Here is a 56669-nt window from a genome sequence, read left to right on the forward strand (position 1 = left end):
ATGGCGTCGTCCTCGTCGTTCAGGCGTTCGAGAAAAAGGCTGACGCTACTTGCCGCTTCAATTTCAGTCTGTTTGACTTCTTCCTGAAGAAGATCAGCCAGACACTGCTCGTTTTTCGCATGGCGTTCAGCCATTTTTAGTCGTGTCCGTGCAGCAATAGCGTTGTGGCAGTTCATCTATTTCTCGTTCCCATCAAGGCCCCCACCCCAATGAATAGTAAATAAGGGTTACTACCTCTGATCACAACACGTTATCACTTTATTTTGCATGTTTTTCGCAGATTTATGAACGCAATTCTGTGGATATTTTGACCAACCCAACTCACAAAAACGTTGAACCCTATGTTTTTATAGCTCAGCGGCACCGGCACCCATTTCTTATGGGTGCTGAGACTCTCCTAAACAGGCCAGCTTTATATTTTTTTTCGATTAACAAACGATTTACATCGTGAACCTAATCTAAAGGAAGAGATCCTTTAGTGCCCCCAAAAGAGTTTCTTTGCCGCTCTCGGCGCGCGCAGCCTCGGCAATCTCCTCGGGCATCATCGCCCGATCGCGCTCCCCGCGCCCACCGATACCACAGGCTGCCATGGCATTGATAAGAGGTGCCGAGGCCTCCACGAAGCGCTGCGTGAAATTAGCGTGTTTTCCAGGCATGAGATCAAAGAAGGCCTCATCAAATCTGTAAGCCGAGGGCCCCTGCCCGATGCTCTGAACAATTCCTGTGCCGCGCTGATGAATGGACCAGGCGTCCTGGCGCAGGGCCTTGGCCAACGGGTCGTTGCGGGTAAACCAGTCGTCATCCTCGGGAACCATGGCCATGTCGTTCATATGCTGCTCATAGCGGCGCAGATCCAAAAGCAGCTTGCCGATATCGTCATTGCGGTGCCAGCTGGGCAGATGGGTCACCATGATCATGCCGACCCGCGGCACAGACCATAGGATGTTGCGTCGCGCGCGGCTGAACATCGGACGACGGCGCGCGGGGATTCCAAAGCCATATTGGTCGAGCTTGAGGATGATATGGCGCAGCTTTGCCACGATGATCAGCTCGTCATGGGTATAGCGTTTAAGTACGGGATTGGCCTTAATCCGCGCGGCGCTCTCCTCGCGCTCCTCCTGTGGCAGATCGGCTGAGACGTAATCCGAGAACAGCGCGCCACCGATATCTTCGTTTAGGTCGGGCTGAATCTCTGCAGGCAAGCTATGCCCCATGCGCGACAGGAAGGCCGCAACAGCGCGCTGAGGATCGATGCGCGCCTCGGTGAGCCCGAGGTCGACCCCAGGCTCGATGCGGATCATGTCGATTTCCTGAATGGCGTTGAGCGCGGCATCAAGCGCAGCCGCCCGGCTGGCCACAAGCCCCCGGATGTCACTCATGTCTGCCGGTGTGACACCGCTTTGGGTTAGGCCATCTACATGTTTGAGCAAGGTGATCGTTTCCGGGATTGAGACCAGCTCATGACGCCGCAGCGATACCGGCATACCGAGCCCGTCCAGCAGGCGCAGGCCGAGCCGTGCCGCCGAGCCGCAGAAGCTCTCGATCTCTTCCGTTGCAGCGCTGATCTTGGGTGCCAGACCGCGGAGCTCGACGATACCTGCTGATAGGCGGTCCAGTCGCTCTTGCCGCTCGGAAGCTGTCATGTCTCGTTTCCCATGAATAATTATATGTAAAACTTATTCGCATCAGTGTGACCATTCAAGAGTTCAGCATTTCCTTTTGGTATTTTGGGCTCCGTTTCCTGCTCTGTGTGGCTTTTTGATATTCTGGCTGGCTCGGCCCTTCGTTGTTTTTCGCAGGCTTGGGTATCATGGGGAGGAAAGGAGAACATGATATGTTCCACATCCCAGACCCAACCATCTCTACCAAGCACCAGCCAAACCTGCGCATGGCTCGCTTCAATGGGACCGAGACACTTGTGAAGCGTTTTGCGGCTCACGAGGTTGGCGATATCCGTGAGCGCCTTGAGGCTTCCGGCATTGATCCCAAGCTTCTCGATGATTTTGAAAAGCGGTCCAAAGCATTGATGGTGCGCGCCATTCATCAGTCACCCGATCAACTGCGTGAGGACGTCGATGTGATTGCAAAACGTATGTCTCGGTCCACATTGTCTGGGTCGCGTCGTGCGGATATCGAAGATTTGGTTTCTCGTCAGTTGATGAGTGGCGTATCCCGAGTGCATGACAAGGCTATGCCTGCTCAACCGAAAGACCCATTCCAAGCCGCCCCTGCCCGTGAGAATAATGTCACCCCTGAATATGCGTGATGTTCTTATGGCCTGATGGGCGATCTTGATCTTCAGATAAAGCCGGTGCTCTGATGGGTGCCGGTTTTTCTGTATCTGAGGGTCTGAAGGGCTCTGACGTTTTTGGGGTGGCGCACCGCATCTCATCGAGATGAGAGGTGGTGCTGATGTGTCAGGGTGATCTGGGTTGGCATCGTTTATCTATATACATTCTTTGCTCTGCCTTATTAAACGATGGTGCATAACGATCAGAGAGTTAAGCGTCTTGGGCGCGGGTGGATGCAGATATCCACAAAGGATCGCATGACTCTGCGGCACCCGGAGAGGTTACCTGTTGCGCCATTCAACAATCATCTGCTACCAATTGGATGTGCGGTAAACGTCAGTCAAAATGGCGAAGCACAGAGGCAAGGACGCAGGCAGGCGTCATCGTGCAGGCGGCGAGCAGAACAAGTCGCCTGCACATTAAGTCATAGACTTAAAGACCTGACAATAAACTACAAAATGGCGTTACGATAAGATCGGTTATCTTTCTGATGTAATCGGTTATTAAAATCGTGAATGCACCGATCCTGTGCAGGTCTAGGCTTAAAAAATCCCTATCATCTGTCAGATACAAGAGCCTCAAACCCTAACTCGGTCCGACCTAAATCCATCAATCGAAGACCCGAAACAGAGGGTGTTCCCGAGCGCATCTGACCGCCCTTTGCATCCTCTCACGATGCGATTGTCGCTGAATCCGCGGCGCAGTCAGTCCCGGCGCCCGAAGCGCGCCAGTATCTGCGTTTTTGCCTGCTCCAACATGGCGTCTGTATTGCTCAAACCCAAAAGGTCATGGATGCTGATCCCCCGGCTGGCGGTCGGCTCGAAGATCAAAATTGCGCCACAATGACGCTGCTCGATTTCCGCATCCCAAAGCGATTTGAAGTAGACTTCAGTCCTGCGGTAGACCTCTCCGGCCGAGAGAGCTCCACCCAGCTCCTTGCGTCGTAGCTGGATTTGAGGATTCGGGGCGTTGTCACCCCGCCCTTCGATCTGAGGCCCATCTTGCTGGATTGCCCCGTCACGCTGGGCAGTTGAAGGATGGGATGTTGGGGGCTCCTGTTCCCTCACCTGTGGTTTCAAGGAGGATATGAATTCTCGCAAGCCCTCGGCCTCCGCATCCAGCGCATCACGGATCGGACGCCGTCCAGCCTCCGCGGCCTGAAGGATGCGCGGTGCATTCGCTGTTTCAAAAAAGCCCGCGAGCCTCTCTACCCGCGTCATCAAATCTTGCGCCATCTCATCAAGGCTGGCGAGCAGACTTTCGAACTCGGCGTCCAGCTTGGATTTAGCATCATCAGATTGGTGCCTATTGAAGGCAGCTTGACCTGACTGTTGTCGGTCGCTCAGTTTTGCCTTCAGCTCTTTCACCTCAAGCAGGTCGTTCTTGAGAACAACGAGACGCTTGGTGCGCTCTGTAAGATTTTCGATCAGATCATCGCTTTTGCTGAAACGAGCTTTAAGATCTTCGGCCTCCACTGCCGAATGGAGATCTTGCAACTTTCGAATAGGCTTGGAAGAGGTGATCAGATCCTGATCCTGCAACTCAATCCAATCCACCACAGCTTCATCTGCAAAAGCTGAGAAGTCTTGAGTATCGTTCAGTGCATCTGCAAGACGCACCGCCTCCTGCCCTTTCTGCCAGAGAAGGGTGGCAGATTTGTGATCAAAACCTAACGTAAAGGTCATAAGGCATTGCCTCCTATCTCCTAGAGACTTATGCCCTGCTCACGAAAGCTGCGCGGTTTATCCACAACTACACAGTCTTCAAGTGAACATACCATGTACAACAGTAGCTTATCAAAGGGGCTTCACAGTATGATAAGAATCAAGAACGCCATGATACGTATATTTATGCGAACCTTACCTCTTCTCGCAGCCCTCGCATTTGTCACAGACCCTGTAGATGCCGAAACTCACGATGATGGGGTTCTGCTCAAGGTTATATCCACGGAAGGCAACATCGAGCGCTTTACAAGAGAACGGCTGGAGGGCTTCGAGCAGATCGAGTTTACGACGGAAACTCTTTGGACAGAGGGCGCGCATACATATTCAGGTCCGAGCCTCCAAACTGTTCTCAATGCCTCAAATATTCAAGAAGACCGGGTCGAACTTATCGGCCTGAACGGCTACACCATCGTCATGGACACAAGCAAAGATCCCATTGGCGACGATTACCCTATCATCGCCACCCGCATCAACGGCGAGCCGTTTGAGGTTTGGGAGAAAGGCCCTCTTTGGATCATATACAATTTTGACGATTTCCCTGGAGATCAGGAAGAGCGCGGAAACGCAGTCTCTGTATGGCAGCTTTCATCGATGAGAGAACTCCTCGACGATCAAGGCGTATCGTTAAATATACCCTCAGGGACGGAATAATTTGTCACTTTACCGACGATACTTTCAGCGGTTCAAAAAGACACAAGAAATTGGTGTATTGGATCAACCTGCGCGCAAGGGGTTGATCCGATCATCATTTTTCGTCTTTGCGACCGTTATCGGCTTTGTGATCTTCGGTATTTACCTCATGCGGGTCTATGATGGCCTGCGTGAGACGACAGATAAAGCAACAGAAAATTCAATTTGGGTCGTAGGGCAGATCGAACCCAACAGCTTGCAGTTCAAAATTGCAATGGATGATTACCTTCTGAACCCAGAAGATCCTATTGCAGAACAGCAACTGAGAATGTCGGCTGGCATCCTCATGAGCAGGATGGATATCGTAAAAATCCATATTTCAGAAGACCGCCTTGCAGTCATTGATGAGCTTGTTCAAGACTATAATGCAATCTTCTCATACAGACCCAAACTGCTTGCAATTGCGCAAGCAGATGAAGGAACCGACACATTAAATAAAGCGATGGTGATGCAGATGGACATGAATATGTTCATCGAACGCATCCGCAACTTTGCAGTAAAGACCATGCGACTTGCTGCAGATAAGTCAGCATTCGAACGCGCCAGGCTGTGGAGCACAATCAATAGGTTCTCCCAAGCATCCGTTGTGCTTGTTTTTATGTTGGTCGCTTCAATGTTTATGATGATCTTCAGCTGGAACCGAATGATTGCCACCCGCAGCAAAGAGGCTGAAGCGCGAGAGAGCCTTCAAAAGACTTATGACCTCTCCAGCGAGGGGATCATGATTGTCGACCGCATGGCGCGCATTCTAACGGTGAACCCTGCCGCTACAGAGATGCTTAACTTGGACGAAAGCGACCTCCTGAACCAGAACGTCATTGATACACTGTATCACGGCGAAGGTGACCCCAAAGAGTTTGCTTGGAATATCCTAACTAAAGGTCAGCACAACGGCATAACTCTCGAACACGGGATGACCCATAGGACCACAACGAGAGCGCGCAGTAAGGATGGTACGATGCTTGATATCGACCTTCTTGTGGCCCGCGATCGAGACAGTCGAGGGCGCAGCGTCTTGGTCCTGTTTTTGCGCGACATTACTGAACAAAAAGCGCGCGAGACTGAGCTTAGACAAACGCGAGATAAGGCTGTGAACGCCGTGGAGTCACGTATACGTTTCTTTGCTGCCATGAGCCATGAGATGCGCACACCTATCAGCGGGGCAATTGCAGCACTCGACGCGATCAATGTCAGAACGAACCCAAACTCTGATCAGAAACGACTGCTTAGTATCGCAGAGAAATCCGCCCATGCAGCGCTCGACCAGATTAACAATGTTTTGGACCTGGCCTGGGTCGAGCGCGGAGATTTCCAGCTCGACATTGTCGAGTTCAACTACGTTGATGTCATAGAGGAGGCTGTGGACCAGTTCAGACCTCTCGCCCAGAGTGTCGGAACCATGTTTGAGCTGGAGCTAGATGATCGGGATACTTCTTTTGTCCGAGGGCCTCTCAGGGTCTTTATGCGTCCCCTTAACAACCTGCTCGGAAACGCAATAAAACATACAAAGAATGGCACAATCACCATTCGAGCCGCAGAATATCGAGGGCAAGTCCGGATCGAAGTGGAAGATACGGGGTCTGGTATTTCAGAGGCGGATCGCGAACGCATCTTCGAGCCCTTCATTATGGGCGACACCAAACAATTTTCTGCAACCCAAAGTTCAGGACTCGGTCTTCCGATCGCAAAACGTGCTGTGGAAAGCATGGGCGGCGAGATTGGCTATTCGAGCAAGCTTGGATACGGAACTCTATTTTGGTTCACGTGCAAGCTGGAATCCTCAAAGACTCTGTCAGAGCGTATAGCTCTTCCAGAAACGCTTAAAATGCCGGCACTTAAATCTGAGGCGATAAAAGAAGAAGTTCTTTTGGTCGAAGACAATGAGGCAAGTAGAATTTTGGCATGTGAAATGCTGGAGTGGCATGGCTTGGATGTGACGATCGCCGAGAATGGCCGCGAGGCTGTAGAGATTGCGTCATCGAGAAAATTCCCGACCATTCTTATGGATGTGAACATGCCTGTCATGGACGGACTGGCAGCCACCAAGATCATCCGAAAATCAAGCAAATCAAAGGATGCTAAGATCATCGGCGTTACAGCCTACGGCGCACCAGATGAGGTTGAGCGGTTTTTGCGCTCCGGAATGGATGATGTGATTAACAAACCTCTCACCAGCGGCAACATACAATCGATCTTTACTGGGTCAAAAAAGAATAACCAACTGAGCGTTAAGGACATTGTAGGATCAGAAAAGATAGATTCCGCTATGGACTCTCTAAGATCGGAAGTTAAGAGGTTGCTTGAGGGCCTTTCATCCTTAAAGTTAAAGGAAGAAGTGGATGAGACGGCTGATGAAGCGCATCGCATAAAGGGGCTTGCAGCTATTTTGCAGCTTTCTGATCTGGCGAAACAGGTAGGGCAATGTGAAAGGCTCTTGAAGGACGGCAAGATTGCTGAAGCGAGATCACTTACATCGAAAATTCGCTCTGCAATGCCTGCTGAGGTTAACAGTTAGAAACGGTTTTGAAAGCAAAGCATGAACGATAAGAAGAAATATCGGATCCTCCTCGCAGATGACCATCAAGTCATCCGCGATCTTGTTGCCTCCATGCTGCGCAAAGAGAGTGACTTTCATGTTACTGAGGCTTCAAACTTCTCAGGTGTCCAGGAGGTGATAAAAGACTTCGGACCCTTCGATATCGTTCTACTCGACTTTGCAATGCCCGGAATGAACGGCCTTCAGGGTGTCGAAAAATGCATCGAACTCAATGCAAGTAAACCGGTGGTGCTTTTCTCCGGCTTGGACAACCGATCGATCATCCACAATGCTCTATCAATGGGCGCTAAAGGATTAATTTCCAAAAACGACCCAGCAGATTCAATTCCCAGTATCATTCGGTTCATCCTCTCTGGTCAGACATATATGCCAGCGGATCTCTTTAAGCAGACGAGCAACGACGAAAGCGAGATCAAGCTGTCAGAAAGAGAGACAGAAATGCTTGGCTGTCTGCGCTCCGGCATGACGAACCGCGAAATCAGCGAGGAAATCGGCATCAGCGATGGCACCGTCAAGCTCCATATCAGAACCCTCTGTAACAAGCTTGGCGCTAAGAACCGGGTCCAAGCTGTCATGATCGCCGAAAGCATGGGGCTGGACTGATCAGAAGTGATCATCCTCCCCGTAGCCCATGCTCTCCTTGGTAAGAAAATGGACGAGGATGAACAGAAGCGCCGATAGGAGAGCAATCCCCGGGAAGACCCACAACGCCGCCACAAGGGGCTGATCGGGGCCACAGAGCAGCCCTGACAAGGCAGCCGTAACGGTTGCGCATGTGACCTCCATGCTCCGCTCTACGAAGATCACACCCCCCGCGCCAATCGCTGATAGGATCAGAGAGATGATCCCGAGAGCCAAAAATGATAACCGTTTCATTTTGTGTCGCGACGCTGTTTGAACAACCCCATCAGGATGCCGACCAATGCGATCATTGTGCCTGGAGCGAGAGTGTAAAAACCTGCGGCCATAAGCATTAGCGCTATTTCGCGAAAACCATCATCCGCAGCGGAAGCCTCAGATCCCAGCAAGACAAATGCTCCGATAAAGACACACATCCACCCAAGGCTGGTCATCAGATTGATGCCGGATATCATTGCTTTGAGATTTACCATGGTTACATCCTCTACTGGTTGAAGGCCCAAGCCCTTTACCGGTCAAGAATGTCATGACGGCGCTCTACGCAATGAAGTGCGTGTCAACAATATGTGGATAACCCATAAAGGGCAAAGAGCCTGGAAGGGGGCATAACCTCGCCCTTCCTCCTCACTAGCTCACCTCTGGGTTCAGACCCGACTTTGATCTGTCTTTTTGTGAGATCTTCATGATATCCTCTATAACCTGTAAGACTTTTTTACTGACAAGGCCGCCCCCGTCACGCACTGAAGCAATACCGATCTCTTCATGCAAAATACTTCCCTGATCGAGGCTCGACCAAAGTCGTCTTGGCAGCATATGGTTCAGTTCGGCGCTGACAGCCGGACGAAGCCCGGCGTCGGTGATAATTTGCGACATCACGAAGAGGAACTGAAGGCCAGTGAAACACCGAACACAGTCCCAACCACTGCAGCTCGTTTTCCATTTAGTTTCATCGTTCCGGCTTTCGGCCTTGCGCGCAGGCCTCATCGTTAACGCACAGCCTGACCAGCTGCCCTCGAAGCGGAATGGGTCCTCGTTAAACTCTGATATCGCCATACTTTCTTTGCTCGAAACACCTGGTGGCGGCGCAGTCATATCCGAAGCGGGTCCAGCACTCGTTTTCAAGGCCGTTACGGCAATCTTTTTCAACATGTCGCCATGTTTAGACGGACGGAAATTCTCAGTGTTCGCCTCAAATAAAGCCTCTGCAGGATCTGTGTTCAGGATGCGACGGATCCTATCATCCATGCTTTCCGGGCCGCGTTCATCTTCCAGTTTCTGACGCGCTAATGCACCCGCCTCACTGAGCATGGGTTCGAATTGCACACCGAGGTTCCAGGCGCCTGGCAAGTTTTTACGTGAAATAGTCATACTAAATGCGTTGCCTGAATGGTTTCGAAGCTGCGTGACATCCCATCCGGCAAAGTTAACTTCACCTTGCTTGGCATCAACGCGCAAAGCAAGCTTACCCATCGCGTTTGCCATGCATTCAATGGCAAAGCTGACCGCTGCAGTGGCTACAGTTGATGCAATATCGAAGCTCGTCTCTGGAGTGACATCATTTGCAAAGATATGTTCGACCAGTGTTACCAGATCGATATCCTTGACCGGCAACGTCATACAACCATGCCCTTTGGGCCCCTTTTCGCGATCTAACATTCCTTATCATCCCGACTGAAATTTCTTGCCGAATACGAAGCGCAAGCTTAAGAGAAGGTAGCACGACATTGCGAATATCATAACTTCGAAGTGTATACTTGCAATATTTTGCCACATTATTGGAGTTAGACATGGCATGGATATCAGGTTTTCCAAGACATGATAGCAAAACAGCGTGCGTTCTGGTGCCCAATAGCAACGCTGTCGTTCAAGATCTTGGCCCCTTCCTGTCGGGCCGGTCTATGCTGACGGACATCCTTCCAGGATCAGCTTTGATCTGTGTGTCAGATGGTAATGCGCCGTTGGTCGATGATGAGGGATTCGTTTTTTTCGCATTTGAGGGTAATAACAACGGCGCCGTCAATCTTGAACGTTACCACGAGAAATGCCTTTGTGCCGCGGGGCGGCTTGCCCATCGTCACCCAAGCATTGCTTACGGCCGCGCCCGTCTTATGGATCTTCAAGTTGTCGCGCGCTATGACCTCGAGCGCTTCGTTTTTGATGAAATCCTAGATCAAAACCTTCTGGAGGAATGGAGCGGAGAAACCATCGCAAGCTTCCTGCCGCCGCCGATTGCTACACCCTGCTCAGATCTTGAGATCATCACACCCTTGCTCGGCCTCCCCACGAGGCCCGTTTGGATGGATCACAGCACGGCGTTAATTTGGAAAATGGAGGATGGCTCAGTTGTTGTGAAAAAACCAGAAGCGCCGGTATGCATATATTCGCCTCAGGATGAGGAGCTCAAATCGATCGTCGAAAATCTGGATATGGACGCTCGCATCACGGCATCTCTCCTAGGGCGGCATCAATAAGAAGCACAGGACCCCAGTCCATAGCCTCCTTTGGCAATGTATTTCGATACATCGGCAAGCCACTGGACGCCCTCCCCTTGTACTGGCAATGCCCGTTGATCAGGCGGAGCTCAATTCGGTCAATAACTTCTGACTGATAGAGCGCATACTTCAGGCAATCCGGATGAGGTTGCCTGTCTGAAATTCGCTCAGTTTCAAGTAGGCACGCGGTTTTTACATCCTCTCGTCCTAACCTCAAATGAGTGAAGCAGACAGTATGGAGAGCGATCATGGGATTGACTGAAGGAAATGAAACACTGCTGGGTATCTTCGACTTCCTGGCACGCAACATTGGCTGCACTACGCTGGATGTCGACTTCGAAGATTTCGGCCTGCCCGAGCGCCTTGAAGCCTCCTTTGATGGCATGTGCCTCTGGGCGATCCATGAAGGTCTGATCACCGTCATGTCGACCAAGAACCTTGATGACGCACATACTGACCACTCTTACGCCCGACTACATAATCCGGCCATCACATCCCTTGGTGTCAGCGTCGCCAGCGTCGCGATGAACCGGCTCGATGGGAATGTGGTCTTGGCTACTGCGCTGGTGAAAAACCCAGAGCTGCTGCGAAAGGTTGTGGCAAAAAGCGACGAGGCTCAGGACGATCAACGTCAGGCTGAGGTCGCTGAGCTGAGGCGGGCGTGATGGCCCGCCTCCGCGATATCGGCAAGTGAGATCGGCAATCCACATCAAGATCACCGCATAGCTATCTCAGAACTCTATGGTTTCTTACACCTCATCTCGACAGGCCTCTGACAGTATGCGACCAGATCGCGCCACGGTATAGTCTTGTTGCCCCCGCGGAACGCTCAAGCGTTTCCCGCGTTGGGCAATATCAACACAAACCAACCCCAAACCACATCCGGCCCTGGGGGGCAGATCCGAGTGCAGGCGGGACACTTAAAACTGGACTGGACATGGCAAATAAACTCGCAATTATCGAAGATGATCCCCTGATCGCATTGGACCTTGAGGCTCTTTGTGAGGGCGCGGGCTGGACTGTAGTAGCGATCGCGCGCTCTCTCGATGAGGTGAAATGCAAATTGGGTGATGAGCCTCTAGACATGGTTGTCTCGGACATGGAGCTCATCGGGCCCGGAGACGGGGTCGATGCAGTCAGCTGGATACAGCAGAAAAATCCTGAGCTCAGCATTATCTTTGTCACTGGGACCTGCAAAGAGGAACACCTCAAGCGGATCAAGCATACGGCTCCTCGCTGTGTGTTCACCAAGCCCTTGGATGCCTCCAGCTTCGTTGCCTTTCTGATTGGAATGCAGATCTAATCCACAGTTAAGTGACGTGCTTCTTCTCTGGTGCGAATATCTAGCGTTGCATGGTTATCCGGCATCTCTAGTTTGGTTCTTACATAAGAGTGATAGGAGAACATATGTCACAGGCAACATGTGGCGGTTGCGGTGGACAAGGTCGCTTCCCAGCGAGCTGTAACAGCTGTGGCGGCAGCGGCCAGCAACATCATAGCGGCCAGCCACAAACATGCACTGGCTGCGGTGGGTCAGGACGTGGCCAACCGACGGTCTGCGGGACATGCGGCGGATCCGGTCAGGTTCAGACCTACTGACGTCAAACCTACCTTATGTAACGGACATCGGTGATCTCTACGGAGAAGAGGTCGTCCCGCCGCGCATTCGGCGGCATGAGGACGCAATAGGCTACGACATTGCCCGGGGCGATGGTCTGATCAGAGGTTCCTTCGGTGAAGGAGACCGGTGCGGTCCGATCCTGGGGCCGGTGGCTTAGCTTATACGCCACCTGCCCTATCCGCTGGGTGGACAGGCTTTGCATTTCCAAGCGCAGGGGTCTTTCGAGCGAACAGCTGCTCGGCAGGTAGGTAAGACTTGCCTCTATTTCATCTGCAGCTTTTACCTCTGGCATCTCAAGATCGAATAACGTGGCGACAAAGGCCCGCGTGCGATTTTTCAATCGTGACCAATCGACCTCGATGACCACATCTGTGAAGATGAACGGAATTCCGACAAAGATGATCAGCCCCAAGGCAATGATCTTTGCGGCATAGCGCAACAGGCCGAGGCCAAGAACGATAACGATGAGGACAATGACGGTCTGTTCCAAAAAAGTCTCCAATGCCGAAGGCTTGTCCTCCTAGATAAATTATTCGCAAGAAATATAAAGCCGGCCATAAAGAATTATCCACGTATTCCTGAATACAAGATTAAGGCTAGACCTAATTTTCGCATGTTGACCGAGATACGGTAATTGCCTATCCATAGAGCAGCCACACTTCCGTGGCCTATAGGGAGATCCAATATGGCACATCGCCTCGAGATCCGTCCCGCCGAAGGCGGGGCAGACGCAAGCCTCTTCGCGCAAGACCTGATGCGCAGCTACATTCGCCTGTCCGCCCGCAAGGGCTGAAAGCACCGCGTCATCGCCGATGGCAGCGATGGGCGCACAATCACTCTCGACATCACCGGTAAAAATACAAGCGCCCTGCAGAGCGAAGCAGGCGGTCATCGTATTCAGCGTGTGCCGGATAACGAGCGCCGTGGACGTGTCCACTCCTCCACCGTAACCGTTTCCGTACTGGCCCTGGCTGAACGCACCGCAGATCACCCCGCGGCGCGGCGTTCTGACGGCGATTTCGTATTGGAATGGTACTCGGGATCTGGGGCCGGGGGACAACATCGAAATCGACATATGAACTCGGCACGGCTGCGGCATGGTCCCACGGGGCTAGTGGTGACCTCACAGCAGCGCAAGCGGCCGAACTCGGAAGCCGAGGCCCGGGCGGAGATGACATCACGCCTCGATGCCCTTCTGGCAGCCGAGGGAGCGGGCGCCGAGAATAAAGACCGGTCTGCTCAGATCGGCTGTGGGGCACGGGCGGACAAGCGGCGGACCTACCGGTTTCAGGAAGGCATGGTGACCGACCATGAGACAGGTAAATCGGCGCCGGCCAAGAAGGTCATGAAGGGGATGTTTGACCTGCTTTGGTAATGCACCCGGGGTCGGCCCGAGGTCCGACCCCACCCTACCAACAACTTTTGCTTGCGCTGATCTTCTAAGTATCTGATGATCTCAATATTATCAGCTATCCCGAGAGGACATCCGCATGGCAGAGACCAGAAAGGTTAAGCTTACAGGCGCGCAGATCCGCGCCGGCCGGGCGATGCTGAGGATCTCCGCACAGGAGCTGGCCGATATGGCCGGGATCGGTGTGGCCACTGTGCGCCGCAGCGAAGCTGTCGATGGCACGATCGGCGTGCATTATGCGAACTCCAAAGCCATGCAGGCTGCCTTGCAGGGCGCGGGCATCCTGTTTCTCGGCGCGGATGGAGGTGGTCCGGGTGTCAGGCTGCGCGCCCAGCCAGATTGAGAAATGCTTCTTGGTTAAGACCTCGGCCTGATTTAATAAGAGTTCCTGCAGCGTCAGCGAATGGTTCCTCAAGTCTTGACGCCTTGTCGAGATAGGTCGACTGCGCCTCAAAGAGATCTTTGCGCCCTGCGCGTTTCAACATCTCTTCAAGCCGCGCGACACCAGGCCAAAGAAGACCGGAAACACGCGGGACAGCTGCGGCAAAGACCAGTCCCGCAAGGTCGAAGTCAGGGAATGCGATCACGGGCACATCCAACCCGCGAAGCCAGTCTTCGCAGGTGTCTTGCCTGGCCACATGCGCCTTACCGCGGAAAACCACCGTGTAGCTGCGCCAGCAAGCAGGGACGGGAAAGTTCAGCCGCTCGAAACGGTAGAAGACTTCCTCATTCTCAACGAGGATGATGCCTTTCGCCTCATGAAGTCCCGCAGTGCTGGTGTCGATCGACATGATCGCACCATCAGGCATATGGATCTGGGCCCCGCCGATATTCAGCGCCTGTCCCGGTTGAGCCCGGATCATGATCCTATCGTTCATCACCGGCGCGCGGCCAGATTTATCGTCGCCGTAGCGCGCCAGTCCCGCAGCCCGGCTCTTATCGTCCGCCTCCAGGGCTACGTCGATCTGCTCTTCTGCAACACCGTATAGATGGACGAGATCAGACCGGATCGCGGCCTTCACGCGCGTCGGCAACACACCCTTCCAGCCTTGGCGCACCTGAAACCCATGGTTGGACAGCTGCGCGCAGATAAACTTGCCCGCATGTTTGACCCGCCCGGTGCGCGCAGCCTCCATAAGGCGTTCTTTTTGTGCCGCGGTAATCATGCGCACATCAGGATGACGTCATGGACGCCCGAGGTCATATACCTCGCGCTATCAGGAACTGTCCGCATGGACAGGCCCTCTTCACCCTCACTCATATGGTCGAAGAGGTCGACGACAAGCTGGCCAGTCATCGCCGGATGGTGGGCATCGGCCCAGGCGCGCACAGACACTTCGCCCTTGCGGGCCATGCCGATCAATGTGTCGATCATAGATTCAACGGGATCGGTTTCCTCAGGGGGCGGCGCTGAGGCTTCTGTCACCTTGCCGGCCACATGTTTGACGCGCCGCGCACTCCGACTGCCTTCAGGATCCAGTTTCTCAGCCACAGCGAGAAGCGCCGGCTCGTTTTCTTCCGATACGCAATCGACGCCGATTTTCGCAGCGAAGTCGACGCCGCAGAAGGCGCTATCTGCCACCTGCAGGGCTTCGACCTGTTCGGCCACCGAGACGCTCTCCAAAGCATGGAGAAGCGCACGGAAGCGCTTCGTGCGGGCCTCGATCCGCTTGGTGCGGTACATGAAGTCCAGCATTTCGCGCGCCAAGCCGCTCAGACGCACAGACCAAGGCTCGATCCGGGTCATGATATCGCGCGCATAACGAACCCGGACCGGGCGGGCATGACGGTTATCGAAGAACTCCTGAACTGAAGGTGCGTTGAGCTGAACGACAACATCGATGAGCTCTTTTACGCGCTCCTGATAGACCTCATTGCGCTTGATCCGCTCTTCCATCGTCCGCGCATCATGGTAGCCGTTGCGCACTTCAAGCTCGAAAATGCGGATCTTGTCGTCGATCTGGACCCGCAAGGTCATGATGGTATCGATCGACTCCTCGGTGTGCTCTGCCACGCCGGCGTCATCACCTGCTTGACCACAGGTCGAAATCAACCGCGACAGCTCGCCCAGGCGACGGATCTCTTCTGCAATGGCACCACTGGTCTCCAGGATGCGGTTGCGATCATACAGACCGTCAAAATATCGCCGTTCGCGCGGGTGAAGTCGGTAATTACCCTCCTCATCGCACAGAACCATCCGTGCGCTTTCGAGCTTGGCAAGCGCATTCGCTGTCTCTGGTGTCGCGGTTACCGAGCGAGACCGGTAGATTTCATCGAGTAGCGTCTCATGGCGGGCGAGCAGATTGCCTTGCGCTTTAATCGGGGTCATTAGAACAAGCTCCCCTGATCATCTGCTACATCAGATTCGACCTGCAAGGCACCGATATGGCAATGGAAATGTGTCAGGATATCGTTGATACGGTCGATTTTCCCCGTCACGAAATACTCTTCGCGATCGCGATTAACCAATGTCAAATACCCCATGTCCTTCAGCTTCTTGAGAATGTCGGTGATCTTGCCGTGGTCGGTTGCGCTGTTCACCCGCATGACGGCGGCCAAGGTGCCAAGCTTATCACGCATCGCGGCATTGCCATCGATCGCCTCGACAATTGCCGCGGCGCGCACAAGGTCGCCCATCGCCAAAGGTCCGGCCGTATCATCAACTTCCAGCATGAAGCTCATGCAATGGATGAGCTTCTCGCACTCTTCCTGCATATCCCTCGCGGTGGAACGGATCGCCGCGGCAGCCTCAGGCGACCCGTCAGCCCAGGCCAGGAAGTGGCCTTTCCGGCCACCCGTAGTTGCAATCTTGCAGCCCATGGCTTCGATCAGAGGGGTGACCTGCTCAAACCCATCTTCCTCATGCAGGAAGCGGTAGATGGCGGGCTGGGAGACTTCGCAGATGACATTGCCACCCAGGAAGGCGTGAAGGGTTTTCTGTTGCAAGCTCATGTCAGGTCTCCTTCACCCATATCGGTTTCACTGCTGTCGTGGTTGCCCGGGTAGTCGAGCTGGTCGTCAGCGATCCAAGCGCGGATGCCGGTATGGGCCACACCAAGGCGGTAGAGCTGACGGTCCTGAATGCGCATCTGGAATTCAAAGGCGTGTTTGACACGACGGTCGAGGTTGGGCGCCGCTGTGAGCAGCGTGATGTCATTGGCTGAGAGCATGTCGAGGAGGCTCTTGGTGTTCTCCACATCGAGCGCGCCGATCTCATCGACGGACCAGACCAACCGCATCGCCTGCCCTTTTCGCATTACCGACAAAAGCGCGGTGAAGAGGATCAGCCGCAGAATGATGATGTTCCCGTTCGAGCTGAGGTCAGACAGATCTGTGTTCCGGCCGAACTTGCGCAGATGCCCGCGCTCAACCATTTGTCCCTTCAGGTAGATCATATCTTCAATCTGCAGAACCGGATCTTCATCGTCCTTCCAGTGATCCAGGAAGGCCACCAAAGCAGCAACCAGCGCCTCGGAGGGCTGCCGGCCGTCAGTATGCTGCCACTGGGTGAAAGCCTCTTCCAGGCTTTCCATATCTTTCCAGAACTCCTGCTCTCGAATGCGGGACACAAGCGACAGCTCAACGTCACGCACATGGGGGAAGCCGGGGTTCGAGCTGATGGATTTCGTCAGCTTGCGATTTGTGCGACGGATGCCCTCATCCGCTTGGCGCAGCTGCTGGTAGGACGCCCGGATCGGCTGGATGATCGCCACGAGGCCACCCATCAACATTTCGAGGGTCTCGGAATGGTCATGATCATACCAGCGCAGAATGGCCGGGACCCAATCGAGCGAAGGGGCTCCCAGATCCTGCTCGAGGAAATAGGCCGAGATGCCCGCATCGCCGCAGCCATAGAAGATGTTGCTGATCTGCTTTGCCAGTTTACGGCCTTCGACCTCTGCTTCAGTGAGCGCCGCACGGCGGCGGCGCATCTGCGTGAGGTTGGCCTCCACACCTTCGGCGTAGAACTGTTCGCGTTGCGGTTCGCGGCGCTCACCGCCGACAGCATCGAGCTCTCGGATGATCTCCGCCAGAACATCTTCTGCGGCCTGTTTGGCGTCCCGAACCTTGTTGCGCTTGGCTTCAATCTCTTTCAGGGCGGCGTCGCGCGCCGCTTTCAAAGAAGTGAGCGCAGTTTCCTGCGTGCGCAGATCAAAGCTCATCTGCTCATGACGTCCCTTGCGTTCGGCCATGCCTTTCATGCTCTCGACATGGGCAGCCCATGTGTCAGCGAGCTCGCGGGATGCTTTTGCCTCGGAGATTTGCGCTTGGATGGATGCGATTTTAGCATCAGCTTCAGCAAGGGCTTCGGCATTGACGCCTTCAGATTTCAGAGCTTCTCCCCGCTGAGCTTCGAGCTTGGAAAGCTCGGCCTTGAGGTGTTCCTCAATCTCCTTGCGTTGCATTTGCTCTGTATCGCGCAGCCGCTTGCGCTCGGTGTCACGGGTGGCGCGGGCGGTTGTGATCTCACCCTCGAACGATTTGATGCGCTCAGACGCTTCGTTTTTCGCAACACCCTTCTGTGCTTCGAGGTCCGCAAGCGACGCTTCAATCTTCGCGACCGCATTCTTCAGATCCGCACGGCGCTCTGTCAGGCTGCGCTCCACCTCATCACTCTTGACGCCAAGATCCTCCTCGGCCGCCACCAGCTTACGCTGCAGGCTGTCCAGCACGGCGTTGGCCTCTGAGAGGGCCTTTTCAGCTTGGCTGCGCTCCCGACCCTGGCGGTCATGCGCTTTCGCAAGCAGATCGAGCGATTTCTTTGCCTCGTCTGCGATATTTGAGGCGCGCTGCAAGCGATCTTCAGCACTCTGCTCATCCGCATGTGCGGGCACGTCGAGCCGATCAAGATCGAGGTGCAACCCGTAAAGGCTATCCCCTTCCTCGTCGAAGGCTGGAGAGAGGGTCTTCATTTGCAAAAGATCCGGGCGGATCACCTTGCCGATGGTTTCTGCCCAGCCGGGCCTATTGGCTTTAACCTCGGCCAGCAGAGTGCCGGCCTCAGGTGTGACCTCCTGGACGACCTGCTCGTGGTTCTTGATGGCCGCCTGAAAGTCCTTCTCGGCGCCGCTCAGCTCACGACTGCTGATCTCCAGCTTATGGGTGGCATCTCTCAGCCGGTTCTCCGCCGTGCGCTGGATATTGCCCTGTTTGTCATGTTCGGCGAGGATTTGATCCCGGCGCGCTTTTAGCGCTTTATGTTCTTCAGCAATGCGCGGATCGGGCCCGACAGCAGCCATATCTTGAAGATGCTTATCGCGATCGGCGCGTGCGATTTGTGTCTGGCTGTCGATCTTATCGAGATCCACATCGAGCGTATTGCGCAGCTCAGCCAAGGCGCTGCGCTTGGCCTCATCAAAGCTTTCGAATGTCTGATCCGCGGCACTGAGACCGGTCTGGGTATCTTGCGCCAGACGGGCAAGGCTTTCTGCGGCCCCGTCCTTGCTTGTCGTGAAGGCGGCGTCGAATTTGCGGGCAACTGCATCACCTTTTGCGCCCAGGGCTTCACGTGTGGCTTGGGCAGCGTCAGCCTCGCCCATCAGGCGGGGTAGCAGATCGACCTTCGCGCGCGCCTCGGCGCCGCCGCGGCTGCGAAGAACTGAATCACGCTTTTCCATACGCGCGATCTCATCTGTCAGCGCCTTATGCTCGGAACGCAGACGGCTCAGAGCGTCTTCAGATGCAGTAATTTGCGCGCGATAGGTAGAGCCGGCCGTCTCTTCCTGTGCTTTCAGAGCGTCGATTTCTTTGGTCAGGTCCGCAATCTGGGTAGACTTGTCAGCCTCATAAGCCGCCAAAGCCGCCAGACGTCCATACATCTCGGTTCGCGCTTCGTCCGCGATGCTTTTCGCAGTGCTTGCGCGGCGCGCGATGGGCTCTGCATCCATGACCTTACGGTACCCTTGGTGGCGGCGGGGCCAATCTGCGATATCCTGACGTTTGCTGTCGCCGAGAATGCGGAAGGTGCCCTGCCCGCTTTCGGTGGCCTGACGCGCGACTACACCCAGAAGGCTTTTCATGGAGACACTATTGCGCAGCATCTGGGTCAGGATCTTCTCAACACCAACCATGGGGTTTCTGCGGTCCGTGTGGCCATAATCCGCGATCAGGCTGTTGTGATAGGCACGGTCGCGGGTATCTACAGTCGGATCAGTCCAGCCCTGGATGATGCCGCGGTAGCTGCGCGTGGAGGTCACCAGACGCGAGGCGTGATCGATGCCCAGAGCGCGAAGGCGCTGTTCAAAGCCAGTGGATGCGATGAACTCGACCTGATCCCCGTCCCGCATGAGGAACATTTCTTCGCAGAGACCACCCCGCACAAAGCGATACTGCAAGCGCTCACGCGAGCCGTCCGAGTGAATTACCACAGAGCGGACCTCACCGCGGGCATTGCGATACTCAAAAGCCAGATAGCTCGACTGACGCGGGAGGTAGTGTCCGATGAAAGTGTCGCGCTCCCGAGAGTTGACGACCGCAGACATCTTTTCACCGTAAAAGATCGGGATGAGCTGAATAAGAGAGGTTTTGCCGGAACCGTTCTCGGCAAGCACCACGGCGTGGTCATCAAGGGGTACCTCGTCGATCCGCCCGGGCAGGATGTTGTTGTCGACGACGACCATGCGGATCAGGCCGGGCATATTCTTTGTGGTGTCCATAATATCTCTCATCAGGATTGCTTACACCTGAACTACGCGCAACTTTGTTTTTCGCAATGGTCTAACTGGGGTTTTTTGCTCAGAACCCTGCCTGCGGCATCGACCGGAAGGTTTCTTCAGAGATTTTGCCATAAACCGAAAGCGTCACACTGCTGCCAATTTCCAGCGGGCCATCCGTGACAAGGCTATTCGTAAGCCCTGCCCCCATCGTGACCTTCGCCAGGACCTTCAGTGCATCCATGCGGTTGGCACCGGTCAGTTTGATCTGACCTTTCAGATGCGGTGCGCAGAGGCCCATAGCCTTTGCTTCGGTACGTTCCTTGAAGTTGCACAGCGCCTTGTAACCGAAATCCTCCATCCGTTTGGAAGAACCGAGATCGACCGCATGCATGCCGTCAGTGCGCAGGACATATGTCTCGATGCTTTCCGAGCCCTCACCGCGGGTTTCGATCGATATGACCCAACCACCAGAGAGCGGCAGATTCAAACATCCACCAGCCAAGGCCTCCGGCAGGCCGGCGAGGAACTCATCCTGCTGCGACAGATCGAAGGCATCCGCATGGATCTTCTGGATCGCATCCTTCGCCGCGCTTCTCTGCATACCAGCAATCATCATCAGCTCTGCGGCCAAGGTGGTCACATCCTGATTGCCGTGATCGCTGATCAGCAGAACCTTTGCATTTGGGACGTTCATCATCTCCAGCAGGACATTACACAGGATTTCCCGGCGTTCTGCCAAGAGGTCTGGGTCTTCTGCGATGGGCCAGGCATCGGTGTCGATGACATGAACCACGGCCTCGCCGACCACGGTCGAGATGTCATCTGTGCTGTCCATCTCATCGCCGACAAGGACCACAACCATGTCCGGCCGCCACGCGGATACGACAGCGAGATCCGCTTTCAGCCCTTGGCGCCCGCCTGAGCCCCCGACCCCGCCCGGCATCCCGGCGAGACCCAAGGTCATATCCTCACCACCATCCTGACGTTTCAGCTCCACGCTGGAGATGTTGAAGGAAGTGGTTTCGGTCTGGCGATTGATTTTGTTCATGATGCTGTCCCTGCCTATTCCCAAATCAACTAGGAGGCAAATCGCGGCCTTCCAATGTCGCAGACAGGCGGGACGAAAGGAAAAATGTGGATAACGATACTTCTGATCATCATTTCCTTAGCATTTTCGCAAGTCCGCAGAATACTTTGCAGAGTGACTGCAGGAGATCGCCATGCGCATGTTCATCCCCGAAATCGGGACACGCCTTACCCTTGAGGACGCCTGGACGTTCACACTCCACCGGGAGCATCGTAACGAGACTATCTGGGACAAGCTCCGCGCGGCAGATCCTGCGCCTTTCGAACGCATGGATGTCGAAGTCAGGAACGCCTACGATCTTCTGGACGAATACCGGAACCGCCCGATCTCGCGCGATCCAGCGACACGTGAACGCAATGAGGAGCAGTTTCGTGCTCAAATTGCCTATCTGTCGGACATTGAGAAGATCGATGTCACCCTTCCGGCCGGTACAGAGATTACCATTGATCGTATCTACATTCGCAAAGGAATCTCGGATTACAGTTCGGTCACCTTCAATCTCAACAAAACCGATCACCCGGTGCTCGATGTCAAAGGACGGAAACGTTTCTGGGCCAAACTCGATGATGTGAACCGGATTGAGTATGCGCCACTTCCTGATCCTGAGGCAGCCCTGGAAGAGGGTCCAACCCCATGATCCGCACCGGTGGCGCCGCATTCCCCAGCCCCCTGCCCGCGAGTGGCTTCCACGACTGCAGCGATCGAACGTCCTTTGGGTCAGTCGATGCTTTTGTCTGCGACCTGGTGGATGACAGCTGGGAAGACTACCTCGACATGATGGGGGTCAGGACGGCGATGATCGAGACCCTGCGCGACGCACCGGTGCAGCGGGTAGCCGTGCTGCGTGGTCTCGAGGTCAACCCTGATGACCGCGGCGAAGGCCATGGGCACAGAATGATGGCCAACCTCCTCGACAGCTTCGATGATCTGGGGGCGAACATCACCTTCCTCTTTGCCGACATGGAGGAGTGTAACGACTTCGATCTGACAGAATGGTACGCAGGGTACGGATTTGAGCGTGTCGACAATGACGAGGCCGCGCCCTGCATGATGATCGCCTCGCCTGAGATCATCGCAGAAGTTCGGGCGGCAAATGCTTTTGGGAAAATCAACGAACTTGAGCCCTGTATGATGTAAGCGCGCCCTGCAAGATTCGAATTTATGGGGATAACCTCCCGACAGATGACCACCGCAGGCCGTATTGCATGTATCTTCGCTCGAAATTGATCGTATCAACGAGCGAGGCAGCGCGTGGAATTCCTTCTTATTCTTGGGTCACTTCTGGGCCTTATTGGAGCTTTGGGCGCTGCCGGTGGCGGCGGGGGCAAGGACGACGCACCAGAGGAAGACAACACCCCTCCCACGGTCCCGGAAGATCCTGATGTGCCCGATACTGATGAAGATGAGAATGACGACCCCGATGAGGTAGAGGAGGAAGGCTTCACGCCAGCCGTAGATATTCGCATCATGGCTGCAGATGACCTCCCTCAGGATCTCATCGACGCAGCCAGCTATGCTGAGCAGATGCTGGAAGGCTTTTTCATGTCGGCCGAGGACTTCGGATCTCAGCGGGTTTTGAACATCGACCTGCGCCAGGGAGACATCGACGACGAAGGTGGCACAGCGGCTCTGACCTCTGTGAGCGGCATTCGACAAGGCGAGCCCACCGAGGAGGCCACGATCACATTTGATCGAGACGACATCGAGCTCATGCGCGCCTATGGCACAATGGATGAGGTCATGGAGCATGAGATGATCCATGCATTGGGCTTCGGCATTACCTGGGACACTGAAAACCTTGTCGGGCGCGATGAAGATGGCAACCCGGTCTTCACGGGTACCGCCGCGACATCTTCCTTTCAGGAGTTCAGCGGTGATGAGGATGTTCCCGCGGGCGTGCCGCTTGATGGAAGCGAAGGCCATTGGCACGCAGATGACGTTCCGGGCGATGTGATGAACGCCACAGTCTACGATGGCGCCGCACTCTCGGATATCACGCTCGCCTCCCTTGCCGACATCGGTATCCCGATTGCCTCCTCCGCCTATCAGGACCCTGAAGAAGACATGCTCATCGAAGAAGATCTCATGGTCGCCTGACTTTTGGCCTTGGGTCAGATCCCGGGGGACAAACCCTCCATGGCGAGTCTGCGCGGCGCCGGGTCATCAGAGCTGATGATGTAGATTTCATCGAAGCCCTCATCATGGGTCGGGCGCTCGTAGCTTTCGACCTGCTTTTCGAGCACGAAAGACGGGATGTCCTTTCCGGTCTTTTTGCGACGCTCTTCAATCCGTTCCACCAATGTCTGATGCGGGGCCTCAAGCGTGATGGCGATCTTTTTGTAGTGGTCCGGCACATATGCCATGCGTTCAGCACGCTGCTCCGCGGTCAAATTGGTCTGATCGACGAGGATGAACTGATTGTTGGAAAGGGCTTGCTTCAGCTGTTCGGTCATTGCCTCCGCCGCTGCCTCGGCGTGCTCAGAGAAGGCTTCTTGGTGACTCACACCGCTGCGTTCTGCCCATTGCTCCAAGATATCGTCCCGAGAGGCCGTGACGGATGTAACGGGCAACATCGGAAGGTCCGAAAGCATATCGAAGAACAGTGTTGTTCTCAGTGTCGTCTTGCCGCTTCCAGAGGCGCCCACAAGAAAGATGATGCTTGGCATTAAAGGTCATTCCTTTTCAGTAATCTGGCTGACGCCATGGTCTTTTCGCAGCTCGCACATAGTATCATCGATGCACGCATTTTTCGCAAAATGTGTGAAGAGATAACCACGAACCGGAGAAAGACAGAATGGCGACGTCAAGAAGCGATCAGACATGTGACAAGGGAAGCACAGATCACGCCAAGCAGGGCAAGACATTTACCCGGGCGCGGTCTTTGGCAAAGCTCGACGATCTGCTGAAAGATATGAAGCAGGAACGCAGCACCCCTACTCGGGAAGTCTAGAAACCGGGGGTATCCAACGCGTCATTCGAGCTTTTTAGAGCGTAGGCTTCAAGTTTGTCGTCACCCCACATGAAATCGTCGATCATGTCTTCGTCGAACTCATGGGCAGGCACTTCGAAGTCGCCGAAGGGACCGGTGATCACCACCGGCGCGTCATAATCTATCTGAGAATAAATGAAGCTCCCGCAGCGGTTTGGAATGACACCCTTTTAGGTGACCAACTCATGGCCCTCAAAGACCCGGCCGGCCTCGATTACGACGTCGTCGCAGACACGTACGTGATCCGGGAGCACTGCACCCGCTCCGATGACGGCATTCTTGCCGATCTCTGCATGGCTGCCGATGATTGCGCCCTCCCCGATCTTGGAGCCTTCGCCAACCCTGGCCCAACCGCCCAGCTCGACCTTATCGCCAATATGTGCCTTTGCGCCAATGCGGGTCCAGAAGCCCATCTCGATATCTTTCCCAAGGTGGGCAGTATCCGAGACTTGGGCAAAACCTTGGATCGCTTTCTTCCGCCTCCACAGCTGCATGTAAATCTCTTTCAGGTATCAGTTGACCATAATTATCGGTCTAGGTTCTCTTTTTTCACATTGCCATGTCCAGCAAATCTTCTTCCAGTTTTTCAGGATGAGTTTCAAGAGTGGCATCCACAGACATCACATCGATGATCTCGATCTGATCCGCACTGAAGACCGCGTAATGGTCATCCGGCGCAATGGTCCCGCTGGGCGTATCTTCGATCCCGCGAAGGATAACCGCGTCGTGACCATTGGCGCGCGCGGTTTCGAGCACATCGCCAAGATTGCAGATGACCGTATACTGTGAACCATCGATTTCAAGCGGGTTGATCATGCTCACCCGGCAGTGAAGGATCTTCGCGCCCTCGGGCTGGGCCTGCATGGCGCCGAACTCCAGCTCTTCTGCTTCCATGAGAAGCTCCTCATAGGCATTCAGCTGCCCTACCTCGCGTGCGGCCTCTGCCTCAAACAGGAGCCGCTCTACGCGGTTCTCATGCTCAATATGGTTGGGCACCAGCTTACGGGCGGCCTGCCGCGCATAGTCGCGCGCCGTTTCCGGGTCTGCGGCAAAGAAGAAAGCTGCGCGGCTTGCTGTATTCGCATTGTTCAGGCCAAGCAGGTTCTCATTGAACCGGTCGAAGTCCTGGTTGGTGCCGTGCCAAACATCGATCTGCATGGGGGTATCCTTTCGAGTGAAAGGATACGCTGGGTTGGTGAAAGTTCGGCCGGCTGCCTAATGAACATTTGGTGGTGTACCTAATGAGCAAATGGTGGGGTTCCTGCTGATCATTTGCTGGTGACACAGACCCCAGCGATCTAGGTCTCCATTCGGGGCATATCCGCTTCAGCTCCAGAGCCCTTTGTTGGGCTAACCCCCTCAGCCATCATTGCTTGAGCAATCTCTTCTCCGAGGCTGACCAATTCAGGCGCCTGGAAATCCGGTGCCCTATGAGCCGCATACTGCTGATGCAGATAGGCCTCATAGGCCAGCAGAAAGATCCGAGCCACGGGACTTCCGCCTTCAACTTCATGAATGCTCAGGGTTTCCCTCATATTCGTGCCGGGCACGATTGTGATGTCTCTCTCCCCATAGGTCGTGGGCGTACCATCGGTAAAGGATCTTAAGGTCTTGATCTCTTTCCACGTGCTGGCAGAAACTGCCCCATCCACGCAAATGTAGCGTTCGTTGTCAGAGTATTTGCGGCGGTCGCACACCTCAGTGATTTCAATCCGATCTTTGTTCAGCACCGCATGCTGCGCAAGTATGTCCGCGCGGCCTTGAAGTCTTTTCATTGCCAGGTCGAAGGCCGCATCTGAGGTGAAGTCGACGGATAATATAGGCTCAAGCAGAACCTCCAAACTATCCCCCCTCAAGAAGCATTCAGCTCCGAGGTGGCGTAGTTCAAGATAGGTGCCGCGGCTGAAATTGGCAGCGAAGCATTTGCCGAGTTTGGCACGATCCTGCATCAGATTAGAAAGATACTCCTGGTTGATCTCAAGGCGATCTCCAGACAGCGCTGCATCGATTGCGGTCAGGTAGACAGAGCGCGCAGCCGCCCCGCAATCACGGCGCCCTTCTCTGCCGGTCCCGGCAATGATTGCATATTCATCCACCATCGCTGCCCAGCGTACTGGGTCAGGCATGCAGCCATCTATATCTATGTTGATATGCCAGCCGGATTTGAAATTACTCTGCGGGTCGAACTCCATATCCAATACGTGTAAATCGACTGCGCTCATAATCTGTTGGCGCAACTCATCTGCGACTTCTAAGGGCAATGGTGGAGTGATGATCTCGACCCCCGCGATCTGCCCATCTACGAAATCTATCGGATCCAGATCGTACTCCGGGATGACATAGAAGCCAGTCGGATCACGCGGCTGCTCATCCCCTCCCCAAGGGGCGCTTGATGTTTTCCAGTGATGTCCGGTTTCCTTTGACAGGATCTCAGCCACCGCTTGGCAATACTCTTCACTGGCAATATCCATGGGCTCGTAGATTTCATCCAGCGAGAACTCAGGACGGCCGAGATCATCCAAGACAAGCTCGATCTCGAAGCCGATGTTGACCTGAACCATTTGGATACCTCTCAGTGCCGCATGAGGGCGACACTCTGAATGATTGTCAGATGCCTACGAAAAAGGCTAGGCCACCCGGCCTAGCCATAGGCAGCAATTTTCGCACGTTGCAAAACCGGATAGATCACTCCTTGCCGAGCGACTTCACCCGACCCCAGAAATCCGTCTTCAGAACCAGCTTGTCATTGATCTGATATCCATTCCAGTCCTGCTGGCTCAAGCGCAGCTCCTGGGTGTCATCCTCGATCTTCGTCACGACGATATATGCCTCACGGCGGTTTCCGACACGCTCCCCCTGCGGCGCCAAGGTATACTCAGCCCAGTAAGGCTCATCATCCTTGCCGGCCGAGGATCTGCTGCGCACCGTCACCCAGCGGTCTTGGGTATATTCATACCAGGTGTCATAGACCGGACGCTCTTCGGTAATGGGCACCTGAACGCTCTTAGTCACCGGGCGGGTGCTGTAGGTCGCGCGGCTGCAGGTTCTGTCCTGGAAGTAGCCATTGCCCATGCTTTGCTGGCCGCAGACGTAGGTCTCGGTACCAGACTGGTACCGTTCGGTGCTTGTCTCGGTTTTGGTGGTGTAGCCCACCGTGACAGTCTCATAATGCCGGAACTTCCGCTCTGAAGAGACGTCATATGCGTCGGATGGCTTGTGCCAGCCGCTGTCCTGGAACGGTTTGATCTGCGCGATCGAGATGGAACGCTGCCAGCTCTTATCAGCAACCTGCCCATGGGCGGTAAAAGGGACAGTGAAGCTTGCGATCAACAGAATGCCGATAAGCGCAACAACCGCAGCGATCACCCAAGGCACGGATGATTTCAGCTTGGAGGGCTTTGCCCCCCCGGCAGACATGGGGTGAGCTGCGCGGGCAGCCGGCGCACTGCGCCGTGGGCGGTCCGGGCGCGCTTTCGGGCGCTCTGCTTTGGGTTTCTGCGCGCCGCTGGACATGATCACGTCACGCGATGCGTCATGTTCCTTGTCCTCGCCGTCGCGCTGGTTGCCACAGGACGTGCATCTGTCAGCACTTCCTTTGTTGGAATTGTCGCAATGGTCACAATGCCAATCGCGGCCGCTCTGCGCATCCGCGATCAGGTCAGCGTCCGAGATGGCAGCTTCACCAGAGGGCAGATAGAAGGCGACGTCGGAGCCACGGCCGATCCCGCAGCTTTGGCATTGCTCGAAGCGGCCAAGGTTTACCTGGCCGCAGCTTGAACAATCCCAACGTCCCTCTCTGATAGCCATGTCTGCTTTCCCATATGACCTATTCCGTATGTCATATATTTTTACATAGCGTTTTTCGCAACCCTATAGACCGGTCTTTCACCTAGATGATCGGCTATGGCAACTGCTTTGATGCGGGGCGACAACAGTTATCCGAAGGTCAGGAGCACCGCTGAGACCACAGCTGCGGGGATGCTCAGGAAGCCTGCTGCATAGAGCAATGGGCTGCGATAATAGAGACTGCTGAGAACCGTCTTGCCCTGGCGGCCGTCCTCGAAGAACTGGCACAGGAAGGAGATGACCGGAGAATTGTCTGCTTCATTCATAGCAATGCCTTTGGTTCGCTGTTTCGACAATCGAACCCTATGTCGCGATATTCTTTTCGCAATGGCCGCAAAGATTGTTTCTGCAATACCTAGAAGCTTCAGAAGAACCCCGGCGAGCTATCCTCACTGTCAGGGTCCAGACAGTCCTCGTATTCCGCGATCGCCTCCTCGATCATCTCCTCCGAGGCCCCAAGGTCCTCAAGCGCGGATCGGAAGTTCTCGACCTCGCTGTCATCGAGATAATCCTTGTCGATCTCATCGGCCGGCGTGAGCAAACCGTCATCTTTTCCGGCCTTCGCTGCGATATAGGCATCTGCCAGCGCATAGGCAGGCATAACCACGGGGATAAGGTCCCCGCCTGACGCATCAGGATTAAGATGCGCGTTCAACTTATTGAAATCGCGTAGGGACCGAGCCACAAGCTTAACCCCCGATCCAAGCTTTGGAAGGGAGGTCTTGCCGCGCATGATCGGCACGGCAATTTCCATCTGACGATGCACCTGGGTGGTCCAGCCCGAATGGTAGATCGAAGATCCGCCGATCATGAGAAAGGGGCGCCGTAGCACCTTGGTCAGCGCAAGACCCATATGTTTATCTTCTGCGTCTGGATGAAACAGCAGATTGAAAGCCACCCCGGGCCCGAACTTCTTGATGTTCGAGGTCTGCGCCCAGCGGTTCATGTAGACGCTGGCCTGCTCGGCGGTGATGTCGAAATGTGAGACCATGTCCTGCAGGGAAAACACCGGCCCCAGCACGCGCAGGCGATCCACGATCGAGGTATTGGATTTCTTCGTTGCTTTGCTCATGACGGACCGTCGCAGATGTTTTCAATGTCAGTGATCACCTTCCGCGCGCGGCGGATTTCATCGTCGGCAAAGGCCAGCTGCCCGCGGAAGGCATCCGAGCCGGCCATTGCCTTGAACTCAGCCTCACTGAACCACTTCTTCATGTCGGCCTGGTAGGCATCGAGATCCGCAAGCGCCTCGAGTACCACAACGCGCGCGAGCCCCTGCAGGATATTCGAGAGATTGGAATTGTAGATCTCAGCGGAGACCCGAAGATCGTCAACGGCTGTGCTTCGGTCGATCCCCGCGGCGGACATCTCCTGCGATAGATAGGCAAGGTCATAAAGATCGCGCCATTTGACGGACTCACGCGCAGAGATCGCGAGGATCTTGTCGGCCCAGAGCGCTTTCACATCTGCCGTCGGCAAGGAGGCCGTGGCCAGGATCCCTTTAGAGCGCGGCGTGCTGATGCTTACCGAGTAAGCAGGAATGCTCTCCGGAACAGTGACAAAGAACTCGATCTTAACGCGAATGGCGCCCCGGCGCTTGGGGTGCTCCCACCGCAAAAGCCAGCGGTCGACCTTTCCGATCTCAGGCGCGCCCTCTTCGGTGCCGGTCTTATCCGTGAGCTCGAGGACAGCCCCCGGCATGGAGGCCTTCATGCGCAGCTTTAGCGCGCGCTCGACCCGGGCGCGCAAACTGCCCAGGTTTTTCATCAGGTCAGCTGTCACCACGAAGTCGAGATCTTCCGACCATCGGTTGCTGCCATGGGCGGTGGCAATGCTTGTTCCGCCATGGAAAATCATCTCGCTCGGGCGTGGCTTTGCCTTGGCGCCGATCTCATCGAGCGCCATTACTTGAAGAACCCGTGATAAGTCCATCTTTTCTTTGATTGAGAGAGGCTTTTTAGAGGTCAGGTCCATCAAGTTTCACAGTTCAGGGTATGCATATTTCTATTAACGTATTTGTAAATAAAAAAGTGCAAATGTAAAGACCATTGTTGTTCGGCTCGGCTGAGAGCACATCCGCGCTGAAGCCATCAGGCTCGAGGGCAGATATGCTCTCACTCATAAGTGACCCGCTCAGAAGCCGGGCTCACTCTCGGCATCCTCGAGCTCCGCCCGCGCCTTTAGTTCCTCATAGCGCTCATGGCTCTTGAGGATTTCGGCTTTGAGCGGATCGCCCATCGCACTGGCGATAAATCCATCAATGCCTTGTGGCGTGATCTTCGTGTTATCCGCGATCTGATCGATGAGGCCTGCGAAATGCTTAGCTTGCCCGGCGGCACGCGCCGCGGCCTGCTCCTCCATGCGGGTGTCCTGGATATTCTCCATGACAGACCGGTCTCCCTCAAAGGCGGAGCGCAGGGCAACAATGTCATGCTCCAGCGCCGCAACGGGCAGGGATTTAGCCCAATCGAGGAATTCCTCGAAAGGCGCGCCCATGTCAGCATAACGCCCCATGCTGGGCTCGCGATCGGTCAGCTTGGCTTTGCGGATGTGGTTCACCGCGGAGCGCATGCGCTTCCAGTTGCGGTAATAGTGGCTCTTCAGCTTGTAGAAGAACCCCTTTGAATCCTCCATCACGCAGCCCTCGATCGGCGCGCCGTTCCACTGCCACTTCGGATCACGCTCCACCCGGTGGTTGAAAGAGGCCAGCGCCTTCTCATTCGGCAAAACAGCAATGCGCTGCTTCACTTCGCAGCCCAGCCATTTGGCCACCGCCTGCAGGTCCTCGTAAGGCGCCTGCTCAAAACTCTCCGAGCGCCGCACGCAGCCCAGAAGCACAATGCGCGGCTTGTCGAGCTTGATGATATGCGGGTCACGCTCCGGGTCTTCAATCTCGAAGACCAGACTCGCTTGCTGATCACGGTTAAACCGCAGCATGCGCTCCATGCCGTCCGGGCCGATCACACCTTCAATGACATCGCGCGCGATGCCCGGGAAGGTTCCGTCGGTCACGGATTTGGACGCGATGACCAGCTTGCCGTGGCGCTCTGAGTATCCAGTGATGCCCAGAAAACCATTCGCCTTTTCATAGGCATGCACTGGGAAGTTCACCTTTTGCGTGAGGTTCTCTTCCTGCGTTTCCGGTCGCTCATTGAGGTTGAAGAACTTCTCATAGCTGCGCGCGACCACGGTGCGCGTCTCGCCATCGATGTAGAGGCCGCGCGCGACAGTGGTGTAGTCGTCCCAGGCCGCATCATTGAAGGCCTTATGGGTGAAGTTAACCGAATAAACACCTGAAAGACTGTCGGAATCCCGCAGGTTGATCATGTTGTGGTCACGCATCTTGTCGAGCATCTCCTGGGAGATCTGCGGCAGATCCTCATCGCGCTCGACCCAAGGCATCAGCGGTGCGTGCCGGCTGGCGGCCGTGCGCTTCACCGCACGGTTGACGGCAACGTCATCCTGCATGCGGCGATGGACTGTCGAGCGGATATCGGTCGGGGTGAAACCATTCTCATCTAGCGTGGCAATGCGCAGATGCCCACCAAACTCGACCTGAGCCTCAAGATTGATCGACAGAGGCGACGTGATGGTGGGCTTCATCGCGGAGTTGCGATGGCCGTGAACCTGGAAGCGCCCACTCGAGGCTTCGGCCTCGGACCAGGCGGCATCGACATCAATATCATATCGCCCGTTGCCGCGGCGCATCTGATGCGTAGAAATCAGGTTCATATTCGATGGCCAACGGGCAAAACCAGCATGGGTGCAGAGAACCTTTTGATCGCCCCACCTATACGCCAGGTAGTCCTGCGACATCTCGGAGATGCGTCCGCAATCTTGAGGCGTGATGCCGACGGCCTTGAGCTGCGGCCAGCTAAACCGCACCCATTCACTGTTGGGCATGTCGATGTCAGCATAACCCGCCCGGGCCTGCATCTCAACGTAGTCCTCGTGGTTGCCTGCGATCAGCGCCACATTGGGCTGGCCGTAGACCTCATCCATGAACCAGCGCCCCACTTCGCCGTTCTGGATGCCGCGATCAAACAGATCGCCCATAAAGACATAGAAAGCCTTCGGGTCGAGCCCGTCCTTCAAAGGCGACGCGGGATCCATAAGCGGCGCATAGCAGCCCTGGATATCGCCGATGTGAATGACACGCTCATAGGCCGAGAGGTCACGCGTGCAGCGCGGATCGCGCAGAAAATCCTGCATCTTGCGAATACTGGCCGTGACGTCTTCATCGCTTGTCGGATTGATCATTGTGATCTTCGGGTTGTCACGCATGATCGGCGGGATCGGTGACTTGCCTGCCATCTCCTGCATCTTCCGGATCGACTCTGCCGGCACGCGATGCCGCTCCTGGCGGGCAGTGTTACGCTCATTGCGCAGCGCTTCATCAAAACCGTAGAGATCGACCACCAACCCTTTGTACCCGGCGGCATCGAATTTCTTCCAGCGATCATAAAGCTGTGCCCCGTCGGCCAAGGTGCCATCAACGCAGATTATCTCTCCGCGCGCGATGCGACGATTGAGGCTTTCATCGAGAATCTGAAAAGCCAAAGCCTCATTCTCATGGCTGGGGATGAACTGACCGTTTGGATTAAGCATATCACCCGCCAGGATGTCGCGGATCTTGTCCATCGAGATATGGAAGCCCTCGAGGCCAGCACGGCGTACCATGGTTGTTTTGCCTGCGCCCTGGGGGCCGCGAACGAAGATGACTTTGCGGGACATGTCTTTGCCTTTTCTTATTCAGTCCTGCTTTTATATGTCAGGGCCGTGAAAAGACGGCGCCCCTACCCGCGCTCAAAAAAACCAGGGTGGGGTTTGTTCACTCCAAAGCTGATCGTCCCGTTTCCAAACCGTGCATTGATGAAGTCGGCGGCTTGGGACGCGCGCTCCCGCTCTGTGCGCTCCGCCGGCTTCAGATCGCTCAAAAGATCCCCGCCGCGCTCCGAGAGCAGACAGACATCGCTCAGCTGCACCGAGATCGACATGAGGTCCCTGCCCTTCAGTGCGGGCCAAGCGGCACGCCAGAGCGCGCGGTTGATGTTCTGGAAGGTCATCGTGTCCTGACTGGCCGCCGTCTTGATCGACCGCCCCCAGCGGGCGCCGTCAACGGCATTCATGCCCACCGAGATCTTGGCAGCCACCCGGCCGTCAGCCCGCAGGCGCGCCGTTGCTTTCTCAACCAGCCAGCGGGAGACCAGATAGGCTTCCGCCGGCTGGCGGAACTCAGGCGCCAGCACCTTGCTGTTGCCATAGCCGCCGCGCTTGGTTTCAGGCAGGGGCACATCCATGCCCTGGAGGGATCGCACGAAGCGCTCACCTTCCACTGAATTCCAGATCTTGCGGGCGTGCCGCGGGTCCAGCGCCACGAGGGAGGGGATATCCTGAATGCCCGCCTTGGCAAGCCGGGCCCCCATGCCCTTCGAGATCCCCGGCAGATCATCGAGCTCGAGATGCGCCAGAGCCTGGGGCATATTCTCCTCTCCCAACCAGCTGAACCCATCGGGTTTCTCCAGCTTGCCCGCGATCTTGGCCAGAAGATGGTTGGGCCCGATCCCCGCGCTGAACCGCAGAGACTCCCCGATCTCATTGGCCACTGCTGCCTTCATCTGAGCCACGAGCTCCGTCGCACCTTCAAGCGTCTTCTGCTCCCCGGACAGCGCAAGCTGGAACTCGTCGACCGAGCGGATCCGGGTCAGCTCAGCAAAGCGATCGAGAACTTCGGCCACAGCGAGGTTGTAGCGCACGTAAACGCGATGCCGGCTCGGGATGAAGGTGATGTCCGGACAAAGCTCGCGTGCTTCCCGGACACGGGTCCCGGTCTTGACCCCGAAGGCCTTGGCCTCATAGGAGGCAGCCACACAGGATCCGTGGTCACCTTCGGTCGCTGTGATTCCCACGGGGCGGCCGCGCAATTCCAGGTTTAAATGCTGCTCAACAGAGGCAAAGAAGCTATTCATATCAATGTATAAGACGTTGAACTTCATGTTCTACCTTAATTGCATCTGGCGTTTCCGGACTTCCCGTTCTATTTTTGTTCCACACTTCCATCAAGGGTTATCATGGATAGAAAAGATCAGCTGAAAAATGTGTCCTTCGGCGGGGCCTGGTCGGATCAGATTCCCGGACAAGAAAGCCGCGCGCGCGCCATAGGAAAGGTAATCGACGCCCCACCGCGGGCGGCTGAAGAAGATCTGCGCGAAGACATTGAGCTGGGCGAGGCAGTTGTTACATGCTGCTTGGCCCACCCCAAAGGGGAAGGCTTGCGTCGCTCCTGGCAGCGCGCGCTGGAGATGCAGGATCCCGGACAACGTCAGGCGGAACTGGCGCGGGTGGCCAAGATCCTTGAGACCTGGGTGGCCGCGACTTAGGGGCCGCCGGGTGCGTCCTGCGGCGCCCGCGCTTCAAGCAGCGCTCCGAAGGTGGTGAGCTCGTAAGCCTGCTCCGCGGCCGCTGGGTCATTTCCTGACAGAACCAGCGCCATCTCCACATCGGACCGGAACCCGGACTCTTCGTAAATGTCGAAGTCTTCCCCGCTGACATTGGCCGCGGAATGATATTTCTCCGAGCCGTCGAAAAAGCGGTAAACGCCGGCGCTCCCCGTATCGATTTCATCCAACGGGGCAAAAGCACCTGTTTCGCGATCTACGTAGACTTTGTCTTCGGGGTGCAGCTTCGGCATCGCAGTAATCTCCTATATTTGAGGGGCGGACCGCCTTTGGTCGCCCTTTTTGCTGTGTAAATCATCTGGATGAAAAACCGATGGGCATACCCAAAACCATCACGGGCAATGGAAGCCTCAGGGTCCCTTTGTGATCTTGGAGAATTCCTAAAATTCACCACAAAAAGACCACATCACCGTTTCAACTATCGCGGGAGCGACATATCCTAGCCCCACGCAGTCATTTGAGAGAGAACCACCCCTATGTCCGATTTGAGCCTGTTCCAGCACTGGTCGACCCTCAACGCAATCGATCGTGTCGGAGACCGTATGCATGCAGGGCTCATGTCTCTGGCGACTGCACAGGCCGGAGCGATGAAGAAGCTCGGCACACAGATCGAAGGCGGTCTCTTTCGTATCGATCAGAGCATCATGGAGCAAAGCCAGCAATTGAGCCGCATCGATGGCGCTCTTGGTGGATTGCGCGAAGACATGAATAGCGGATTTATCGCTATCTCCGATCAGATGTCAGGCTTGGAACGCCGACTGGACCAGATTGAAGAGAAGGTAAGCAAACCTGAAGAAACGCGTGCATGGGAGCGCTTCAACCGCGCCGCAACGCTGCTGAAAAAGGGATATCCTGCCGATGCGTTGGAAAACCTAAAAGCTGCCATTGAAAATGATGGCGGCCTCGCCTTCCGTCACATTCCGGAGTTTCATCTTCTGCTTGGGCAAATCCTCATTGGTGATACCAAGCCTCGCAATCCAGATTTGGTTGACTATGACGCAGCACATTGCGCCTTTCGACAGGCATCTTTGCATCTCGATGGAAAGAAAGAGGCTGTTGCCCTTTGCCGCGCGGGTGCCGCGGCCTTTCTGGATGGGGACGACGACACTGCGATCGATACCTATCTCGACGCTTTGAAGATCCCACATGATTATCAATACACTCATTTTGAGATCGCTAAATGCTACCTCAACAAGAAGGACGGTAAAAGAGCAGAGCATCACCTTTGCCAGGCGATTGACCTTGATTGGAGTATGGTTGCCCTTGTCGCGACCGATCCGTTTTACCAGAGAAATGCGGCTTGGGCGACGTCATTGGTTGAGAGCTACCGCAACTTCGTGGTGGATAAAATCTCCCCAACGGTTCCAGCGCTTCAGCATCTCGCTACAGGTCCTACCAAGCGCAACATGATGAAAATGAGGGAGCGGATCAAAGAAGTCGCCCGCGGCATTGATCTCAGTAGCCTTGATCGCGACCTCGAACTGAATCATCAACCCTCCCCAAGTTTTGGCATCTATGAATACCACTACAGTCAGGAGTATTATGATGAGTCGAAATCCTATGATTATACGGAAGCTTCTCGACTAAATATGCAGGAAAGCCTTGAGGCACTGAGCCGTCAAGACATTGGTCTGCTTGATATCAACGAGATCCTGAACCGAAACAACCTTGTCGAAGCGCTCAAGGGTTGCATCAAGTTCACTAAGACTAGCAACGAAACCTTGGGCAATGACCTGAGATATTTTCAGAATAAGAGCGAACCTCGTCAAGGCAAGAGAAGCAGGTACTTCGCTACAGAAGCTACGAAACAAGCGAAGCGTCGCGCAAAGCTAGATGGAGACAGGCCCCAGGGTGTATTTGCTCGGGTCATCGGATTGAAACCGGTCCGATCAAGCCAAGATTTACGCGAACTCTCGATCAGTGAAAATGAACGTTTTTCTGCGGTCTTGGCAGATGCAATGCAGTCTGACGTGGAAAGATATTTAAAGGTTTGGCAGCGCACCGAAGAGATTATTGAGAAGGCCGATGAGGGCCTCTCATTTCTGCAACTATGCCGTGACGGTAACGTAAAGTTCGTCAGGGGAGCGCCGGTTGCTGCGCTGAACTCCGAGGTTCCGGCGCCGGGCTGATGCGTTCTTCAGCTGGCCAACTCTCCTTCTTTTAGAATAAGGCGGACCCTTGGTGCGAAAGCCCAAGCTTCTAATTCTACCGCGTTTAGCAACCTCAGGGCGCCTTTTTGGCGCTCGCCGCTATGAATGCTTATGCGAAATACTATATTTTGCAGGCATAATTCATAGAAAGAAGCAGTTATGGGTGTCGCTGAAAACAATGAGGTCCTTCGAGGAATTTTGGACTATCTGGTAGAGTGTACCGGCAAGTCGACCTTCGTCGTGAAATTCGAAGACTTCGGCCTCCGCGAGGAGCTCGAACCCTACTTTGATGGCATGGTGATATGGGCCCACAGGGAGAAACTCATCTCCATGATGTCTTCCTCTAATCTGCACAATGCGCATACGGATTTCTCCTATGCCACTTTGATAAACCCCTCGATTACCTCGCTTGGGGTGGCTGTTGCTGGTCTAGCCATGACGAAGCTCGACAACAACTTCATGCTTGCCACCTCCATGGCGAAAAACCCTGAACTCATGAAGGCGATCCCCAACGAACCGGCACCCCCGATCCAGATAGAGGGGCGCGGCGTCATGGGGTTGATCCAGGGGCCCGAGACCTGAACTGCAACTGGTCTCTTTGCGATTTTCGCCATTCCCCGCACATACTGGTCCAATCGTAAATGGAAGGGCCAGATCAATGGGCGACGCATCAACCAAACCGGAGGCAGAATTATCGGGTGACTTCGAGAAAGATGTCGCAGCACACCTCCAAGACGATGTTCTGCAGCGGATCGTCGAGGTGGCCTGGGGGTATGCCGAAGATGCGGAGATTTCGATCGACGACGTCGACCAGCTCAACGCGCTCAACATCGAGATCACCGGCACCATCGAGATCGATGGCCAGGAACACAGCTTCCACATCAAGGATGGCAACAACAACGGCACCGAGATCCTGTCCTGGAATGAAGATGCGGCAATCCATCGCGAGCCCCGCGACCCGCTCACGCTGATCCCCGATGGGAACGCGGTCTCCGCGGCCGTCCGCTATGAGCGGGCAGAAGATTTCTTGGAAACCTGGGAGAAAGACAAGGCCGGCACCGGGGAATATGGCGAGGCGCTGTCCAAACTTCCAAGCGCGCAGGCTTACGATACATTCTTCGCCCCCGGCACCGGCGCGGCCAAGAGCCACCAGGACAGAGCAGCACAGTATGAATACCAGATCGGCTATGAGAGCGACGCTTTTCAGGTCAGAAAGACCCTGATCGGTGGCATCTTCAAAGTCATGCCGGCGATTTGCGAAAACGGCGCAGAGCTGGCGGAGGCCAACCCGGCCGAGGTCCTCGCGGATTGGGCCGCGTTGAAGGATACTGGGACAGAGACCGGCCGCGCGATCAAAGAAGCAATGGACGCGATGGTCGTCCGCATGGCTGGCGATCTTGTGCTGCGGCCCACTGAGGAGGAAGCAGGGGCGTTCAGAGACCTCGGCGCCACCCTTGCCCGACGCCCTGCCGAGGTGGCTCTACGGGGCCTTCTGTGGTCCAGGATGATCTCTTTTGAGCCGATCGAAGGGTTCGATCCCAAGGATCTGCCCGAAAACCCAATCGCAGAGCTCTTCAAGGTCTTCGACAGCGAGCTGGTCGGTTCGACCAAGGTTAATCCCGTGATGGAGATCACAGACCTCACAGAACAGTTCGTCAGTAAGATGAGCCGTGGATCGAGCAATACCGTCGATGACGCATGGCATGATGCGGCCGCGCGGGTGGGATACAAACTTGTCGTCAAAGCTGCTGAGCATGAGCCCGCGCCCGCAGATGATATCTCGATATGAAATTCGGGTGTTGCGAAAAATTACGTCGAAACCTTGATAGCTCAGCTTTAAGGCATAGTCATTGGGCATCGAGCTTTTTCTGAACAACCAAACCAACCATCTGCCCTAAAGGAACATTCCATGATCGATTTCCATGTAAAATCCAGACGCGACAAGGAATCTGGCATTGAAGGCGTCCTGGAGATGCAGATCGTTGCTGAGATCGATTTTGCCAATCTTTTGAAAACCATGGATGAAGATGAGAACTACAACCTTGTGCAGTCCATCTGTAGAAAACTTGGGAGCGCCAGAAAGGTCGAGATTGCCTGTTTCAGCGGCCTGACCTCAGCACGATTCATCAGCGAAACCTATGAGGAGCTTGCTGAAGAGCTGCGAGAAATGGCGCGACCAGGGGGTGTTATGGATCTATACGGCGAGACCTGTGAGGTGGCGATCGACACCTCAAATTATCTCGAAGAACATCGGGAGAGGCATGCCAAGACCACGGACAATCTGCGTGGAAATGCGAAATGGTTTTCTCGGTACTTCAACACGCATGGGATGCATTGTGTGCCCGGCGTGAACCTGATGGCTCTAATTCCTCATCTTTTTGCCCAGCTGGATATGGTCCGCCAGGATGATGGATGCACCCTCTTTACCGTTTCCCTGCCTTTGATGGATGCTGTCGGAAAATCCATTATGGCGGAGCAAATTGAAAAGATGCGCTTCGACACCTTTCACTGCGCTGATCACATGGACATCGATGGCAGGGTATTTTCACTGATCGTCGGCTCAGTCGGCTTTAACTCATTCGAGATCACTGATGATCTTGGGTTCGATGGTATCTTTGACCTGCGGGCTTGGGCAGCTGTGAAGCACCCCGACGCCCTCGCTGAAGCTGATATTGCGGATGCAGAAGAGAAAGCAGTTGAGGCCGCCATCCACTAAGTTGGGTCCTTTTTGGGATGCCTGAGAAAGATTGCTGATGGTCGCACATTTTTCTTGCGCATCCAGAATCGCCTCGCTACGGTCAACTCAGCGCTGGACGAAAGCGTGATTCCATTTCGGTGGAAAGCCATTGGGGCCTCGTCACAGATTTCAGAAACTAGAATTGCCATCGGCTGTGAGCGCTCGAATTGCGTCTGCGCCCTGCCCATTGGCTCCATTATGGAGATACGACCATGACGAAGACCTATTGTGTGAACGGCAAGCCCCTCGACATCGTAAAGCGCGAGGCCAAGGCCTTGAAGAAAGAGCACGGCATCAAGCTCGGAGAAGCCCAGGCGGAGGTCGCCAAATCCTATGGGATGCAGAGCTGGCAGGAGCTGACCGAAGCGAACGTTGAAGTTGACGAAGAATTCGTTGAGCACTTCACTGTCGTGCGCCGTAAGGGTGTTGATGAGGTGCGTTTTTGCGCCGCAAGCCTGGCCGAAATGCTCGAAGACGGCGCCTTTGATGACGGTGAGGTCCCTGACCTCTATTACCGCTACGAGCTTTACCACAACTTGGAGCCGGGAACGGTCAGCCATAATTTCGATATCATGGGACGTGATGAAGCCACAGATCGCGGCACCCCTGCCCCCTTCGCGCGCAAAGGACAGAATGGCGCCGAAGACTTCATCACAGCGATTGAGGCGGCATGGGAAGGTCAGCCCGGCCTTCTGATCGGCCTTTTGAATGATGAAGGGCTCTTTGATCTTTCGATTGAAGTCGAGCCAATGGAGGCAGAGTTCGAAGCTCTGCTCACGCTTGAGTTGCGCAAACATGGCTATGCTCTGGGCGATCGCATCCTGTTCAACACCATGGACGGCCCTGAAATCGATGCGGTGACCGACTGGACGCGTCGCGCCTTTGCCCATGATATCGGCGATGGTCTCGTGGTCATCTCAAACGGCGCCGGCAGCACTGAAGATCTACGCTCCGTTATCACACCCAAGACACGCCTGGATGCGCTGACCGCAGAAATGGAAGATGAGCTTGGGAGCGCGGCCTACACCACCCAGAAAGGTGAGCTCTGGATCCACGATCGCCTTCTGGGTCAGATCCCTGCGAATGATCATGCGCGGGAGATGTCGGCGAGCCTGTAATACGTCCTTCCTAAAACGCTTTGACCGCCGCCTATCGCAGGCGGCGGCCAAATTACGTCGACGTGTGGGGGAGCGCGCCTGCGGGATCAATGAGTGATGATCGCCTCGCAGCCCTGAATGGCTGTGGCCGTGAAATCATCGATTGCGTTCTTGCGCGTGCCATAGTTCGACATCACGTCAATTTTATAGGCCTCATCCAGCAGCACGATCCCAAAAGCCTGCTCGCGATAGGACTTTGTGTAGATCGTATTGCGCACTTCATCTTTCAGGGTATCAGCCTGGCGCTTTTCCATGATGAAGCGGCCCAGATTGCCAATCTCATCGCACTCAGGCGACGCGGATGCTGCGTATGCAGGCGCAAGAAGGGTTGCAGCAACAAAAAGAACTGCTGCACGTCGCTTGGTTTTGGGGGCTGCCATCATAGTATCCTCAATATGATCAAGTTTGAGAGTATGGTGCGACCCGAGAAAGCCTCACGCAACGGCTTTTTCGCAATCGCTCCACCATGCCAGTGAATTGGCGTCGAACTCTCCAGAATTATGTGTGAAGCCGAAAGCTGACGCTTTACTTGGAAATTGTTTTTCATGACCAGCCGGGGTCCTCTAAGGTGAGGGGCTTTCATCTGGCTCGCTTGCGGTGACCCTTGTCGGCCGCATATCCGGCGCACTGCCACGCTCATGAGCCTTAACGGTGATCACTTTGCCGCTTTTGTAGCGCCGTTCATGCTCACGCACAGTATGGCGAACCTTTGGGGCGTGCCCGGCCGCCACACGCTTGCGGTCACTCGCATCTTCCTCGAGCTGGGCGACGTAGGACTTACCCATGTCTGTCAGATTGACTGTGATATGGGATTTAGGTGCCCCGGTGATATGGGACTTCCCGAATTTGCGTGCGGTCTTCTGTTCCCCGCGCGAGAAGATCTCGCTTTCCCCAAAATTGATGTCCTGGGATTTGGAGTTCATCAGCGCAAACATCCCGAAGGCCATCATCATGCTGCCGTTCATAGCATCTCGGTCGTCGATGACGAACTCTCTGTACTGCTGAGCGCTGAAATCGGGCACTGAAGCGTAGAATTCACGCATGTGATCTGTAAGCTCAAGCTTAACTTCATCGAGCATTGGCAGGCCTTTGCTGTCTTTAGAGACGGCAAGTGAGGCGATTGGATCGATAATTTTGCCCGAGGAGTCTGATCTGAGAACCTGAATGCGCATGACATCCCTGTCCCGATTGTCGATCAGCACACCTCTGTGCCCCATGAGGTCGGCGTCCTTATCAGCTTGACCAATGCCGGTGCGTTCGCGTGCGTAGGATAGGGCGACAGCATCATACTCGACCCAGACCACGTCAGCCGGGAGCTTGTTATCGCGGATGTAATCGGTATCGGTCATATCGTCTGTGAAGCTGTTCACCAATGCGGCAGCATTGTGATCCAGATAGTATGGTCGGCATTCAGAGAGTGCTTCAAGAACACCCCGTCGATATGACTGCATCTCCTCGACAGCAATATTCTCATGGATCAGCTGTGCCCGGATCATATCCGAACCAGGATCATTTGGCATCTTTGTTTGGTCTTGCCCGTAGAGGGTGATGACTTTTTTCAGCAGCATGTTCATTCTCCAACCCAGGGCCATGGCGACATCGAGATGCGACGCACCTGAAAATTTATAGGCTGGTAGGGAAAAACGCGAGCACTGCTTACATCACGCATCCGCCCTTTCCTGAAGGTTGATCCGCATCTGAGCGTACTGGCCAATCTCTTTGACCGCGCGCTTTACCTCTTCACCGTCCTCAAGTTCTTTGAACTTCGCCATTTCATCTTTAGCCAGCAGGAATTCGGAGAAGGATACCAGTTCCCGGACTTTCATCACAGCATTCTGAGGCAGGCCCTTGGTGGCGATTTTGTACCCTGCCATGCAGACGGCCGCCCAACTCGCGTTCGACGCGGCTTTGCGCTTATTGCCGTAGAAATATCCGATGCGCATAAGGGGGATAACAACCTCATCACCTGACCGCATGGCGCTGACTGCAGATGCGCGGGTTTTCATGTTGGAAAAGCGGACTGAGCTTTCCACCATGGCCGTGACAAATTCATAGCAGGTCATGATTGGCGAAACGATATCCGCCGACATGTCATAAGGGGCGACCTGATCGAGCCAGTCCTGCAGCCTGTGGCCATCCATGGACCTACAGGTCGCGAGATCTTCGGCCATATCACAAAGAAGCACACGGTTCTTGCTCAACACATCCAATGCGCGCTCACCTGCGGTTGCAATGCGCTTCTTAACGGAGTCTGAAATTGGACCGAAATGCCAATCAGCATCTTTGAGCTTTGCATATAAGGCGCCAGTTTCGCCCATGCCGTAGCGTGTCTCGATCGCAAGGGCGATCTGGGTCGCCTTGGCCAGATCGGATTTATCAGATCCCCCTGCCCCAGAGGATTTACTGCCAAGGCAGAGCTCCTCCGCAGCCCGCCCAGCCATGATCATCGTCAGGCGTGCATCAAGCTCTTCAATGACGCCCTCGGTGCTCTTCAAGCGGCTCTGGGCAAATCCCGAGCCTTGCGCGTGCATCAAGACGCGCTCGACAGTGCCAAGACCCAGGGCCTTACCGGCAATGGCATGACCGCATTCATGTAGGGATACACGCTTCCAGATCGCCTCGCGCATCTCGGGGTCAGGCAGAAGCCTTTCCTCCAGTGCTGCGAGAGAGAAGTCAGTCTTTTTGCGCCGGCATTCAGCCTTCATCTTGCGTACCGCGCCGTCGATTGCCGCGGGCGTCTCGCCGGTCAGCATGCGCGCGGTCTTTGCAATGTCGTCAGGGTCGAGGTCCGGGAGCTTCTTTTGGAGGATCTGCGCGATGAATTCGGGCCCTGGCAGCTCCATGTACAGGGTTTCATCAAACCGCCCATCCCGAAGAATGGCTGGATCAATGCCTGACACATCATTGCAGGCGCCGATCACAAGGACTCCTTCCATGGTGGATACATCCATCTCGGCGAGGAAGGCGTTGATCAATCCGCGCCAGTAGCTGTCATTATTTCCGTGTCCTTCATTTTCCCGTGATGAGAGTGAATCTATTTCATCGATAAAAAGGATAGCTGGCGCTTTATTGCGCGCCTCTTTGAAGCTGTCTTTCATGGCCTGTATGAGAGTTCCCAGGTGACCTTTGCCTGAGGACTGCCAATCGGCAAAGCTCGTGATCACGCTGTTCTCTTCGCCGAGGACCTTGCCGACCTGACGGGCGAGATAGGTCTTGCCGGTGCCCGGGGCGCCTTCGATGATGATCGAGGGCGAAATATCGCCCCAAGCAAGATCACCGTCTTTCCAAGCTTTCAGGTCGACCACCATCTGCCGCACATGATCATAGACATCGCCTACGCCGGTGATGGCGCTGACGTCCCAGGTTCCGGCGGGGGCATCCTCGGTTGTACCCTTCAATCCAATATCACGACCCTCGCGCCATTCCTTCATGTCATCCGCGATGCTTAGCTTCTTCTCTTGGTCGGTTGCAGACATAGGGGGAACTCTCGGCATTGTTTACAGATCAGCTACAAATATAGGCCCGGCGCCACCGGCATGCTGCGTGTCGAGGCTCAATATTTCAGGTTATCCACATTATTTTCGCAAATCCGACCTGGCGGTCCGGCGAAGTTTTATCGGCAACGCTTATAATCGAGGAAAGGTTAAACTCATTCATCATCTTAGGTCTTCTTAATGAAAATTCTGTTCATCTGTGCTGCTGTTATTTTGGTGGCCGTCATCATCATCGCCAAACTGAGCTCAGGCAGCTCTGCAGGTGAACCGCTGCAGAAAGAGGGCGAAGACAGTTTCACGGCTGTGAGCCTCTTCAACCAATCAGAAGCCCGCCTGCTGGGCGTGCTTGATACCGTGGCGGGGCCAATTTTCGGCGCAAAGGCCCGGGTCTTCACCCAGGTTTCCTATGGGGAGTTCTTGAAGGGTAATACCCGCAGCGCCTTTGCGAAGGTAAACCAGAAGCGCGCTGACTTCGTGATCGCGGATGCAGAAGGCACGGTGCTTTGCGTGATCGAGTATCAAGGCGCTGGGCATTATGGCCGCGGCCCGGCTTCCCGCGAAAAAGCTGAAAAGAGCGATAAGGTGAAGCGCGCGGCACTGAACTCGGCGGGCGTGCCCCTGTTGGAAGTACCGAAGAATTTCTCTTTGGAGAGCGTGCGGGAGCAGCTGCAGGGCGTGCGGCCGCTTCAGGGTATCTGAGGAGCCTCATGGCCTCCCTGCCGCATAGGCGGCCGCATCAGGGGATGTGGCACAATACGCCCAATTTGGTTATAGGCTCATGCCTTCGGGTTCAGAGCTCTTTTCAACCTCTTGGTCGAAACCCATGCGATAGAGTATGCGGCTGTTGTCTACCCGCTTGATATGGATATCACGGACAGCCCCCATAACCTCATAGGAAGCCTGATCGCCTCGCTGATGACCCATCACGGCACGTGCGATCGGAGTGTCCGCGTTAAGCTCATTCGGTCCAGTGTTCTTTTTGCCATTGGTGATCGTGAATGTTGCTTTGGTCGATACGCCTTCGATATCCAGCGTGACTTTCGATCCAACCATGATGAGCTTATCCCGTGCATCCATCGCCAGATCGAACGGGTCTGACACCACAACATCATTGCTGACGTTTTGCCGCGCGATCTTACGCAACGACATTCGGGGCTTACTGGCCAGACGGTAAGGTACGAGAGCGCCCGGTACCGGGATGAGGTCGCGCGGCGGGTCCGCTCTGAAAACCACTTCGCTTTCACCTGCCCCGCATCGCAATGTCACAGGAAGGTGGAGGGTTCGGGCGATCGTTTTGATCGCCGAGATCATCTGTGCATGATTTGGGCGCTTAACCGAGGCATCAATGTCCGGCAGGTAAAGATACCCATCGTATTTCTTACCCGGCCAAACGGAGGCCCCCGATGCCGTTTCCAAGCTGGCGTTGTTCTCAAGACAACGCTGCGCGGCCGTCATCGCGATCGCGTAGACCTCGCTCCATTTGGTAACGCTTGATCGCTGGCCGATGATATCGACAAAGACAGGGGAATGACCCACGCTAAGGCTTTCCAATGATGCTTTTCGCACATTGGGGTTTCTCCCAAGCGCCGGGTCGAAGTATTTACTTGCTGGCTGCTCTGGCGTCTTCTCCGGACTGACAGCCTTACCCTCATGTGTTTGAGGAGGTGTTCGGGCCAGGTCTCGCAGCGGAACTTTGTTGGCGGCAGGTGCCTCGGAAGATTTGGAGGCAGCCGGCGCTCCGAACAGCCCACCGAAACGTTCCCCAAAGCTCTTTTTAGTCGATTTCATCTGATGCGAACCTTCATATTCGATTAGATTCGCAAGCTATCCCCACCCCATGAAAACACGAAACGCAGGAAGCGCAGAACAGCTATACAAAGGTCTCCTTGCCCGATCAGCTTCGCGATACGCTTCCCCGCCCGAACAGGCGGTTAGCAAATGTCGAGCCGCTCTTAAATCTCCGGCTCAGGATCAAAGCTGATCTGCCGCGCTTTTGCAGCCTCGATCATGTCATTGAAGAGCTCATCCACATCACGAGCCTGATCGGCAGGCACGTCAACATGGCGGACGAGGGCAAGTTCAAGATCGCCAAAGCTTTCGGGTAGGCAGCTGCCGGCTGGCACCGTCATTTCGATATCCAGCGCACGCACGAGCTCCTCGACCTGGTCTTCGGTCGCACGCCCCGGGAAGACGACCTCATGAAACTCCTTACCACCCCTTGGCGGGCGCCGTAGCGCGCGCAGCATGGTGTTTGGGCAGCCCTCATTCTCGTGGAAATCGAAAGGAAGCGCGTCAGGCTTATGCTCGAAGCCCTTCAGGCGACAGAAATCCAAGAGATGGGTCATGTTCTCGGGGCTGAGCCGGGCATTGCGATGCTCGCGGGCATGTACCACCACACCGTCTACAACCAGAACCGTGGCTTCCGGTGCGTCATCCCCGCTGCGTAGACTGTAGATGTCGCCCAGGGCGCTGTACTTGTCCCAGCTGTGCCCGATCGAGTGGCGCATATGCCAGGCCTCATGATCCGCCTGTGCGGGAGTCTCGATTTTGCGCCAGAGAAGCGGGGCATGGATTGCGTAGCCAGCGAAGGCCGCATGGCGCTCTCGGTCAGGATTTCGTTCAAGCCACTGCCAATACGCGTCGACACGCGCGTCTTCCGCTGCAGGTTCTTCCAGCGGGCTGCGCCCTTGTGTCCAAGTGCTCATGGCGAGAATCCCTCTTCTTCGATCGGGTGGTCTTCCTCAAGGCAACAGGATGCGCTTGAGGTTATGCGGACGGCATCATTGAAGGATGTGACAGTTCGGCTTGAATACTCATCGCTTGCCGATAAGATCTTGGCGTTCCAGGTGCCGTTCTCATCCTGTTCTACCTCGAATGAACCCAAGCCTTGCTCGCGCGCGCAGTCATGCACCAAGAAGGTCCCGGAATCCTCATCATGGACAAGGCGGTATTCACCGTTCTCCGTTCTCAGATGAAGAGTCGCGATATCGCCGTCCCGGGTGACGTGCAAGAAATCATCCATATCGTTGCAATCATACTGCGTCTCGGCATGATCGAAGCCAAGCGCCGGAAGGCGCGTGATCAGGGTTCGATAGTCCTCCATGACAGAGGCAACAGACTTCTCGGCCGCGAGGGCGGATACTGTGGCTAAAACCTCCATAACGCTGTTATCGAGGAAACCCCTCGCCTCGCGTACTGCGCAAAGGCCAAGCTCTTCGAGCAAGATCGCCCTGCCCGTACAGGACGACCAAAAACCTTGCTTAACGTATTTCTCCATCGCCTCGGCGACCTGACCTTCTTTGCCAAGTTCTTGTAGGACCGTTGACAGAACACAGAGCACTTCGGGCCCGAGGAAGACGTCAGAGCGCCCTAGATCGCCGCTGGCATTAATCGCCCGGTCATCCCAAATGAGGGGCGCATGCGCCGTGAGTGCGATACCAGGCCAGTAGATTTCATCAGGATCAAAGGGACCCTGTGCGTCTGTGCAGTTGAAGTTACTGATCCGCGCAGGCGGTCCTGGCGGGACATCAGGGAAACTCCTCAGCGCGGTGGCCGAGATGACACTGACCTCATCACCGCGGCGCGGCGCGCGGAAGTTCCCCTCCTTTGCACGGAAGGCCGTCTCTTCTGTTTCTTCGTCGTTCAGTAAGCGCAATACAAGCTCTCTGGGATCCATCTTGGCGTTCTCGGCGTCCAGAGCCGCGCGTTTGATCTCGCCTTGCTCGCTGACCTCGCGTTCGAAGCCCACACAGACCTGCCAGCACCCCGGCGCACCCGGCCGGGTCATATTGAAGTGAACCTGCCCTTTACTCACACCTCCAAACCACTCGATCTTCCAACCGGCGGCTTCGATGGGCCGATCTTGCTCCATGAGGTCCATGGCGAGATCCGCGATTGCCGGCGCCATGGATTTTCCCGCCAGCGACATGGCTGCTTCAGCTGTCGGCCGTGGGTCGCTTGAATACCAAAGACGGCCAGGCTGTTCGGCATGGACTTCTTTCAGGCATGAGGTAACGGAGAGCGTTTTCAAAGGACGGATGCACCAGCCAATATCACGCCAGCCCTTTTCTCTTTCAATGGTCAACCTGTTCTCCGATCCTGCTGGTCTTGGTCAGAATATGAGGAGGACAGGAAACTAGAAAGAAGCTTTGCGAATTTGGTGGGGATAGAGGTATACTGAAGGGGAAGACGCCGGGATCAGGTCGGCAGCGCGCATGTTCGTGACGGACCCCTGGCGTTATAGATCAACTGCGGGCGGCAGAGCGATGTTGCCGCCTGCAATGTCTAAGAAAAAGCCTTTCGGACCAGGTTACTTGATGTCAGGCATGTCATTTTCGATCTCATCTTTATCGGCACGCGTCTCGCAGAAAGCCTTTGGGTCGGCGAGGAATTCATCCCATGCCGCCTGCCCGATTGCCTGCTCAATCAACAGGTCCACGTCTGGCATGTGGAGCGTGGTTTGCACGATATCGCGGATCTCAGCGAGGACCTTATCCTCTGGCGGGATCGGCGCAAAGATCGCTTCAGCACCCTGATGCCGCAGAAGGAAACGCGATCTCCGTTGAGCCATCATGCCACGATCGCGCTCACTTAATTCCCGTGCTTCGGCGCCCGTGTGCATGGCCAGCGGTGCAAAACTGGCGAGATCCTTGCTGTATTGGTTCATCTCAATATCGGCCCGGGAAAGCATGGACCTATAATGCGCAAGTCGATCCCGAAGGTCGTATCGATGCGATGGCCCGTTATGCGACATCGTTCCAAGCATTAGCGCCAGCGCCTCCTTGGAGGGCCGCGGTAGCTCCAGCATATCGAGTGCCGCAAAACGAGCAATCATCCGAATCTCGGCCAAATCACCCCGCTCCTCCTCGCCTTCCATCAGCTCAAAGCAAGCGCGAATATAGGGGTGCTTCAGGACGTCATTTGCGTGTATGCCTCGGACAGTAACATACCCGCCGTGATCCACTGAAGCATTGGTAAACAGGCGCTTATGCTCTGGGTATGCCAGGTTAATGCCCTCTTCCACGATGCCCTTTGAGCGGATGCTGTAGTGGCTTTCAAAGGCGATTCCGGGGCCATTTTTGGCGATCCTGAATCCTGCGACCTCGTCTTCACCAGATAACCGCACCGGGCTATCGAACATGTCGAATTGCTGTAGAACTGCATGCGCCAGAAGCAGATCGCGTTGCGCCAGGTTATCCTTCTCAATCTCGAGGAAGATGGCGGCAGGGCTCATGCCGATTGCGACACCGTATTTTAGGGGCATGGTTTCTCCAGTCTGCTCAACAGTTCTGTTTCATATGAACCCTATGCCGGCTGAACGAAAGTCGCGAATACCGCATATATTCCCTTGGCATGCCGGATCATACCGGCTTGCAGTCAAAGACCGCGGCACTTGCATCAAGTGATACAACGCTGGCGCGCACCATCAGAACAGAGCCTGGCACCAGCTCGGTGAGCGCCGCGGCGCTAGATGTTGGCACGTTGCAGGTCACCTGTGCCCCTGTTGACCTGCCGATTGACTGGGTCCGCTCCATCCAATCCGCCCAGCCGTTGAAGCCTTTTTGCATGCGCTTTGTCTGGCGATCGAAACCGGTAACAGAAATCCTGATTTGATCTCCTGAAACCCCGATACTTGATACGATTGCCCCTATGTCCTGATCGAAGTCATACTGCATGAGCTCCATGGTAGACTTCTCTGCGACGAGGTTGCCCAGCGATGGCACAGCCTCATAGAGTTGGCAGTCAGGGCCGCTGGGGTCTTTGAAGAAGCTGTCCTGCCCCTCGTAGAAATCATTTCCCATTTGGTTGCAGAGCAGGAGCTTGTCGTAATCCTCAGATGCTCGAATGATGACGACCTCTGGCGGGCCAAAGGAGTTTCCGCCTGTGTCGCTCATTGGGCTGGCCACTTCTGCGTAGAGATCGGGTAGATGTCCTTTCAGCTGCTCATACATACTGGCGGTTGCTGTCCCGAAAGAGGTGGGGTCAGCATGTCCATTCTCGAAGGTCGAGCGGGCCCCGGAGGGAAAATCACTATCGTAGAGATAGGGCCTCACATTCCACATTGGTGAGAAGTCGTACTGGGTCATGAGGACCTTCGTGCCGTCGTCTTTCTCCAGGTAGAGCATCTCTCGGGCGATGAAATAGTCTTGGGCCACGGGGCCGCTCTGGGCGTCTGCTGCGATGTAGAGGCCTCTGATGAGCTCATGGCCGCTGTACTTAGTGTCGGCCGAGAGTGTGGTGCTTACGGCCAGGAGGGGCAACGCGAGGGTGAGGGCTGCCGCGGTCTTGGGGAAATGTGCCATTCAATGCTCCGGATGAAAATCGATGAGATACGTGAAATGGTTCTCGTACTGTGGCCGACATCCGGTTTTGGATCAATCTAAAGGATATACTAAATGGACCTCACCGAAGCATTGATAGATCGTCGGTTGAGAGCTCTAAAATATCGGAAATATGGCCTTTGATCACCGTTTTACGTTATGGTCGTTCGCGAGAATGGCGGTTGATGCCACTATGTTCTACTTGCTGTGTATTGGGGCTAAGAGCTTCTCTTTCCCGAGATACTCTATACTTCCATCATCGTGATGGATAGACGAACTTCCTCTTATCCCCAGAATAGGAGATAGGTCAAACTTACATTTCTTTTGCGAGAATCTAGATATTGGACCGAAACCAAAGATATCGAATTTTACATTCTCGATATTTCTTATTTTATCTCCGATATCTTCCACTGGGCCAATCATGCACCTGTAGCTATACATAGAAGGAATGGAGACGATACCATGCCCAAGGAAGCTTCGATCCATTGATGTTCCTAACCTCAAGATGGCATCATTCAAAGTAATCCTACGACCTTTCAGAATGATATTTCGGGCGAAGTTTTGCGACATATTCTCCAGATGAAGGAAATAGAATCCATCCACCTCATGTATGGATGCATTTATGTATGGCTGCTTTGAAGCACTATATGTGAAGTATGCGACAAATGCCGCCAAAGCCCCAGTTACAAATGTAGGGTTTTCCTTCACGTAATCTAATATACTTACAGCGACAGGGATTATTCCATTCAGCAATTCATTTATTTCCAATGCAGTGTGTCCAGTCAATTGTTGTTAAAATTTGATTTTTCTCACGCGCGATCCGGTAGGCCCGGTCAAACATAAGCCCCATGACCATATCGCGCGCTTCCTTGTCCTGCATAAACGCGTTACGCATGGCATCATCGCGTTTGAATACTTCGATCGAGCGACGCATGAACTCAACGTTGAAATGCGGCTTCACGTCAGAGGGTGAACTATTGCGGAGCATCTCCATCCAGCCATCGTCACCGATGATATCCATCTGAACGCCGTCAAAGCGGATATAGTCATCCTCAGAAAAGTCAGTCCCGTGGTTCGAGTTGAAGGTAGAGATGATCTCGGAGAGCGTCTTGGCCTCCTCATCCGTGAAAGGGTTCGCGCCGAAACGACTGATGGGGGACAGGCTTTGGGGCTCTTCATCTGACAGACTTGCGTCTTCATCCTCTTCAGTGCGTTCGAGCCTGTATGCGTCGAGCTCCAGCATGTCATCGGTAACATCCTCACCCTGAGGCGCTTCGCGCGTTGGCAGGAGACGCTTCAACCATGAACCGTAGACGTGCATCTTTTCAAGATCAGGATCTTCAAGCTTCGCCACCTGTGCGACAAAGGCATAAAACCTCAAGAACGAGTCCAGAACCTGTCGAAACTCATCCTGGGCATCTTCATTCAGGTTCTCGCTAAAGCGCCTGACGGCTTGACGAACAAGGTTCTCCAGAATTGGCCGCTCATCTGTACGTTTCGAAGCGTGAATGAAGCGCGTGACGAACCGATCGATCTCTTCCTGATAGAGCGTGCCGAACTGCATCAGCCTATTGTGCAGGGTGTAGACCTGGTTGGGATCCGAGTATTCATCCATTGAAGTCACGTCGTAGTAAGGCCTGAAGGCCTCACGGATGTCTTGAACGCTGTTTCGGAAATCGAGGACGAATGTGCGCTCCTTGTTCGGATAGATCCTGTTCAGCCGTGCGAGCGTCTGAACGGCCTGAATGCCATCGAGCTTGCGATCAACATACATCGCGACAAGCTTGGGCTGGTCAAATCCTGTCTGATACTTCTCTGCCACCACGAGGACATTGTAGGTGGCGCCATCGAACTGATCTGGCAATTCCTTTTCGCCAAAGCCATTCATCCCGGATTCAGTACAGGTTTCTCCGTCGATATCGATGTCGCCTGAAAATGCCACCAAGGACTTCAGGTCCGTATAGCCATTATCCTTGATGTAGGCCTCGATCGACCGGTGCGTCCGAATGGCATGCTCACGGCTCTGCGTCACGATCATCGCCTTGGCTTGCCCGTTGATCTCAGGAAGGGCGTGCCGGCGGAAGTGTTCAACGATCACTTCCGCTTTCTGTGCCATGGAGATCTCGTGGAAATCGATAAAGCGGGCAACCTTTCTTGAAGCGCGACGTTGCTCGAACTTCGGGTCGTCCATTACGGTCTTTTCGAGCTTCGTATAAGATTTGTAGGTCTGATAGTTGCGCAGTACATCGAGGATGAAGCGCTCTTCGATCGCCTGACGCATCGAGTAGAGGTGGAAAGGCTCCGGGCCTCGGTCACCAGGATACCCAAACCGCTCCAGCGTCACGTTCTTTGGCGTGGCGGTGAAGGCCAGGTACGAGAGATTGTCCTGGGGCCCGCGGGCCGCCTGCATGTCCAGAAGGGCCATTTCGGTCGCGTCAAATTCGTCAGCCTCCTCTGGCTTCGATGCGCCCCCGAGGGCACGGGTCATGCTGTCGGAGTGCTTCCCCGACTGAGAGGAATGCGCTTCATCAATGATGATCGCAAACCTGCGTCCAGTCTGGTTTCTGAGAACGGAGAGCTGATCGGTGGAGAACTTGTGAATGGTGGAAATAATGATTTTCGCACCTTCCTCCAACGCTTCTTTCAGCTGCTTTGAGGTGCCATCGATTGGGCGAACGTAACCTTCGACGCTGGCGAAGGAGCTGACGGTCTTGTGCAGCTGCCGATCGAGAACAACACGGTCCGTCACGATGATGATCGTATCGAATACCGGTTTGTCATCCCCATCATGGAGCGTGGCCAGATGATGGGCTGACCAGGCAATGGTGTTGGACTTACCGGAACCCGCAGAATGCTGAAACAGGTAGTTCCGCCCTGCCCCATGCTCCTTTGCATCGCGTACAAGCTCCTCGACAGCGTCCAGCTGATGGTAGCGCGGCCAGATGGTAGTGCGCTTCATCTTACCGTCTGGCTGGCGCACCTCATCCACCAGCACATACCGGTGCAGAATGCCGAGGAGGACTTCGCGGGAGAACACGGCCCGCCGGCCATCAATGTCTTTGTAGAGGTAGGCTATGCGGAACTCATTATCGACATCGGGGTTGCCAGCGCCGCCATCGCGGCCGCGGTTGAACGGCAAAAAGCGCGTTTTGCCATTATTGAGATGCGTCGTCATCGAGACGTTGTCCTGATCCAAAGCAAAGTGAACCAGGGCGCCACGCTTAAATGTCAGGAGCGGCTCCCCGTTTGCGCTACGATCCTTCCGATACTGGGTCTCCGCCGTCTGATAGGTGGAGCCGGTCATGGTGTTCTTCAGCTCGAGCGTCGAAATTGGGATGCCATTCACGAAAAGAACGACATCGATGGAGTTGCGGTTTTTCAGAGAGTAGAAGACCTGCCGCATCACAGTGAGGATATTCCCCTTATACATTTTGACCGAGGCAGGGTTCTTGCTGGAAGAAGGTTTAAAGCCGCAGAGGGCAATCTTGATGCCCGGGATGATTTTGATGCCCTGACGGAGGGTTTCGAGGGTCCCGAGAGACTTCAGGCTGCTTTCCACCTGCCGGACTAGAGTGTCTCGTTCTTTGCCGGGATACTGCTTGCAAAGGCGCTGCCAGGCGTCGGGCTGCGTGGTACTTACGAATTCCTCGAGCATCTCCGGATCGAGGGCGCGCTTTGTGTCGTAGTTCGCGCCGATGCAGGTCCGTTCGCGCCAGCCTTGGTGCTTGACCATCTGGTTGACCAGGTGGATCTCGACGGCCTCCTCGGTGTGGAGGCGGTCACGGCAGATCTCTGCGCCACTCTCGGGTTCTTTGTTTTTCGCAGTCATTACACTGTCTCCAGTGGCTGGTGTGAAGATACGTCGAGCTGGCCGGTTACGGCGGCGGTGATTAGAGAAGAGCGGCGCTCTTCAAGGAAATCAATGGCGTCCATATTCTTCTTGATAACCATGTCGATTTTATCGATGGCATTCTTTACCTCTTCGATAATCTTGACCTGTTCCTGAACCGGTGGATGCGGCACCTGAAGGTTCCGGTACTTACCTGCTGAGAAGTTCTGGATCGTAGCCTGTACAGACCCAGAGTCGAGCTGTTGTCTGAAATCACGAGATTGCGCCCAAAGCGAAATGTACTCCGGGTAAACTAGAGTATTCGCACGGAAGCGTACCAAGAACCCTGCGTAGCAGAAATTCCCTTCTGACTTATGGAGGTAACTCTTACCGAACGAAGCTCCTACAGCCGCAAACAGGATATCGCCAAACTCGACGGGAGCTTTGCTTGCTACATCATTGGGCAGCGATTTAAAGATATTTGACTTCAACGTTGTAGCGGTTTCGATATCTGTAATGCGAATATACCTTGGCCATTCGGGGTCGTCGAACTCAGCGGCTTCGCCGACTCCATTTGTGATAGGGCAAGCGGCTAGATGCTTGAGCTTCGTCGTTGGCCAAACCGTCGAACTAATCTGCTCGGAGATCACATCTTCCCGCTTCTCCTTCAAAATCTCGTTCAGCTTCATCTTCTTCTCGATGAGCTGGTCGATGCGTGAGGTTTCACGATCGAGGAAGTCGGCGATGCGTTTTTGGGTGGGGAGGTCGGGAAGCAAAACGGGGATTGTCCTAAGAGCCTCATGCTCTAAATCCCATTGGTTCACACGGACTCCCTTCGATATGCGCTGATAGAGTGCAATGTATGGTTCTGATCGAAGGAGATAATGAAGAAACTGATCGTGCTCTTCGCCCAAAGGACGATAGACATAATAAGCCGGACTAACGATACCTCGGTAGCGCGAAATCGAAATTGACCCCTGCCAAGCCTTCATCTTGTTGGTAACTAATGCGCCCTCGGTCACCAATTGGTATCCTGAGAGATCCTCGGACGGCTTGTTGTGGTTGTCGTCACGCGATGCTGTTGGGACGACACCGTGATCACGATATACTGACAGCAGCTCCTCTTCCGGAAACCCCGTTTGCTTTTCCCGACGAAACAGTGACCAGAACGGAGCATTCCGCCAGCTGCTGGGTGGAGTGAGGCCGATAGCGTCCTGAGGCTGCATCATGCCGTCACCTCTTTCAGAAGACAGGCAATCTCAGCTTCAAGTTCCTTCATCTCAGAATCAATCTCTGCCAAAGGCCGCGGCGGCACATACTGGTAGAAGTAGCGATTGAAGTTGATCTCATACCCAACGCGGCCGACTTCACCGTCGATTTGATCAACATAGCTCTCATCGACCCAGGCATCAGAAACGAACGGGCGAACTTCGCGTTTAAAATACGTTGTCCAATCTTCGTTGAGTGGAACAAGCTCGCTGTCCCTGAGCTTTGGATCGGGTTCTGTAGCTCCCCTTGCATTATGACAAATAGCCGCTTCAGGGCAGGTTTCTCCAAAAACTTTCACCGCATCCTTGATGAAAGTGCCCTTGTTTTTACCTCCGAGAAAGTTCTGTAGAGAAGTTAATACCCTTGCAACATTCTGAATGCCTCCAAAGAAGTCATCCTCCATATTCCCTGTCGGCACGACTTCCTCGGGATGTTTTTCACCAAACCCTTGGAGTTTCTCATAGTGGTTTTCCAATGCCGAGATAAACGATGCTCTCGACATAAACACTTTGCCGCCAAGATGGCTTCGGATGAGGTCAACAGCATCTGATTTTTCAAGCTCAGACATGGCGTGGAAAAATTTCGTTTCCTTAAACTTGTCGAGGCCTTCCTCGGTCACTTCGAACCGCAACCGCAACGGCCGCTCCACACGGATCTCGCGATATCCGAAGGCTTCCCGGTTCATGATCTTCGATACATCACCGTAGCCCTCTTCCCTATTCAGTGCGCCCGAGTAGATGCGCACAATCTCTGCGCGCGCCTCTGCAGTGATCTCCCGACGTTTCGAACCTAAGCTTTTTCGCATTGCGCTCCAGAACCTCGGACCGGAGGCATCGATCAGCTGGACTTTGTTTACCCGGTCTTCAGTTTTCCGGTTCGAGAGGATCCAGATGTAGGTTTGAATTCCTGTGTTATAGAAGATGTCTGTGGGCAGAGAGATGATTGCCTCAACAAGATCCTGCTCCATCAACCAGCGGCGGAGCTCACTCTCCCCCGAGCCAGCGCCACCGGTGAACAGCGGTGAGCCGTTCATGACGATACCGATCCGCGTGCCCTTTTCATCATCCCGCATCTTCGAGACCATGTGCTGAACGAAGAGGAACTGTCCGTCGGACACACGCGGCAGGCCGGCGCCAAAGCGCCCGTCCATGCCAAGGCGATCGGCTTCATCGGTGATCTTCGATTTAAATTTCTTCCAGTCCACACCGTAAGGCGGGTTGGAGAGCATGTAATGGAACGTCTCACCTTCATG

General features: G+C 54.9%; 55 protein-coding genes and 1 pseudogene (2 of these 56 cut by a window edge). 21 read left to right on the top strand and 35 right to left on the bottom strand.

Translation table 11 applies throughout. The annotated features are described in order from the left end of the window. Together ACGYLO_RS11455 and ACGYLO_RS11460 are read right to left on the bottom strand one after the other, a co-directional pair. Window positions 1-176: the 5' portion of a hypothetical protein gene (locus tag ACGYLO_RS11455; protein ID WP_394376561.1), read on the bottom strand. The gene continues 34 nt to the left of window position 1, outside the view; 176 of the gene's 210 nt are visible here — the first part of the coding sequence; its start codon is at window positions 174-176; its stop codon lies off the left edge, out of view. A gap of 282 nt (window positions 177-458) precedes the next feature. Then, window positions 459-1643 carry a hypothetical protein gene (locus ACGYLO_RS11460; protein WP_394376562.1) on the bottom strand — a complete coding sequence of 395 codons (1185 nt, stop codon included), beginning with the start codon at window positions 1641-1643 and terminating at the stop codon, window positions 459-461. Between the two features lie 191 nt (window positions 1644-1834). Between ACGYLO_RS11460 and ACGYLO_RS11465 the strand changes: the two genes are divergently transcribed. Continuing rightward, complete coding sequence (locus ACGYLO_RS11465) at window positions 1835-2266, top strand: hypothetical protein (RefSeq protein WP_394376563.1); 432 nt, start codon at window positions 1835-1837, stop codon at window positions 2264-2266. A 729-nt stretch (window positions 2267-2995) separates the two neighbouring features. Here the strand turns inward: ACGYLO_RS11465 and ACGYLO_RS11470 are convergent. Further along, window positions 2996-3976: a hypothetical protein gene (locus tag ACGYLO_RS11470; RefSeq protein WP_394376564.1), complete on the bottom strand. Its 981-nt coding sequence runs from the start codon at window positions 3974-3976 to the stop codon at window positions 2996-2998. A 129-nt stretch (window positions 3977-4105) separates the two neighbouring features. Between ACGYLO_RS11470 and ACGYLO_RS11475 the strand changes: the two genes are divergently transcribed. Genes ACGYLO_RS11475 through ACGYLO_RS11485 form a run of 3 tightly spaced genes read left to right on the top strand, consistent with a single transcriptional unit; the run spans window position 4106 to window position 7865 of the window. Beyond that, window positions 4106-4666 (top strand): hypothetical protein, encoded by a 561-nt coding sequence (locus ACGYLO_RS11475; protein WP_394376565.1) that lies wholly within the window; start codon window positions 4106-4108, stop codon window positions 4664-4666. 1 nt (window position 4667) lies between these two features. Further along, complete coding sequence (locus tag ACGYLO_RS11480) at window positions 4668-7220, top strand: ATP-binding protein (protein WP_394376566.1); 2553 nt, start codon at window positions 4668-4670, stop codon at window positions 7218-7220. A 21-nt stretch (window positions 7221-7241) separates the two neighbouring features. Then, window positions 7242-7865 (top strand): response regulator transcription factor, encoded by a 624-nt coding sequence (locus ACGYLO_RS11485; RefSeq protein WP_394376567.1) that lies wholly within the window; start codon window positions 7242-7244, stop codon window positions 7863-7865. Window positions 7866-8134: 269 nt separating this feature from the next. Here the strand turns inward: ACGYLO_RS11485 and ACGYLO_RS11490 are convergent, their stop codons facing one another. Then, window positions 8135-8374 carry a hypothetical protein gene (locus tag ACGYLO_RS11490; RefSeq protein ID WP_394376568.1) on the bottom strand — a complete coding sequence of 80 codons (240 nt, stop codon included), beginning with the start codon at window positions 8372-8374 and terminating at the stop codon, window positions 8135-8137. A 154-nt stretch (window positions 8375-8528) separates the two neighbouring features. Beyond that, window positions 8529-9518: a hypothetical protein gene (locus ACGYLO_RS11495; protein WP_394376569.1), complete on the bottom strand. Its 990-nt coding sequence runs from the start codon at window positions 9516-9518 to the stop codon at window positions 8529-8531. 170 nt (window positions 9519-9688) lie between these two features. Between ACGYLO_RS11495 and ACGYLO_RS11500 the strand changes: the two genes are divergently transcribed. The 3 genes from ACGYLO_RS11500 (at window position 9689) to ACGYLO_RS11510 (ending at window position 11696) form a co-directional block, all read left to right on the top strand. Continuing rightward, complete coding sequence (locus ACGYLO_RS11500) at window positions 9689-10372, top strand: hypothetical protein (protein ID WP_394376570.1); 684 nt, start codon at window positions 9689-9691, stop codon at window positions 10370-10372. A 269-nt stretch (window positions 10373-10641) separates the two neighbouring features. Continuing rightward, window positions 10642-11058: a hypothetical protein gene (locus ACGYLO_RS11505; protein ID WP_394376571.1), complete on the top strand. Its 417-nt coding sequence runs from the start codon at window positions 10642-10644 to the stop codon at window positions 11056-11058. Between the two features lie 272 nt (window positions 11059-11330). Next, window positions 11331-11696 carry a response regulator gene (locus ACGYLO_RS11510; protein WP_394376572.1) on the top strand — a complete coding sequence of 122 codons (366 nt, stop codon included), beginning with the start codon at window positions 11331-11333 and terminating at the stop codon, window positions 11694-11696. Window positions 11697-12000: 304 nt separating this feature from the next. Here ACGYLO_RS11510 and ACGYLO_RS11515 read toward each other — a convergent pair whose 3' ends face one another. Beyond that, complete coding sequence (locus ACGYLO_RS11515) at window positions 12001-12504, bottom strand: hypothetical protein (protein ID WP_394376573.1); 504 nt, start codon at window positions 12502-12504, stop codon at window positions 12001-12003. 195 nt (window positions 12505-12699) lie between these two features. Here ACGYLO_RS11515 and ACGYLO_RS11520 point away from each other — a divergent pair. The 3 genes and pseudogenes from ACGYLO_RS11520 to ACGYLO_RS11530 all read left to right on the top strand — a co-directional run. Next, window positions 12700-12957 (top strand): annotated as a pseudogene (locus tag ACGYLO_RS11520) (PCRF domain-containing protein); the annotation flags it as partial. A gap of 81 nt (window positions 12958-13038) precedes the next feature. Further along, a complete protein-coding gene (locus ACGYLO_RS11525) occupies window positions 13039-13389 on the top strand; it encodes a peptide chain release factor-like protein (protein ID WP_394376846.1) in 351 nt (116 codons plus the stop codon). Window positions 13390-13504: 115 nt separating this feature from the next. Further along, window positions 13505-13768, top strand: coding sequence for a transcriptional regulator (locus tag ACGYLO_RS11530; RefSeq protein ID WP_394376574.1), 264 nt, complete (start codon window positions 13505-13507; stop codon window positions 13766-13768). On the opposite strand, the gene ACGYLO_RS11535 is transcribed toward ACGYLO_RS11530, so the two are convergent. From ACGYLO_RS11535 to ACGYLO_RS11555, 5 genes are all read right to left on the bottom strand, one after another. Continuing rightward, the gene (locus ACGYLO_RS11535) at window positions 13743-14561 is read right to left on the bottom strand and encodes a hypothetical protein (RefSeq protein ID WP_394376575.1); all 819 of its coding nucleotides are present in this window, start codon (window positions 14559-14561) and stop codon (window positions 13743-13745) included. The two genes, ACGYLO_RS11530 and ACGYLO_RS11535, sit on opposite strands and share 26 nt — an antisense overlap. A 26-nt stretch (window positions 14562-14587) precedes the next feature. Beyond that, window positions 14588-15754, bottom strand: coding sequence for a hypothetical protein (locus tag ACGYLO_RS11540; protein WP_394376576.1), 1167 nt, complete (start codon window positions 15752-15754; stop codon window positions 14588-14590). Beyond that, window positions 15754-16377 (bottom strand): hypothetical protein, encoded by a 624-nt coding sequence (locus ACGYLO_RS11545; protein ID WP_394376577.1) that lies wholly within the window; start codon window positions 16375-16377, stop codon window positions 15754-15756. The genes ACGYLO_RS11540 and ACGYLO_RS11545 overlap by 1 nt, the downstream gene beginning before the upstream one ends. Beyond that, window positions 16374-20081 (bottom strand): ATP-binding protein, encoded by a 3708-nt coding sequence (locus ACGYLO_RS11550; protein ID WP_394376578.1) that lies wholly within the window; start codon window positions 20079-20081, stop codon window positions 16374-16376. Before ACGYLO_RS11550 ends, ACGYLO_RS11545 begins: the two co-directional genes overlap by 4 nt. 79 nt (window positions 20082-20160) lie before the next feature. Further along, entirely contained in the window at window positions 20161-21129 is a 969-nt protein-coding gene (locus tag ACGYLO_RS11555; RefSeq protein WP_394376579.1) for a hypothetical protein, read from the bottom strand. 172 nt (window positions 21130-21301) lie between these two features. Here ACGYLO_RS11555 and ACGYLO_RS11560 point away from each other — a divergent pair, with 172 nt between their 5' ends. From ACGYLO_RS11560 to ACGYLO_RS11570, 3 genes are all read left to right on the top strand, one after another. Beyond that, window positions 21302-21805 carry a hypothetical protein gene (locus ACGYLO_RS11560; protein WP_394376580.1) on the top strand — a complete coding sequence of 168 codons (504 nt, stop codon included), beginning with the start codon at window positions 21302-21304 and terminating at the stop codon, window positions 21803-21805. Next, a complete protein-coding gene (locus ACGYLO_RS11565) occupies window positions 21802-22305 on the top strand; it encodes a hypothetical protein (RefSeq protein WP_394376581.1) in 504 nt (167 codons plus the stop codon). The genes ACGYLO_RS11560 and ACGYLO_RS11565 overlap by 4 nt, the downstream gene beginning before the upstream one ends. A gap of 114 nt (window positions 22306-22419) precedes the next feature. Then, window positions 22420-23265 (top strand): hypothetical protein, encoded by an 846-nt coding sequence (locus tag ACGYLO_RS11570; RefSeq protein WP_394376582.1) that lies wholly within the window; start codon window positions 22420-22422, stop codon window positions 23263-23265. Between the two features lie 14 nt (window positions 23266-23279). Here the strand turns inward: ACGYLO_RS11570 and ACGYLO_RS11575 are convergent, their stop codons facing one another. Next, complete coding sequence (locus ACGYLO_RS11575) at window positions 23280-23834, bottom strand: AAA family ATPase (protein ID WP_394376583.1); 555 nt, start codon at window positions 23832-23834, stop codon at window positions 23280-23282. Window positions 23835-23962: 128 nt separating this feature from the next. Between ACGYLO_RS11575 and ACGYLO_RS11580 the strand changes: the two genes are divergently transcribed. Further along, the gene (locus ACGYLO_RS11580) at window positions 23963-24118 is read left to right on the top strand and encodes a hypothetical protein (RefSeq protein WP_394376584.1); all 156 of its coding nucleotides are present in this window, start codon (window positions 23963-23965) and stop codon (window positions 24116-24118) included. Here ACGYLO_RS11580 and ACGYLO_RS11585 read toward each other — a convergent pair. From ACGYLO_RS11585 to ACGYLO_RS11630, 10 genes are all read right to left on the bottom strand, one after another. Then, window positions 24115-24264: a hypothetical protein gene (locus ACGYLO_RS11585; RefSeq protein WP_394376585.1), complete on the bottom strand. Its 150-nt coding sequence runs from the start codon at window positions 24262-24264 to the stop codon at window positions 24115-24117. The two genes, ACGYLO_RS11580 and ACGYLO_RS11585, sit on opposite strands and share 4 nt — an antisense overlap. A gap of 63 nt (window positions 24265-24327) precedes the next feature. Then, on the bottom strand, window positions 24328-24651 hold the full coding sequence (locus ACGYLO_RS11590) for a hypothetical protein (protein ID WP_394376586.1): 324 nt from the start codon (window positions 24649-24651) through the stop codon (window positions 24328-24330). 55 nt (window positions 24652-24706) lie between these two features. Beyond that, window positions 24707-25315 carry a hypothetical protein gene (locus ACGYLO_RS11595; RefSeq protein ID WP_394376587.1) on the bottom strand — a complete coding sequence of 203 codons (609 nt, stop codon included), beginning with the start codon at window positions 25313-25315 and terminating at the stop codon, window positions 24707-24709. Between the two features lie 140 nt (window positions 25316-25455). After that, window positions 25456-26718, bottom strand: a complete 1263-nt coding sequence (locus ACGYLO_RS11600; RefSeq protein WP_394376588.1) for a hypothetical protein — start codon at window positions 26716-26718, stop codon at window positions 25456-25458. Window positions 26719-26842: 124 nt separating this feature from the next. Continuing rightward, a complete protein-coding gene (locus ACGYLO_RS11605) occupies window positions 26843-27964 on the bottom strand; it encodes a hypothetical protein (RefSeq protein WP_394376589.1) in 1122 nt (373 codons plus the stop codon). A gap of 128 nt (window positions 27965-28092) precedes the next feature. After that, window positions 28093-28269, bottom strand: coding sequence for a hypothetical protein (locus ACGYLO_RS11610; protein ID WP_394376590.1), 177 nt, complete (start codon window positions 28267-28269; stop codon window positions 28093-28095). A gap of 98 nt (window positions 28270-28367) precedes the next feature. Further along, on the bottom strand, window positions 28368-29075 hold the full coding sequence (locus ACGYLO_RS11615; protein ID WP_394376591.1) for a hypothetical protein: 708 nt from the start codon (window positions 29073-29075) through the stop codon (window positions 28368-28370). Next, window positions 29072-29977, bottom strand: coding sequence for a nucleotidyl transferase AbiEii/AbiGii toxin family protein (locus ACGYLO_RS11620; RefSeq protein ID WP_394376592.1), 906 nt, complete (start codon window positions 29975-29977; stop codon window positions 29072-29074). Before ACGYLO_RS11620 ends, ACGYLO_RS11615 begins: the two co-directional genes overlap by 4 nt. A gap of 159 nt (window positions 29978-30136) precedes the next feature. Beyond that, window positions 30137-32737: an RNA ligase gene (locus ACGYLO_RS11625; protein ID WP_394376593.1), complete on the bottom strand. Its 2601-nt coding sequence runs from the start codon at window positions 32735-32737 to the stop codon at window positions 30137-30139. A 62-nt stretch (window positions 32738-32799) separates the two neighbouring features. Beyond that, window positions 32800-33999: a UMUC-like DNA-repair protein gene (locus ACGYLO_RS11630; RefSeq protein ID WP_394376594.1), complete on the bottom strand. Its 1200-nt coding sequence runs from the start codon at window positions 33997-33999 to the stop codon at window positions 32800-32802. A 75-nt stretch (window positions 34000-34074) separates the two neighbouring features. Between ACGYLO_RS11630 and ACGYLO_RS11635 the strand changes: the two genes are divergently transcribed. Beyond that, complete coding sequence (locus tag ACGYLO_RS11635) at window positions 34075-34383, top strand: hypothetical protein (protein ID WP_394376595.1); 309 nt, start codon at window positions 34075-34077, stop codon at window positions 34381-34383. On the opposite strand, the gene ACGYLO_RS11640 is transcribed toward ACGYLO_RS11635, so the two are convergent. After that, a complete protein-coding gene (locus ACGYLO_RS11640; protein WP_394376596.1) occupies window positions 34380-34694 on the bottom strand; it encodes a hypothetical protein in 315 nt (104 codons plus the stop codon). The genes ACGYLO_RS11635 and ACGYLO_RS11640 overlap by 4 nt on opposite strands. A gap of 243 nt (window positions 34695-34937) precedes the next feature. Here ACGYLO_RS11640 and ACGYLO_RS11645 point away from each other — a divergent pair, with 243 nt between their 5' ends. The 5 genes from ACGYLO_RS11645 (at window position 34938) to ACGYLO_RS11665 (ending at window position 40466) form a co-directional block, all read left to right on the top strand. After that, a complete protein-coding gene (locus tag ACGYLO_RS11645; RefSeq protein ID WP_394376597.1) occupies window positions 34938-36590 on the top strand; it encodes a tetratricopeptide repeat protein in 1653 nt (550 codons plus the stop codon). Window positions 36591-36770: 180 nt separating this feature from the next. Beyond that, window positions 36771-37193 (top strand): hypothetical protein, encoded by a 423-nt coding sequence (locus ACGYLO_RS11650; RefSeq protein ID WP_394376598.1) that lies wholly within the window; start codon window positions 36771-36773, stop codon window positions 37191-37193. Between the two features lie 76 nt (window positions 37194-37269). Further along, on the top strand, window positions 37270-38400 hold the full coding sequence (locus tag ACGYLO_RS11655; RefSeq protein ID WP_394376599.1) for a hypothetical protein: 1131 nt from the start codon (window positions 37270-37272) through the stop codon (window positions 38398-38400). 120 nt (window positions 38401-38520) lie between these two features. Then, window positions 38521-39327 carry a hypothetical protein gene (locus tag ACGYLO_RS11660; RefSeq protein WP_394376600.1) on the top strand — a complete coding sequence of 269 codons (807 nt, stop codon included), beginning with the start codon at window positions 38521-38523 and terminating at the stop codon, window positions 39325-39327. Between the two features lie 233 nt (window positions 39328-39560). After that, window positions 39561-40466, top strand: coding sequence for a hypothetical protein (locus tag ACGYLO_RS11665; RefSeq protein ID WP_394376601.1), 906 nt, complete (start codon window positions 39561-39563; stop codon window positions 40464-40466). Window positions 40467-40552: 86 nt separating this feature from the next. Here the strand turns inward: ACGYLO_RS11665 and ACGYLO_RS11670 are convergent, their stop codons facing one another. From ACGYLO_RS11670 to ACGYLO_RS11680, 3 genes are all read right to left on the bottom strand, one after another. Continuing rightward, window positions 40553-40885 (bottom strand): hypothetical protein, encoded by a 333-nt coding sequence (locus tag ACGYLO_RS11670; RefSeq protein ID WP_394376602.1) that lies wholly within the window; start codon window positions 40883-40885, stop codon window positions 40553-40555. A 183-nt stretch (window positions 40886-41068) separates the two neighbouring features. After that, window positions 41069-42073: a hypothetical protein gene (locus ACGYLO_RS11675; RefSeq protein ID WP_394376603.1), complete on the bottom strand. Its 1005-nt coding sequence runs from the start codon at window positions 42071-42073 to the stop codon at window positions 41069-41071. A gap of 93 nt (window positions 42074-42166) precedes the next feature. After that, window positions 42167-43981 (bottom strand): AAA family ATPase, encoded by a 1815-nt coding sequence (locus tag ACGYLO_RS11680; protein WP_394376604.1) that lies wholly within the window; start codon window positions 43979-43981, stop codon window positions 42167-42169. A 198-nt stretch (window positions 43982-44179) separates the two neighbouring features. Between ACGYLO_RS11680 and ACGYLO_RS11685 the strand changes: the two genes are divergently transcribed. After that, complete coding sequence (locus ACGYLO_RS11685; RefSeq protein WP_394376605.1) at window positions 44180-44698, top strand: DUF2726 domain-containing protein; 519 nt, start codon at window positions 44180-44182, stop codon at window positions 44696-44698. A gap of 69 nt (window positions 44699-44767) precedes the next feature. On the opposite strand, the gene ACGYLO_RS11690 is transcribed toward ACGYLO_RS11685, so the two are convergent. From ACGYLO_RS11690 to ACGYLO_RS11730, 9 genes are all read right to left on the bottom strand, one after another. Continuing rightward, window positions 44768-45787, bottom strand: coding sequence for a hypothetical protein (locus tag ACGYLO_RS11690; RefSeq protein ID WP_394376606.1), 1020 nt, complete (start codon window positions 45785-45787; stop codon window positions 44768-44770). Between the two features lie 164 nt (window positions 45788-45951). Beyond that, a complete protein-coding gene (locus ACGYLO_RS11695) occupies window positions 45952-46704 on the bottom strand; it encodes a hypothetical protein (protein ID WP_394376607.1) in 753 nt (250 codons plus the stop codon). After that, window positions 46701-48083, bottom strand: a complete 1383-nt coding sequence (locus ACGYLO_RS11700) for a hypothetical protein (protein WP_394376608.1) — start codon at window positions 48081-48083, stop codon at window positions 46701-46703. Before ACGYLO_RS11700 ends, ACGYLO_RS11695 begins: the two co-directional genes overlap by 4 nt. A 225-nt stretch (window positions 48084-48308) precedes the next feature. After that, a complete protein-coding gene (locus ACGYLO_RS11705; RefSeq protein ID WP_394376609.1) occupies window positions 48309-49262 on the bottom strand; it encodes a hypothetical protein in 954 nt (317 codons plus the stop codon). A 97-nt stretch (window positions 49263-49359) separates the two neighbouring features. Continuing rightward, window positions 49360-50301, bottom strand: coding sequence for a hypothetical protein (locus tag ACGYLO_RS11710; RefSeq protein ID WP_394376610.1), 942 nt, complete (start codon window positions 50299-50301; stop codon window positions 49360-49362). Between the two features lie 216 nt (window positions 50302-50517). Beyond that, on the bottom strand, window positions 50518-51087 hold the full coding sequence (locus ACGYLO_RS11715; protein WP_394376611.1) for a hypothetical protein: 570 nt from the start codon (window positions 51085-51087) through the stop codon (window positions 50518-50520). Continuing rightward, window positions 51074-54148, bottom strand: a complete 3075-nt coding sequence (locus tag ACGYLO_RS11720) for a type I restriction endonuclease subunit R (protein ID WP_394376612.1) — start codon at window positions 54146-54148, stop codon at window positions 51074-51076. The genes ACGYLO_RS11715 and ACGYLO_RS11720 overlap by 14 nt, the downstream gene beginning before the upstream one ends. Continuing rightward, window positions 54148-55377: a restriction endonuclease subunit S gene (locus tag ACGYLO_RS11725; RefSeq protein WP_394376613.1), complete on the bottom strand. Its 1230-nt coding sequence runs from the start codon at window positions 55375-55377 to the stop codon at window positions 54148-54150. Before ACGYLO_RS11725 ends, ACGYLO_RS11720 begins: the two co-directional genes overlap by 1 nt. Further along, window positions 55374-56669, bottom strand: partial view of an N-6 DNA methylase gene (locus ACGYLO_RS11730; protein ID WP_394376614.1) — the 3' portion only. Its footprint extends 843 nt past the window's final position; only the last 1296 of its 2139 coding nucleotides appear in the window; its start codon lies beyond the right edge, outside the window; the stop codon is at window positions 55374-55376. The genes ACGYLO_RS11725 and ACGYLO_RS11730 overlap by 4 nt, the downstream gene beginning before the upstream one ends.

This window comes from Sulfitobacter sp. 1A13353 (assembly GCF_043557255.1).
Classification (GTDB): domain Bacteria; phylum Pseudomonadota; class Alphaproteobacteria; order Rhodobacterales; family Rhodobacteraceae; genus Sulfitobacter; species Sulfitobacter faviae.

Excerpts from the sequence above, each read along its gene's own strand:
- ACGYLO_RS11475 (WP_394376565.1), top strand. The coding sequence starts at position 4,106 with ATGATAAGAATCAAGAACGCCATGATACGTATATTTATGCGAACCTTA.
- ACGYLO_RS11505 (WP_394376571.1), top strand. The coding sequence starts at position 10,642 with ATGGGATTGACTGAAGGAAATGAAACACTGCTGGGTATCTTCGACTTC.
- ACGYLO_RS11560 (WP_394376580.1), top strand. The coding sequence starts at position 21,302 with ATGCGCATGTTCATCCCCGAAATCGGGACACGCCTTACCCTTGAGGAC.
- ACGYLO_RS11660 (WP_394376600.1), top strand. The coding sequence starts at position 38,521 with ATGATCGATTTCCATGTAAAATCCAGACGCGACAAGGAATCTGGCATT.
- ACGYLO_RS11645 (WP_394376597.1), top strand. The coding sequence starts at position 34,938 with ATGTCCGATTTGAGCCTGTTCCAGCACTGGTCGACCCTCAACGCAATC.
- ACGYLO_RS11575 (WP_394376583.1), bottom strand. The coding sequence starts at position 23,834 with ATGCCAAGCATCATCTTTCTTGTGGGCGCCTCTGGAAGCGGCAAGACG.
- ACGYLO_RS11615 (WP_394376591.1), bottom strand. The coding sequence starts at position 29,075 with ATGAGCAAAGCAACGAAGAAATCCAATACCTCGATCGTGGATCGCCTG.
- ACGYLO_RS11590 (WP_394376586.1), bottom strand. The coding sequence starts at position 24,651 with ATGCAGCTGTGGAGGCGGAAGAAAGCGATCCAAGGTTTTGCCCAAGTC.
- ACGYLO_RS11485 (WP_394376567.1), top strand. The coding sequence starts at position 7,242 with ATGAACGATAAGAAGAAATATCGGATCCTCCTCGCAGATGACCATCAA.
- ACGYLO_RS11555 (WP_394376579.1), bottom strand. The coding sequence starts at position 21,129 with ATGAACAAAATCAATCGCCAGACCGAAACCACTTCCTTCAACATCTCC.
- ACGYLO_RS11720 (WP_394376612.1), bottom strand. The coding sequence starts at position 54,148 with ATGACTGCGAAAAACAAAGAACCCGAGAGTGGCGCAGAGATCTGCCGT.
- ACGYLO_RS11510 (WP_394376572.1), top strand. The coding sequence starts at position 11,331 with ATGGCAAATAAACTCGCAATTATCGAAGATGATCCCCTGATCGCATTG.
- ACGYLO_RS11665 (WP_394376601.1), top strand. The coding sequence starts at position 39,561 with ATGACGAAGACCTATTGTGTGAACGGCAAGCCCCTCGACATCGTAAAG.
- ACGYLO_RS11630 (WP_394376594.1), bottom strand. The coding sequence starts at position 33,999 with ATGAAGTTCAACGTCTTATACATTGATATGAATAGCTTCTTTGCCTCT.
- ACGYLO_RS11620 (WP_394376592.1), bottom strand. The coding sequence starts at position 29,977 with ATGGACCTGACCTCTAAAAAGCCTCTCTCAATCAAAGAAAAGATGGAC.
- ACGYLO_RS11540 (WP_394376576.1), bottom strand. The coding sequence starts at position 15,754 with ATGACCCCGATTAAAGCGCAAGGCAATCTGCTCGCCCGCCATGAGACG.
- ACGYLO_RS11500 (WP_394376570.1), top strand. The coding sequence starts at position 9,689 with ATGGCATGGATATCAGGTTTTCCAAGACATGATAGCAAAACAGCGTGC.
- ACGYLO_RS11625 (WP_394376593.1), bottom strand. The coding sequence starts at position 32,737 with ATGTCCCGCAAAGTCATCTTCGTTCGCGGCCCCCAGGGCGCAGGCAAA.
- ACGYLO_RS11680 (WP_394376604.1), bottom strand. The coding sequence starts at position 43,981 with ATGTCTGCAACCGACCAAGAGAAGAAGCTAAGCATCGCGGATGACATG.
- ACGYLO_RS11705 (WP_394376609.1), bottom strand. The coding sequence starts at position 49,262 with ATGCCCCTAAAATACGGTGTCGCAATCGGCATGAGCCCTGCCGCCATC.
- ACGYLO_RS11460 (WP_394376562.1), bottom strand. The coding sequence starts at position 1,643 with ATGACAGCTTCCGAGCGGCAAGAGCGACTGGACCGCCTATCAGCAGGT.
- ACGYLO_RS11470 (WP_394376564.1), bottom strand. The coding sequence starts at position 3,976 with ATGACCTTTACGTTAGGTTTTGATCACAAATCTGCCACCCTTCTCTGG.
- ACGYLO_RS11600 (WP_394376588.1), bottom strand. The coding sequence starts at position 26,718 with ATGGTTCAGGTCAACATCGGCTTCGAGATCGAGCTTGTCTTGGATGAT.
- ACGYLO_RS11530 (WP_394376574.1), top strand. The coding sequence starts at position 13,505 with ATGGCAGAGACCAGAAAGGTTAAGCTTACAGGCGCGCAGATCCGCGCC.
- ACGYLO_RS11580 (WP_394376584.1), top strand. The coding sequence starts at position 23,963 with ATGGCGACGTCAAGAAGCGATCAGACATGTGACAAGGGAAGCACAGAT.
- ACGYLO_RS11640 (WP_394376596.1), bottom strand. The coding sequence starts at position 34,694 with ATGCCGAAGCTGCACCCCGAAGACAAAGTCTACGTAGATCGCGAAACA.
- ACGYLO_RS11710 (WP_394376610.1), bottom strand. The coding sequence starts at position 50,301 with ATGGCACATTTCCCCAAGACCGCGGCAGCCCTCACCCTCGCGTTGCCC.
- ACGYLO_RS11465 (WP_394376563.1), top strand. The coding sequence starts at position 1,835 with ATGTTCCACATCCCAGACCCAACCATCTCTACCAAGCACCAGCCAAAC.
- ACGYLO_RS11675 (WP_394376603.1), bottom strand. The coding sequence starts at position 42,073 with ATGCTGCTGAAAAAAGTCATCACCCTCTACGGGCAAGACCAAACAAAG.
- ACGYLO_RS11695 (WP_394376607.1), bottom strand. The coding sequence starts at position 46,704 with ATGAGCACTTGGACACAAGGGCGCAGCCCGCTGGAAGAACCTGCAGCG.
- ACGYLO_RS11605 (WP_394376589.1), bottom strand. The coding sequence starts at position 27,964 with ATGGCTATCAGAGAGGGACGTTGGGATTGTTCAAGCTGCGGCCAGGTA.
- ACGYLO_RS11690 (WP_394376606.1), bottom strand. The coding sequence starts at position 45,787 with ATGAAATCGACTAAAAAGAGCTTTGGGGAACGTTTCGGTGGGCTGTTC.
- ACGYLO_RS11550 (WP_394376578.1), bottom strand. The coding sequence starts at position 20,081 with ATGGACACCACAAAGAATATGCCCGGCCTGATCCGCATGGTCGTCGTC.
- ACGYLO_RS11635 (WP_394376595.1), top strand. The coding sequence starts at position 34,075 with ATGGATAGAAAAGATCAGCTGAAAAATGTGTCCTTCGGCGGGGCCTGG.
- ACGYLO_RS11725 (WP_394376613.1), bottom strand. The coding sequence starts at position 55,377 with ATGATGCAGCCTCAGGACGCTATCGGCCTCACTCCACCCAGCAGCTGG.
- ACGYLO_RS11685 (WP_394376605.1), top strand. The coding sequence starts at position 44,180 with ATGAAAATTCTGTTCATCTGTGCTGCTGTTATTTTGGTGGCCGTCATC.
- ACGYLO_RS11595 (WP_394376587.1), bottom strand. The coding sequence starts at position 25,315 with ATGCAGATCGATGTTTGGCACGGCACCAACCAGGACTTCGACCGGTTC.
- ACGYLO_RS11495 (WP_394376569.1), bottom strand. The coding sequence starts at position 9,518 with ATGACGTTGCCGGTCAAGGATATCGATCTGGTAACACTGGTCGAACAT.
- ACGYLO_RS11655 (WP_394376599.1), top strand. The coding sequence starts at position 37,270 with ATGGGCGACGCATCAACCAAACCGGAGGCAGAATTATCGGGTGACTTC.
- ACGYLO_RS11670 (WP_394376602.1), bottom strand. The coding sequence starts at position 40,885 with ATGGCAGCCCCCAAAACCAAGCGACGTGCAGCAGTTCTTTTTGTTGCT.
- ACGYLO_RS11650 (WP_394376598.1), top strand. The coding sequence starts at position 36,771 with ATGGGTGTCGCTGAAAACAATGAGGTCCTTCGAGGAATTTTGGACTAT.
- ACGYLO_RS11535 (WP_394376575.1), bottom strand. The coding sequence starts at position 14,561 with ATGGAGGCTGCGCGCACCGGGCGGGTCAAACATGCGGGCAAGTTTATC.
- ACGYLO_RS11490 (WP_394376568.1), bottom strand. The coding sequence starts at position 8,374 with ATGGTAAATCTCAAAGCAATGATATCCGGCATCAATCTGATGACCAGC.
- ACGYLO_RS11545 (WP_394376577.1), bottom strand. The coding sequence starts at position 16,377 with ATGAGCTTGCAACAGAAAACCCTTCACGCCTTCCTGGGTGGCAATGTC.
- ACGYLO_RS11565 (WP_394376581.1), top strand. The coding sequence starts at position 21,802 with ATGATCCGCACCGGTGGCGCCGCATTCCCCAGCCCCCTGCCCGCGAGT.
- ACGYLO_RS11610 (WP_394376590.1), bottom strand. The coding sequence starts at position 28,269 with ATGAATGAAGCAGACAATTCTCCGGTCATCTCCTTCCTGTGCCAGTTC.